We start from the raw sequence: 54823 nt of genomic DNA, 5'->3' as shown, positions 1-54823 counted from the left end.
TCATAAAAGAATACATTCTACTTTAAATTATGATACTCCTATGCTATACTTTAAGAAATTAAGGAATACTTAAATGCAATATGTATGGAACCCGTGCAGAAAAAGAACAACATTAAAATTGACAAACTTAAAAATTTTTAGTATAATCTAGCATTAATAAAGAAAAATAAAATTACGGATATCCACTAATGAAAAAAATAACACTTTTTTTAATATTAAGTTTAATAATTATATCATGCAAAAATGACGGCGGATCTATATACGCTATGGAAAAAAGATATAAAAATTTCTTAAATATACTTCCAACTGATATAAGGAGCGATTATACTTTAGAATCTGATAAATACGGTAATATATATAAAGAATGGATTAATGAGTTTAATACATGGACTGAAAATACATTAAATACAGAAGTTCAAAGAGAAAAAGAAATATCATCAAGAATAACCCCAGACAAGATAGAATACGCACTTGAAACTTTAACAAGCAAAGACTATGAGCGAAATTTGCCTGTAGAGCTTATGTCTAAAGTAAAGTCACATACAGATGAATTATCATTAAAAATAGAAGCATTAGAAAAAGATGAGGCTTTCTCTAATGCTATGATAAAACTAAAAAAAGATGAAGCTGTGGAAAACTTTACTACAAAAGATACTATATTTTACTATGTTTGGAACTATTTAATAACTATAGACAGACCAAGACGTTTTCAGTGATATTGACTTCATCTGCAAAGTATTACTTTATTTTTGTTTATTAAAATTTAGAATATATAGCTAAACAAATATAGTTTGTAAAAATTAATTTTTTAAATTTAAAACATTGCTGGGCTTCGCACCACTAGTTCTTTTGTGACGCCTGTCCGCCTCGCTCTGCGTGCCGACGAAGTCCGCCTGTGGTGTTGGCGGAATTTTTTTTGTGAGGAAAAAAAATTGATAATTCTGTATAATGTACATCAATTGACAAAATAAAATTCTTGCAGTATATATAAAATTAGTTTTGAAACAAGTCTATTAAAATGTACTTAAATTTTTATAATAACTTGTATTTACAAAATTAAATTATTTACAAGGTATTCTGTATTTTTAGTCGGAGGTGTATTACCTGTTATAATTTCACCTATATCCCCTAGCCTAACTTCCTGCCATTCTTTTTGATTCTTTCCCATTATTTAAAACCTCTAATTACATTATGAAAAATCAAAAATATTTAAAAATTGCCCAAAAAGCTGCTGCCTATTCTAACCATATTTGAACCATGCTTTATTGCCAGTTCATAGTCAGATGACATACCCATTGAAAGAATTGATAAAGGATTATTATATTTTTTATTTATTTCCTTGTATATTATGTTAAGCTGCTCGAATTCTTCTTCTATAACATTAGTATCTTCTGTGTCTTTCCCTATAGCCATTAATCCTTTTACTGATACATTAGGCATTTTTATAATATTCTCATATACTCCTATATAGTCATCTCTAGTAAATCCGCCCTTCTGACCTTCATCGCTTATATTAAACTGAAGCAGTATATTTTGTATCTTATTATTTTTTAATGCCTCTTTATTTATACATTCGGCTATCTCTATAGAATCTACACTCTGTATCAAGTCCGCGTATTTTACTATGTATTTTACTTTATTGCTTTGTATGCGTCCTATAAAGTGCCATTTTACATTGTCTCTTATTTTACCTATCTCCCCTACCCTATCTCTCAAACTCTGTGCCTTACTCTCTCCCAATGGCAAGTCTATGTTTAATGATAAAAACTCTTTTATTGTTTCAATAGAAGAATATTTACTTACCGCTACCAAACTTACATCATAATTTATATTATACTTCTCTTTTACTCTGTTAATATTATCTTCTATCAAATTATATCTTTTTAAAATTTCATCTCTGTTCATAATAAAACGCCTGCAAATAAATACATTATTTTATTATAAATCTTTTTATTTTTTTTTCAATAAACTACAATTTTATAAAAACACTATATAACAATACATATATTAACAATAAATAAAATAGTAAAGCAAAATAATAAAAATACGATTTATAGTATATTGATATTTTATTGATTTCATGTTAAGTTAACATAATACATTTTAATCAATTTAATTTTTGAAATTATGGAGAAAAAATAAATGAGAGTTCAAGACAGAAGAAACAGAGAGATGAATTTAAACAGTATACTTATGACTTCTCAAGATGCTTCAATGGCTTCATCTATGAAAGCAGCTGTATCATCATCTCCATTTGCTGCAATGCTTGAAGAAGAAAAAGAAATAAAAAGATACTCTTATGAATTAGACGAATTAAAAAGACAAATATACGATGCTGGAAACCTATTAGAAAAAAGTGCCAATATTAAAGATTTTCAAAAATTCAGAGACTTAATAAGATCATTAACCGATAAATTAGTAAAAGATGCCTACAGGATAAGAATAGTATCATCATATATGAGAAGAGGACGTGAATATCAGGTTGTTTCAAAAATCAATGAAGAACTTGATTCATTATATAAATTAATTATGACAGAGCAGAAAAACCATATAGCCATAGCAAATAAGGTAATGCGTCTTAAGGGATTAGTATTAGATTTAATGTCATGAGCAATATACTAGCATTCGATACAGTATCTACTAGCTTTTCTATAGCTATTCAAAAAAAAGATAATTCTATAATAGAATACAATAAAGAAAATGTAAAAAATCATAATGAAGAGCTGCTCCCAGTACTTCACAATTTTTTAACTAATAACGGCCTAACATTGGATAATATATCATATATAGCATTAGGCATAGGTCCTGGTTCATTTACGGCATTAAGAATAGCATTTGCTACAATAAAAACTATATGCTATGCAAAAAATATTCCTATAGTCGGAATTTCGAGCCTAGATACTCTGTATGAAAACATAAAAGAATATAACGGTATAAAAGCTGCTATGATAGATGCCAGAAAAGGAAGCGTCTATGCCAATATATACAATGATAACGAAAAAATAACAGAGAATGCCGACCTCACCTATCAGCAATTTTTGGATATAATTAATTCTATTAACACCTCAAATAAAAATATTACTTTATGCGGAGATGGATTTTCAAAAAATTCTGACTTTTTCATAGAAAACTTAAAAAATTATAATATAAACAAATTAGACAATTCATACAATATCATAAAAGCGTTAAACACTATCAAATTATCAGCAAATAAAAAATTTGACGATGTATTTTCTCTTATGCCCCTATATGTAAGAAAAAGTGAAGCCGAATACAAAAAAATGTAATTTTTTTAAAAAATAAATACAATTTTCACGATAATTTATATACTATGTAAAAAATATATCTTGACTTCATTAAAAATATTGTTATTATATATAGGAATGTTAATATTTATTTTTTAACATAATCGAAAAATCGTTGGAGTTTGAAAGTGAGAAAATTGCAATCCTTGAAGGTAAAAATACCTTTTTTCGTAATGCTGCTTGTTACTGTAATGACAATCATATTAGTTACTCTTCTTATTAGAATAGGTTCACAAGGTATTAGAAGTTCTGCTATATTTGGTTTTGAATCTACTACTAAAGTGTATGCGAGAATGATAAATGTATGGTTAGAACAGTCAATATATACATCTGAAGCTATAAGCAGAGGATATCCTCAATTAGTAACATTTCTTCAAGATAGAACGCCAGAAAACAGAGCTGCTCTCGAAACAAGTCTTAAAAATGTTGTAGAAAATAACAATAATATACAAGGTATTGTGGTATTAGATTCTACTGGAAATGTTGTATCTGATAGTTTGGACGGCAAGATTGTTAACTCTCCAAATACTAGAAATTTTGGCGGAACAGAATTATGGCAGAAAGTTATGTCCGGTCAGTCTAGTGTACTTCCTACAGTAGATCCTTCACCTGCTGATAATAACAAATATGTAGTAAAAATTTTCTCCCCTATAAAAAACTCGGCTGGAACTATAGTTGGTGCTATATCAACAATGATAGATTGGTTAGGATTTATAGATAAAGAATTGAATCTTGTAAAATTCGGAAATACTGGACACCCATTTATTGTAGACCCAGACAGATGGGTTATAGCTGACCCTGTTCCTTCTCATGTTAGAAGTGAAGTTTTAAGAAATGCCGATTATATACAATATGCAGTTGCAAATGAATCAGGATATTATGAGTTTAAATCTCCTTTTAATGGCAAAGACTCTATAGCTACTTTTTATAAAGAGCCGATATCAGGATGGTCTGTTGTTATGAGTATAGAATCTGATGAATTATTCTCACATGTAAATGCTATGAAAAGATATGCTATTATTGGTACAATAGCAATACTTATTATAGCTTCTATAGTTATAGTATTCTATATAAGCAAAATAACTACTATATTACATCTTCTTGCTGTAGATTTAACTAGTCTTTCAAAAGGTGATCTTAGCTGGTCTACTCCTCCGGGATTTGCAAAGAGAAAAGATGAGTTTGGAGAAATTGCTGTTGCTTTAATCAATATATTAGATCAATTAAATGAAAAAGTAAGAATAGTATATGACAGTGCCTATACCGTAAAAGCATCTGCTAATGAGGTGGCACAAGGTAATATAGATTTATCAAATAGAACTGAAAATCAGGCTTCAGGACTTGAAGAAACTGCTTCTTCTATGGAAGAGATCGCTTCTACAATAAAATCTTCTGCTGAACATACTTTAGAAGGTAATAACATGATGATTAATTCTAAAAAGGCTATTGAAGAAGCTGGAAGAATTATTGAAGAAAGTACTCAGAATATTGAAGCTGTATATGAATCTAGTTCAAAAATAAGTGCTATTACAAAAATAATTGAAGATATAGCATTCCAAACTAACATACTTGCTCTTAATGCTGCTGTTGAGGCTGCACGTGCTGGAGAACAAGGAAGAGGTTTTGCTGTTGTTGCTTCTGAAGTTAGAAACTTAGCTCAAACTACACAAACTTCTGTTAAAGATATTACTGCTTTGGTTGCTGATTCTGAAGAAAAAATTGCTGCTGCTACTGAAACTGCAAGAGAATCAAAAGAAATATTCCAAAACTTAAGAGCTCAAATAGAAGAAACTGCTAAAATTATGCAGGATTTAAGTTCTACAGCTATGGAACAGCAGGCTGGTGTTGATCAGGTTAATATAGCTATTACTCAAATGGATATGACTACTCAGCAAAATGCTGCTTTAGTAGAAGAATCTACAGCAGCTTCTGAGGCTTTATTCTCACAAGCAGAAGAATTGGTAACTGCTATGGAATTCTTTAAATTAAGAGGAAGTAATGTTAAAAAGAACATCACAAAAGTAGAAAGAAAAAAATCTTCTCCTACAACTGATTCTAAAGCTGTTCAGGAAAATAAACCTGCTGCTCCTAAATCAAGTTCTGCTCCTAAATCTTCAAGCCCCTCTGAAAAAACAGAATTAAAAAGACCAGAATTGAAAAGCCCTATTAAAAAACATCATGAAGAAACTATGCCTAAGGTTTCTTCAAAAACTGTAAAAGATAATGAGTTTGGAAATACATTTGATACTTCTAAAGATACTTCAGATGGTTTTGAATCATTTTAATATTTAATGAAATTAAAAGCGAAAGATTTTTTAATCTTTCGCTTTTTTATTTTTTTAATATAGACTTAATTTTTGAAATCATTTTTAATACAATAACTTTAATATTATTATCAGCTTTATCAAAATCTTTTACTGCATTTTTATAGTCTGACAATTTATATTTAGCAAATCCTCTATAAAAATAAACTTTATTTGATACATTATCGCAATCTATGTATTTATCATAATATTCTATTGCTTCTTCATACAATTTTAATTTTAGCTTAACATAAGCTAGTCGGAAGTAAACATTAAAATTTTTTGGTTCCAACTCTATAACTTTATAAAAATCATTTATAGCCTCTTCATATAATTTCAAATTAACTTTGGATATCCCTCTATTATAATATGCTTTTGAATAATTTTTATCTAATTCTAATGCTTTGTCAAAATATTCTAAAGCCTCTTTATATTTTCCTAAATCCTGTTTTACTATACCTATGTTATTATATGTATAAGAAGAATTACTATCCAATTCTAAAGCCTTATTAAAATATTCTATAGACTCATCATATTTTTTTAGATTATATTTAGAAAGACCTATATTGTAGTAAGCCTTTGAATAATTTTTATCTAATTCCAATACCTTATTAAAATCTTTTATTGCCTCTTCATAAAGACCTAAATCATTCTTTACCAAACCTATATTATTATATGTATGCACATTAGGTGATATTTCTATAGCCTTTATATAATTTCTTACAGCCTCCTCATAATTACCCAAATTATGATTAGCAAGCCCTATGTTATTATAAACCTGAATACAATTATTATCCAATTCCAGAGCCTTATTGTAATACTTAATAGCCTCTTTATAATTACCTAAATTATGATTAACCAATCCTATATTATTATAAGCATGAACATAGTTTGGGTCTATACTTATAACCTTTTTAAAATCTTTAATAGCTTCTTCATACATTCCCAAACTGCTTTTTGAAAGTCCCCTATTATTATAAAGCTCTACAATATCTCCATAATAAAAAATTAGTTTATCAAAATATTCTATAGAATTTTTATAATCACCGCAATTAAAAGCGTCATTCGCCAATTGTAATAAATCATCAAGATTACTCATAACAAATAGCTCCTAAATAAAATCATTCAAGTCTTATAAAAATTATTTACTCAATATTAATAATAATTTTACCATATACAGCAAAAAATTTTACATATATAAAAAATTGTATAGTAATTTGTAATTTTTGCAACAGTATTACTGTAAATAATATTGTAAAAAACTATTTCTATGATGATTTATACTTTAATATACTTATACAATATATATAAGTATATTAAAAATAATTTTAGATTAATAATAACAATAAAGAATATATAAATCTAAATTATTATTGAACTATTTTAATCTAATATATTCTACAATATCAACATTTATATCATTATAAACAAAATTTTTTAATTTATTTGAATTAAATAAACTTTTATCTATTTCTGGAAAAAATCTATCGCAGTTATAATCTTTATCTATATGAGTAAGATAAATCCTATCAGCATAATCTAATGCCTTTTTATATATGGACTCCCCTCCTATAATAAATATTTGATTATATTTTTCTAGTAATAATTTAGATAAAGCATTTTCAAATGAAGTATCATAAAAAAGATTATCATATTTAACTTCATTATCAATATTAGAAGATATAACAATATTTTTTCTTTTAGGAAGTGGTTTACCTCCTAAAGATTCAAAGGTTACACGTCCCATAACAACAGGATATCCTGTAGTAGTACTTCTAAAAAACTGCATATCTTCTTTTATGTGTCCCCAAGGCATAATACCATTCAAACCTATACCATTTTTTAAGTCAACTGCCGCAATTAATGAAACTATCATTTATTATCCTTTTAAAAAATTGGAAAAATATTCATCTATTTCTTTTCTCATATCAAGACCTACTTCTTCAAAACATAATAAAATATCATCATAAACATTCTCACCACCTATAAAATTCCAAAGTTCTTCTGCTACTTTTAATTCTTTATCCAAATCAAGCATGCCGGCTATAGTCCATCTTTCATAAGGTTTAGGTGCATAAGGATTGTAAGGTATAGCATAATTGAATGAACGTTCTTTTTATCATTAGAATATAAAGTTACTGCTGCCCATTCTAATAAAGTCCTTTTAAAATTTTGAAATTCGCCTTTATTAGGTTTTGCTGTTTTTAAATCTATTAAATATATATTATTATTATAATCTTCAATATAAATATCTACCTTTGTTGGTTTTATTTTTTTAGCTTCACCTGCTTTGCACGCTTTTTTTATTAATTTAATTTCATTATCTTTATTTGGTTTTTTATTAGCAGATCTAAGGTCATCCATTATATTTTGTATAACTATTTGTGATTCTGATGTAATTATATCATTAGGTTTAACTTGCCTATCAATAACTTTAAATCTATCTTTACCTAATTCAATAGCTAGTGGTTCAAATATTGCAGTACCAAAATTAGTATTTAAAGAATGTATAAAGGAAAATAAAGCCATTCTATCTTTTCCAAGTAAACGAGTGTGAAATGGCATTGATGTTGTTTCTGGTTTGTAATCTTTAAATTTATTTCTTAAAGTTATGTATAATTTATCTTTTACAGCATCTTTTTGTTTATTATTTAATGGCATAAAAAACTCCTATAACTCTTTTAAGTGAAATATTATTTCAGAATATGCTGATTTATCTTTTTCTACCCTATTTAATACAGGTCTTTTAAAAGTATTAACTATTTTCATGTTTGATTTATAAGCTATATCAGGATACAAGTTATATTTATCATTAGCAACAATAAAAACATTATAATCATCTATCATATATTTTTTAGCATTTAATAAAACTCTGGATATATCTTCAGTATATTCTTTTTTAGCATTTAAACTTGTACCTTTAGATAATGATCCTATTTCAAAATTATCATTTCTATTAAAAGAAAATAAATCATAGGCATAAGCATGCTGCTCATGATAATCTATAAGTCCTATATAAGGCGGACTTGTAAATATACCATTTATTCTTTTATTTTTTAAAATATCATAAAAAACATTATCATATATTTTTATCTCATTAAAAATATCTATATTCCTAGAATCACCTGTTATACATAATTGATAAGTATTAGTTCTTAATGAATTAAATTCATATAAACGCTTTATCGTATCAATAGAATATTTTTTCCACCATTTAATAATAGAAAATAATGGTTTACATATTTTATAATGCTTACGGCAATAATATGTATATGTTATAGGTTTTAATAAAGTACCCAAATCAGAGTGAGTTGTTGCTCTACAAGAACGCATTGTCCTACTTAAAATTATCTGTAAAATACTTTTTATTTTTACATCATTTATACTATTTATTAAATTATTAATATAATTTAATTCATTAACTATACTTGGAATAAACCACTTACATATGAATGAATTATTATTATCATTATATAGTTTTATATTATATTTTTTTATTAAATCATTATAAATAATTAAAAATTCTTCTTCTTTTTCTTTTCCGTATATCTTAGAATCTATTTTTTTATCTCTAACTTTTTTTTTATAATCTAATATATTAAAATTAATTTCATTAAATTCCATCAATTTATTATTAAGTTCATCTTCAAATTCCAAACTTGGTTTTATATAGCATTCCAATTTATCTGTTAAAATATTAACAATATTTTCAAGACTTATTAAATCAATTTCTCTTATTTTACAATTTGAAATCATAGAATTAAACTCAGATATATCCACCCCTATGGCATTAATACCTAATTCATTAGCTTGAACAAGAGTCGTACCACTTCCACAAAATGGGTCAAATATTATGTCATTTTCTTTAAAATATATATCTCTTTTAAATTCATCTGTATGACTATCTATAAAATATTCAACAAGCTGAGGTATAAATTTTCCTTTGTATGGGTGAATCCGATGAACATGTTTTGTGGTATCAGCTTCTTTTAAATTATCAAAAGAGAGTTTCCAGTTTAAATCATTTCCGAGTTTATTTTTCCAATTGATTTCTATTTTATTTTTATCGTAATATTTTTTCAAATCTGATTTAGAAACATAAGCCACACCATTATTTATAACTTTATCTATCAAAGCATATTGAACTAAGTAACTAATATTAGATATAGTTACTGCTTTGTTAGTATATTCTGAAGCCCAAATAGCTGCAGCATTTAAAGTTATTAAGTCCGACTTATTCATTATTTATACCCCCGATAAAATTATACTGCTACCTCCGCTTTTATAGTAGGATAATATTTATATCCTTCTAGTCTAAAATCTTCATAAATATGACTGAATATATTAGGACGGTTTTCTATAAATAATTCTGTAGTGTTCTCATAAGGCTCTCTTGAAAGCTGAAGTTTTACCTGTTCTATATGATTATTATAAATATGTGCATCACCAAAAGTCATGATAAGTTCTGAAGCATAAAGTCCGCTATGCATAGCTAAAAGCCTTGTAAGTATAGCATATGAACTTATATTAAAAGGAACACCCAAAAATAAATCAGCAGAACGCTGATATAAATGTGCTATGATACCTCCTTTGTTATTAACCGAAAACTGACACATCATATGACAAGGCGGAAGATGCATTTTATCAATCTCTCCAACATTCCAAGCATTTAAAATATTTCTTCTGCTTGTAGGATTATTTCTTAATGTATTTACTATATTTGATATCTGATCTATTTTATTTCCTTCTTTAGTCTCCCAAGCTCTCCACTGTTTGCCGTATACAGGTCCAAGTTCTCCCATATCATCAGCCCATTCGTCCCATATATGTACATTGTTTTCAAGTAAAAATTTTATATTAGTAGAACCTTGTAAAAACCATAATAATTCTATAATAACACCTTTCATAAATACTCTTTTTGTAGTTATAATAGGTATTTTATTTCCTTCAAATTTAAATCTTAATTGAGGTCCGAATATTCTTCTTGTACCAACACCTGTTCTGTCTAAGGTCTCCTCGCCTTCTTCTAATACTTTTTTTAATAATTCTAAATAGTTTTTCATACAAAATCCTAATTTATAAGTTCTGATTGATTATATTTAATAATAATAGAGAGTAATTATACATGTTTAATAGATTTAATCAATATATACAAAATAACATGTTATTATTAAGCAAGAGGAATTATATGTTTAATATAAGACCTCCTGATTAATTATACAAATTAAATTTATTTTGATTTAGAAGATATTATCCTTATTATTTCAAGTGTTGTTTCCAAACTTTTATGAAATGAAGATATAGGTAAAAACTCATATATAGAATGGAAATTATGAGCTCCTGTAAAATAATTAGGCGTTAAAAGCCCCTTAACAGATAATGCAGAACCGTCTGTACCGCCACGCATTGATATAGTCTTAGGTTCTATATTAAGATTTTTCATAGCCTCATAAATAACATCTATAGGAAATCTATCGTCTTTAATAGAATCAGAAATATTAGCGTAAACATCTTCTATAGTTAATGATATTTTTGCTCTAGGTTCTAATTTTTGATATTTTTCAACTGCTTCTTTTATTTTATTTTTTTTCTGTTCATAAAGTTCTTTACTATGGTCTCTTATATTAAGTTTTAATGATGCATTTCTTTGATTTCCGCTTATTCCCTGAACCCAAATATAACCTTCTTTTTTATCAGTACATTCAGGAGTAGATTTTCTGTCAAACTCATTAGCTATATCTATGGCTATAAGTATAGGATTCACCAAAACACCTTTAGCACTCATAGGGTGAGCAGTTACTCCTTCTATATCTATAGAAGCACTTCCAGCATTGAATGTTTCATATACAACCTCCCCTATCTCACAGGAATCTATAGTATATGCAAAATCAGGCTTAAATACATTCAAATCCAATGCCTTAGAACCAATTAATCCTATCTCTTCATCTGGTACAAAAGCTATATATATGTCGCCATGATCGGAATTATTGTCTTTTATATATTTTAATGCTGACATAACCGTAGCTATTGCTGCCTTATTATCAGCACCTAATACACTAGTACCATCTGAAAATATAATATCATCATTAATATATTTTTTTATTTCTGGGTGCTCTGAAACCCTAAACATTATATTTTTTTCTTTATTAAGGCATAAATCATCACCTTTAAATTTTAATATCTGAGGGTGAACATCTCCTGTAAGTCCAACATCCACAGTATCAAGATGAGCAACAAAACCTATAGAATGTATATTATCTTTATTTTTTGGAAGTAAAGCTGTAACTATGGCATTATCATTTACAACTACATCTTTTAACCCCAAAGCCTTCAAATCCTCTGCTAATACTTTAGCAAGTTCCATCTGACCTTCTGAACTTGGAATTGTATTTGCTCCTGCTGCACTTTGACTTGGTATTGAAGCATATTTAAAAAAGCTATCTATTTGAAATTTTTTAATATCATTATTTAACATATTTATTTTACCTCTTATTTATAAATTTATAATTTTAAATATTTTAATTAACTGGCGGATACACATAACCGCTGTTAAAGCCTATAGGTATATTTAATGCCCAGAATATATAAAGCATTATCATAAGCACAACAAGCAACCCTATACTAAATGGAAGCATCATAGAAGATAATGTTCCTACACCTGTTTTTTTACAATATTTCTGACAATAAGATATTATCAAAGGATAAAATGCAAACATAGGAGTAACAACATTTATAGCTGAATCACTAACCCTAAATGCTGCCTGAGTAAGTTCTGGAGATATACCTACAGCCATAAGCATCGGTACAAATATAGGTGCTAATATAGCCCATTTTGATGAAGCTGAAGTTATTAACAAATTCAATATAGCTGTAAGTAAAGTTATACCTGCTATAGTTATCTGAGAAGCCATATTTAATGATTTTAAAAACTCCGCACCTGCTATAGCTATTAATGTACCAACATTAGAGTTACCGAAAACATATAAGAATTGAGCACAGAAAAAAGAAAAAGTTAAAAATGAAGCTAGATTCTTAACACTTCCAGCCATAGCCATACTAAAATCTTTTGTTGTTTTAAATTTACTAGTAAGTTTGCCGTATATATATCCTGGTATAACCAAAAATAAGAAAAGTATAGGTACTATAGCCTGCATAACTGGAGCATCTGGAGTTGTTAAATTACCATTTGGAGATCTTAGTAAAGACGTCTTTGGTACAAGCAGAGCTATCAAAAGTACAAACATCAATATCAAAACTGCAAATGCTATTTTAAAAGCCCTGTTTTCCTCTTTTGTTATTGAAGAAATGCTAGTGTCTTCAGGTTTAACACCTTCATCAATAGGCATAGTTTTCCACAAAAAAGGTTCTACTATTTTATCCGTAATAAACCAGCATACCAAAATAACGGCAAATGTAGATGATACGCTTAAAAAATAATTGCATAAAACATTAACAGTATAGGTAGGATCTATAAGTCTTGCAGCACCTTGTGTAAAACCCTGCATTATAGGGTCTATTGTAGAAGGTGTATAACTTGCAGAAAAACCACCTGCAAGTCCAGCAAATGAAGCTGCAATTCCTGCCAAAGGGTGTCTTCCCACAGCAAAAAACATTATAGAAGCTATGGGCATTAATATAACATAAGAAGAATCTGAAGTTATATGGCTTACTACAGATATAAATATTATCGCTGGTGCTATTGCTTTTTTTGGTATTATTGCTAATAATTTAATAAGTATCATTCTAATAAACCCGCTTCCTTCAGCAACTCCTATACCAAGTGTAGCAACAACAGTAATCCCTAAAGGAGGAAAACTTACAAAATTAGCTGTCATCTTAGTTATAAATTTAGTAAGCTCTGAGGGGGCAAGCATATTTATAATCTTTATTTGCTCACCTGTTGTAGGGTGAAAATAATTAAAAGTAAAATGAGATAATATCCATGATACTATAAGCATTATAAAAAATGCTATTAAAAATAAAATAGTTATGTCTGGAAGTTTATTTCCTACCGCCTCAATAATATTCAAAAAACTTTCAAACTTATTAGATTTTTTTACTGCCTTCCCATCACTTTGCATAAAAAACTCCTATTAAAAAATATTTCTGTTATGCTTTAGAAAAATAATTTTACAATATATATTTTAATGATTTCTTAATACTAATTAATATAAAAAAACAATAAAAAAATAATTGCCCATATATATAAAAAATAGCTTTAGAATAAAAAAATTATAAATAAAAAATAATTTCTAAAAAATAAACAGACTTAAATATTATACAATAAAAATTATATTCATCAATACTTTTTATAGAAATTTAAATTGATAACTACAATTTAATGAACAGACGGATACACATAACCGCTATCAAATCCTATAGGTATATTTAAAGCCCAAAATGCATAAAGCATTACTATTAATGCAATAAGAAGCCCTATTGAATATGGTATCATCATAGAAGACAATGTTCCAACTCCTGTTTTCTTACAATATTTCTGACAATAAGAAATTATTAAAGGGTAAAATGAAAACATAGGAGTAACTATATTTATAGCAGAATCACTAACTCAATATGAAGCCTGAATAAGTTCTGGAGATATACCTACCGCCATAAGCATTGGAACAAGTACTGGTGCTAATATAGCCCATTTTGATGATGCAGAGCTTATTAATATATTTAAAACACCAGTTAGAAAAATAACGCCTGCTATAGTTATTTGCGGAGGCATATTTAAAGATTTTAAAAATTCAGCTCCAGATATAGCTATTAAAGTTCCTACATTTGAAGTTCCAAACATATATAAAAACTGAGCACAAAAAAATGAAAAAGTTAAAAATGAAGACAGATTCTTTACACTATCAGCCATAGCAGAACTAAAATCTCTTGAGGTTTTAAATTTATTAGATAATTTACCATATACAAAACCAGGTATTACTAAAAATAAAAAGATAATAGGTACTATTGCCTGCATAACTGGAGCATCTGGAGTTGTTAATTGTCCGTCAGGCGATCTTAGTAAAGAATTTTTTAGTATGAGCAAAATAACTAAAAGTATCAACATAGATATTAATACTGTAAATGCAGCAATAAAGGCTTTATTTTCTTCTTTTGTTATAGAAGAAATGCTAGTGTCTTCAGGCTTAACCCCTTCATCAATAGGCATTGTTTTCCACAAAAAAGGCTCTACTATTTTATAAGTAATAAACCAGCATACTAAAACAACAGCAAAAGTTGATGAAAAACTAAAAAAATAATTACATAAAACATTAACATTATAAGTAGGATCCATAAGTCTGGCAGCATTTTGGGTAAAACCCTGCATTATAGGATCTATTATAGAAGGAGTATAACTAGCCGAATGTCCGCCTGCAAGTCCTGCAAATGAAGCTGCAATTCCTGCTAAAGGATGTTTTCCAAAAGCAAAAAACATTGCGGCCGCTACAGGCATTAATATAACATAAGCAGAATCCGAACTTATATGACTTAATATAGATATAACCATAACAGCAGGTGTTACGGCCTTTCTAGGTATTATACTGGATAATTTAATAATAACCATTCTAATAAATCCGATGCCGTTAGCAACACCTATAGCCAAAGTACCTACAAGAGTAATACTCAAAGGGGGGAAAGTAATAAAATTAGTTGTCATTTTAGTTATAAACTTTGTTAATTCTACCGCAGAAAGCATATTAATAATAACTATTCTCTCTCCTGTTGTAGGGTGAAAATAATTAAAAGTAAAATGAGATAATATCCAAGAAATAAAAATCATTATAAAAAAAGCTATTAAAAATAATATAGTTATATCTGGAAGTTTATTGCCAAATACTTCAACAGCATTTAAAAAACGCTCAAATTTATTGGTTTTATTCATTACTTTAGTATTTCCTAACATATAATCCTCATAACTATTATATGATAACCAATATAAACCATGAAAAATAAAATATAATTTTTTATTTTATAATTTTTATTACGATATTATAAAATATATTATAAAAACAAAAGGTATAACAACATGTATAAACTTCATATTCTTATATTATTTATGCTTTCAATATTCTTATTGTCATGCCATAAAAAAGAAATCATAAGCACAGAAAAAGAAACTGTAGATTATAGATTTATCGGTACTTGGGAGTTTATTAATGGAAACAATAAAGAAAAATATACTTTCTTTGATAATAATAAAATAGTTTACAGTAATGATGATAAAAATGCTCCAAACAATAATAAAGTTTATACATATGAATGGAAAAAAGAAGGAAATAACTATTATTATAGATTATGGGATAATAAATTAGATAATTGGTCAGATTTTCCCATAAAATATATTAATACAAATATAATAAAAATATACTCAGACTTCTTTAAAAAATCATATATTTAACATATAATTATAATATAAACACTATTAACGGAATTATTGAAAAGTGGACTTATTAGTTATCATATTTTTTATAATCATTATAATAATATTTATTTTAATGTTTGGGATATTATTTTTTGTTTCAGGTATAAGTAAGGTTGTAGATTTAATCTCTATGATTATATTTAGAAACCATGAAGACTGTCCGTTTTGTCATTGTAAAAATTCTATGAGAATAATAAAAACTTCAAGCGGATACAAAAAAGTATGCAGTAAATGCAAATATTCAATAGAAGTAAAAGATGATAAAAACGATAAGAAGAAAAAAGACGAATAAAAAATTGCGAGGGGAGGGAATCGAACCCTCATGCCTAGGGCGCTAGATCCTAAGTCTAGTGCGTCTGCCAGTTCCGCCACCCTCGCTTAATTTTTATTAATATATTATACATTATATATTTTTTTTTGCAAGAAGGTTTGTATGGCTAAAATTCAAAAAATTAACAAATTTTTAAATAAAGTGAAAAAATTCCTAATTGAAGACGTATATTTCATGGATCAAAACACATTTAACCCCATACAAAAATTCTTAGTAAATACATATAGAGTAATTACATTCGCCATTACAGATTTTTTTAAAGATGACTGCACTATAAGAGCAGCAGCTCTAACATATTTGGTAACATTATCATTTATACCAGCTTTGATAGTAGGATTATTTATATTAAGAATTTTTAATATATATCAGAACATATTTCTTGTTATATTTGACTGGATGGAAAAAAATGCACCTTTTTATGAACCAATGGTAAGGCAAATATTAAATATAGCAGATAATACCAATTTGGCAAGTTTTGGTATTATTGGTATTATATCAACTATAGTCAGTACCGCTTTAATACTTCATAGTATACAATCATCTTTAGTAAAAATATGGCGTGTAAAAATAACAACTTCTATACCAAGAGTTGTAGCCAATTACATAGCTTTGCTTTTCTTAATTCCTATATTAATTGGGGTATCATTTACTTTAATCACTTATACATCTATAAATTTACATAATCTTCCAGCATTAATAAAAATACTCTTATCTTGGGTTACACCTATAATATTAACTTCTATATTGGTATTATTTTCTTATGTATTAGTTCCGCAAACGAAAGTAAATTGGTCTAATGCTACTATATCTTCTATATTAGTATCTGTAGCTATAATAACACTTTTCAGCGTTTATTTTAAACTTAATATAAATGTCAAAAACTATAAGCAAATATTTGACAGCGACAGATATAAAATAGAATACCTTGTAAAAGAGATTAATACAGGATCTGCAGAAAATACTATAAATAATCAAAACGATAATTATTATAATGATACATTAAATGAAAATATAATAACTAATGAAGCTTATGAAACCAATGAAAACATACTTCAGAAAAATCAAGAGATTGATGTTGAAAATATAACAAGTATAAAATTAGAAAGAATAAGCTATGTTATTATGGAGAATGTTGGAAACGGAATAAGCGGAGTAACATATGAAAAAAAACCTATAGAAACAAATATGCTTGATTTTAAAAATTTTTCACCAAATGTAGGAGAACAGCTTGTAAAATATAATTTCAAAATAGATGATGTAGTTACTATAAGCAGTGAAAATAATATGCTCACTAGTATAACTCCAGCTGAATTATCATCAGCAAGCTCTTTTGCTCAAATACCTGTACTATTATTATTATTGTATATAGTTTGGATTATTATATTATTCGGTGCTGAGCTCACCTACTCTATACAATATTTCAGATCTTACGGAATTGATAAAAGTAATATAAAATTATCATTTGCAGAAAAAGAAGCTATAGCATTAGAATTTATGTATATAGTAACTTACAGATTTCTAAATAAGAAAAAAGCAATAACTATGTATGAGCTTGCAAAAGAATTAAGAACAGCACCAAATACAATAACAGAAATATCCAATGCTTTAGAAAAGTCCATGTTTGTGATAAAAATAGTTAATGGTTCAAATATTTCATACACTTTAGGGTGTCAGCCTGAATCAATTACAATAGGAGATATTTTATACTCTTTAAGAATGGATGGAGGATTTAGAAGTAAAAATACAAACTCTAATGACAAATATAAAAGCATGATATATCAAAATAAAGCTATATCAATTAAAGATTATAATACAAATCTACTTCATTTAGCTTATTATAAAAATAAAAAATAAAGCACATATATAGATGTTGATATTCTACATATGTGCTGTTAATCATAGATCTAAAAATATATTATTTAATTTTGGCTATAAATATATCATCTATTTTTTCAACTTTTTCTATAGCTTCAATTATAGAGTTTATGCTGACATCTTTAAGTACATACATAAAATATCCGTTCCTTTCAACACTTTTTTCAATATTAATATCATAAAAAGCTTCATTAAAGGCAAGTAAATCATTATTATTTGATTTAAATCTCACATAAAAAGTTTCATTTTTATCTTTAAAATCTTTTACTTTAATATTTTTATTCTCATTAACAAAACCAAGTATAGGTACTCTAAGCTCATCAGTAATAAGACTGTTTCTAGCCAAAGTAACAGCATCTGAAACTATAGCACTGCTTGTAGGTCTTCCGCCAGCCCCTGAACCATAAAATACTGTGTCACCAGAACGATCTCCTACAACTGTTATAGCATTAAAAGCATAATCTACCTTTGAAAGCATATTGCTATCATTAAGTAATGTAGGTATTACATATATATATGCATTATCATTGTTATCTAAAGCTGCCTCTGCTATCAATTTAATAGTAAGACCTAATTCAGATGCAAATACTATATCGTCTAATATGATATTTCTTATTCCTCTAATAAATATCTTATCAAAACTTATAACATTACAAAAAGCAATAGAAGAAAGTATACAAAGTTTATGAGCAGTATCTATTCCGTCAATATCAAATGTAGGGTCAGCTTCAGCATATCCTTTTTCCTGAGCATCTTTAAGTACAGCATTAAAATCTAAATTATTTTTAGTCATATTTGTTAATATATAATTGCAAGTACCGTTTAATATTCCATAAACACCCTCCATTCTGTCTGAAACCAAACTTTCTTTCATAGCCTTTATTATAGGTATAGCACCTGCAACAGATGCCTCAAATGCTATATCTGTTTTTCTGTCTTTTATAAGCTCTCCAAAACAGTTGGCAAGTAATGCCTTATTTGCAGTAACAACAGGCTTTTTTATTTTCATTAGTAATTCTTTAGCAGTATCCATACCGCCTAAAACTTCTATTACTATATCAATATCATCATCATTCAATATATCATTCAAATCTTTAGTTTTTATTTCTACCTTGTCTAAAAATTTATCATCTTGTACTTTATCAATATTTCTGCTAAAAATGGTTTTTACGGTTAATTTTATTCCAGTTCTGTTTTCCATTATAGAATTATTCTCAATAATAGTTTTTACTGTATCCTTACCTACATGTCCGTAACCTGCTACTGCAACTTTAAATTCTTTTTTCTTTTCCATTTTTAACTCCTTAAAATTTGATTAAATATAAATTTGTTTTAATAAAATTAACCTTAATTATTACAAAAGTTAGTAATATTATATTTTTATGATTTCTAAAAATGATATTACTGTATTAAGTTATATTATAACATTTATCGAATAATTTTACAAGGATATTTATGATTTTTTCAAACTTAATATTAATAATTAAACATAAAGTTAAATAAACAAAACATATGTTAGATTATTATAAAAATATATTAGTATATATTTATAATTGAATTATAGATATTGATTTCGTTATTAATTTATGTTATAATATATCCAGTTTAATTAATTATATGGAGGTAAATTATGCCACGTGTTATAAATAACGATTGTGTAGCTTGCGGTTCTTGTAAACCAGAATGTGCATTTGATGCTATTAGCGAAGGAGATATCTACGTGATTGACCCAGACAAATGTACTGACTGTGCTGCTTGCGAGGCTGTTTGCCCAAGCAATGCTATTCATCAAGCTTAATAGCTGTAATGGCATAGTGTGGGGCAGGTTTCTTTTAATATAGATCCTGCCCTATTTTTATATTACAGACTTTAAGGAATAATATTGATAAAAAATACTCAGGCATTTATATTATCATATAATCAGTATAAAACTTCATCTATAATAGCTTCTTTTTTAACTAATAACTCAGTCATTCAGGCTATATGCTATAAAGCTAAAAAATCTTCTAAAGCATTCGGTTCTGATTTGGAAAGTATTTCGAAATTAGATATAAACATATACGAAAAAAAACAGCCTCAATTATCTATATTAAAAGAATCGAGCATTATCAAAAATTATTCATCATTAGAAAAATCAATATATTCATCACTTCTAGTATTTTATATTAGGGAAGTACTGTTCTACTGTGCAAAAGATTTTGATGAAAGATATTTTATTTTAATGGAAAAATCCTTGAATGCGTTAGAAGAATTAGAAGAACTTGAAAGTTTAAAAAACAATGACAGCAATGATAAAATAAAAAAAATGTATATCAATATTTTAATGAGAGCATTTGAGATGAAAACTCTCCATATAGCAGGAATATCTCCGCATTTGGATAGATGTATATTATGTGAAAATAATAATGCATCATTTTATTCTATAATAGAGGGAGGACTTATATGCTCAAAATGCAGAACAATTATAAAAGATGCTTTTGAAATAACAGAAGATGATAAAAATTTTATGAGAATTATAAAATACACATCATTAATAGATATAGTAAATAATAAAGATATAATTAACTTATATAATAATTCAACAGGTAATGTAAAAGATATAATGAACAAATCATTATTTAATCACATAAACATAAATATAAAAAGCAAAAAAGTATTAGAAGAAATTTTATTTACTTAATATATCAAATATTTCTTTAGCATTATTTGCTATATAAACAGCATTTTTAAACTCATCATCATTTCCAAAACCATAACGTACAGCAATAGAATCAATACCAATATTTTTAGCAGCATCTATATCGTCTATTCTATCACCTATCATAACAGTTTTGTCTTTTTCAAAATTTTCTTTTTCTAAAGCATCTTTCAATACATCTAATTTATTTTTTATTTTTCCGCCTAAAATGGGAGCATAAAATCCTGTAAAAAATTTTTCCATTCCAAAATGCTCTATTATTCTTAAAGCTGATTCTTTAGGTTTGGCAGTTGCTAAAAATACTTTATAATTATTTTCTGAAAGTTTTTTTATCAAATCATATATGCCGTCATAAAGAGAACAATTAAAAAGCCCGTTATTTCCATTATAATCTTCTCTGTAAAACTTTATAAACTCAAGGGATAATTTTTCATCATCATAACAATATTTTCTAAAACTTGCATCTAAAGGAGGACCTATAAATTTTCTTAATGTTTCATTACTTGGAATATCTATATTTAAATTATATATTTCATTAATCTTTTTTATACCATATAAAACTGCATTTGTTATACCTAAAGCAGAATCAGTAATTGTTCCGTCAAGATCAAATAATATATTATAATATTTACTCATTTTTTATTATCCGAACATCAACAACTATTTAGAAATAAAAATATAACCAGAAGCAGGAATTATCTCAAAGTCTTCTTTAGTTTTTTCTTTAATAGCTTTAAATAGCAAATTAAGTCCCAAACTATCGCTAGACATATGACCAGCACAAATAACATTTATATAATGTTTTTTGCATTCATCTAAAAGTTTATCAGATATATTCATAACTATGATAGTAGAAATTCCTGCCTTAGAAAGAGCATCAATCATAGCAGAATCAAATGAAGCTCCTCCAGTCATATCAACAATAATTCTCCCTACTTTAGATTTATTAGAGCCGTTAAATATTTTAGGAGGATTATAACGCTTAGCTGATATTTTATATTCATCTATTGTGTATAAAATATCAATTATATCTGATAGTGTATTAGGCTTTTCTAATTTCATCTTTTCAGTTAAAAAACTTTCTACAAAATTATCAGCCACAGTATGCATGCACATATAATTAAGTTTAAGAAGTTTAGCAGTTTCGACATCTCTATAATGATTAGCTCCGTATACAGAACGGCTTACCTCATTAAGTCTTTTATTAGTTAAAGCCTCAGATACATTTATAGGAACATTATGCAAAGCATTTTTTTCGGACTGCATTTCTATGACATCATAAAAATTAACAAAACCATAACCATTAGGGTGATGAGTTATAACTAAATCTATATTTTCATTTTTTTCATTAAGTCTGTCAGCAAGTAAAAGTTCTGAAGTCTGCATGTCTATACCGCAGAAAATTTTTTTTATATCTTTATCATCTGCAATATTAAGAACTCTTGTATCGGAGTAAGGATTAAATATTGTGTCTTTATCAAAATATTCTTTTTTATTTTCATCTAAACTATCATAAATCTTTTTTGTGTTTTCAAGCTCTTTTTCTACAATCTCCCTGCCTCTAGGGTCAGAATCAATACCGCATTCAATAGCCGCTCTATATAATTCATTTATTTTTAAAGACATATATTTTTTAACCTCTTATTCAATTATTCATCATCTTCACTTTTTTTATTCTCATTTTTAGGCTCACCTCTGTATTTTTCCGTCTGTATCATTCCTCCTTCTTCAAAGAAAGTGATAGCCTTATAGCTTTGTCTTATTGTAAACTCAGCACTTCCTATAATTAATTTAACTCCCGGAAGCATCTCTTTACCAGCACTAACTGTAGATTCTACTTTTTCTACTTCTATATCCTGAGTTAATGCTTCTCTTTCCAAAACTACCTCTTCTCTTCTGCTGTTTGACTGTGCCAACTGATCCTTATAACTCTGAAGCTGATCTTTTTTCTCATCATCAAGTTTTTTAAGTTTAGCAGCTTGTTCAAGAGATTTAATATTTCTTTCTGTTTCTTCTATAGAGCTGTCTAATTCTTCTTTTTCTTTATCCAAGTCATCAATAGCACGCCTTTTAGCAGGAGATATACCAGTTTCTATCAATGTTACAGCACCAGCCTGAGAACCTAAAACTTTACCATTAACTTCTGTTAAAGCTCTTAATCTTCCTCCGCTTGCAGAAGCCCTCTTACCTATAAGTATAATTCTATTATCAGCATCAATATTTGAATTAAGTATTGCTTCAGTGACAACAACATTATTTCCAGCCTGAACATTAGAGAACTGTATAAACTTAGCAATAACATCACCGCCTGCTTTTACATAGCTGTTTTCATTACCTTGAATACCGAGTTTAACCATAATATCACCCTTAGCCTCAAGATCGCATTTTCCAACAGTTCCATGTACATCAATATTGCCTTCTGCTTTTATAGAATAATTATCACTTACGCTTCCCTTAACAACAACACTTCCAATAAAATTGATATTTCCTGTTTCAGGACCTACATCTCCAGAAACCTCAAATATAGGCTCAACATTAAGTGATTTTCCTCTAAGTACTACCTGTCCGTTTATAGAAGCTACTATATACTCTCCGTCATCAGACATCTCAACATTATCACCCAATATTTCCTTAATATCAATATCTTTTCCGCTCTTAGTTTCTATTTTTACTCCAAGTACAGTTCTTCCTACTTCGCCATCAGTTGCAGGTATTTTTCTAGCCAATTTTTGTCCCTGCTCAACATTTTCTACTATACTTAAATCCTTATAGTCAATACTTTGATCTTCACCTATATATTTAGGTATAACTTTTTTATTAACATTAACCAAATATTCAATTTTAGCATTCTGACCATTTACTGGAGCACGTCCTTCAGCTGCAAGTATAGGAATATTAAATGTACCTTCTTCTAAGCACTTAACAACATTCTCTTCCTGAAATCCGAAAGTAATACCGCTGTTTTCCATTATTTCCTTTACGTCCTGCAAATCCATTTCTCTTCCGCCCTTATTAGGTTTTGTTACAGTAACATAAGCACGCATTTTATCATCACTAATACTATAACTAATCTTAGCATTATTTCCAGATCTTCCTACGTCCCATTCAGCAACTTTAGCATATTGTCCCGTCTGCTCATGAAGCATTTTTTTAGCTAAATGAGAATCATATTCTTTTATTCCAGCATCTATTAACTTACCTTCCAAAGCCGTCATATCTTCAATTCTTTTTCCGTCGGCAACTGGAGGATTAACTTTTAAAAATACTCCGTCTCTTTTTACTCTTACAATTATTTCAGTATCTTTATTAAATACAACTTTTTCTTGATTATAATCATTTACATTTCCAACAGTATAATCAGCCCCAGCAGCATGACCTATATTAGATTTGTCATAAGTAATATGAGTATATCTTACCAAAAACGGTTTAGCCCCTATATTAAAAAAACCTTTGCTTCCCTCTTCCAAAACTTTATAACTTAATTCATAAATTGGGCATTGAAATATAGCAGCAGCCTCCTGCATACCGCGTTCCAAAGATGCTACAGATAATTCAACAGAACGCGTATTTTTATTATTATAAACTTCTTTATAAAAATCACTTTGCAATATTTTTCTTTTTAACTCATTCATAAAAATCACCTATTTTATAATAATTGTTTTTTTATTTCTGAAAGACTATATCTTAATTGCTGTATTGCCTTTGTATGCAACTGAGATATTCTGCTCTCTGATACCTCTAATACTTTTCCAATCTCTTTTAAGGTAAGATCATCATAATAATATAATATAAGCACCTGCTTTTCTTTTTCTGGAAGTTTTTTCAAAGCAGCTACTATTTTATTTTTTACATCTTCTCTTTCTGCCAAATATTCAGGATTAGTTTTATCATTAGATTTTAATGTATCTATTACAGATATTTCATCAGAATCATCACCCACATACCAAACATCACTAAGTGAAGTAGGAGAAGCCTCTATATATCTTTTCATAGTTTCATTATATTTGCTTATAGGTATTCCAAGCATATCAGCTATTTCCTGAGGCTTTATATTTCTGCTTAATCTAGCCTCTAATATTTCTCTAGCCTTTTCTATTTCTTTAACATCTTTACGTATAGACCTTGGAAGATAATCCAGCTTTCTAAGTTCATCATATATAGCTCCCCTAATTCTAGTAACAGCATATGTTTTGAACTTAATATCTCTATTAGGGTTGTATTTATCAATAGCATCCATAAGTCCGAAAGATCCGAAACCTACCAAATCCTGAAATTCGATATGTTTATGAGAACCCATATTAACAGATATTTTGCTTGCAACATACTTTACCAATGGAGAATATTTAATAATTAAAGCTTCTCTTATATAAGGTGACTGAGTATTTTTAAACTCCTGCCAATATTCCTGCTCATTATCATTAGTAATATTTGGTATTTTACCTTTTTCTTTTTTGTTCATCTTCATAATCTTCACTCTAGTTATTAATTTTTGCTATATAATTTTTATAAATAATTTCTTATTTACCATTATCTATTTTATCTTTGTATAATTATTATAACAGCCTTATTAATTTTTCAGGGCAGTTTTTTCAAATCAGATACTATTTTATTTTTTGCATATTCTCTATTGCTAAAATATTTCTGATTAGTTTTAGGTTTTAATGTATCTATTACTGATATCTCATCATAATCATCATCTACATACCAAATACCGCTTATAGATGCTGACGGATAATACATTTCTCCAAGTCCATCATATATAGCTCTGCTAATTTTATCAAGAACATATGTTTGAAAATTAATATCTATGTTAGGGTCATATTTATTAATAGCATCAATAAGTCCGAAAGATCCGAAACCTACCAAATCCTGAAATTCAATATTTTCATGAGAATCCATATTAACATATATTCTGTCTGCAGCATATTTTAATAATGGAAAATATTTATTAATTAAAACTTCTCTTATATAAGGCGACTGAGTATTATAAAACTCAAGCCAATATTTCTTTTCATTTTCATTGGTAATATTTGGTATTTTATCTTTGTCTCTCATAATATTCACCCTAAATATTAAATTTTTAATATGTTTTACTTATCATCTTTTTCATCTTTAGCTATCATTGTTCTAACAGCTTTAGCCACTTTTTCTGGATCTTCTCTAACCTCTCTTTCCATCTCTTCACTTGTAACCTTCTTATCAGGGAACATACTGCTGCTGCTTGAAGTATAGCTTGCGGTACTTTGAGCGGTATTGGGCTTACTGAATACTATATCACCAATATCATCTCCTGAACTTTTATAATTAGGCTTAGTATTTTTATCAATATTTAAAGGTTTTGGTGCTGATGAATCTAAGCTTAAATCTGGAGTAAAAGGAGTATTATTAGTATCAGAAGAAGAAGCATTGTTACTACTACTATTATCATCTATGGCATTATAGTCTATATCCATATTAGAATTAGTATCTGCTTCGTCTATTACATCTCCTAAATATTTTTTCAATATTGTACCAAGTAAAAACAATATAACAATTGTTATAATAGCTGAAAAAATTGCTTTTAATAAAGAAATATCAATTCTATTTTTATAGGAAACTGATAATATAAGCGTTATAACAAAAGAAAGTCCAGCTACAATTGCAGCCAATTTTCCAAAATTAGATGAAAAATATTGTTTTACTTTTTCAACTATATTATTCATAAATTACCTCTAATAAGTATTAATTCAATAATAATTTTTATTTTTTGCTTACAAAAGATAAAAGAGATTCCATAAATCCTCCAAGACCTTTTGCTTCTCTGTCATCATCATATTCCATATCAACTATTTTTTTAGCAATATTATATATAGACATAGAAGCATGACATTTATTATCATATTGATAAAAAGGCAGCTGCTGAGAAACTGCATAAGGAATAGTTTTATCTTCTAAAATATGACCCAAGTATTTCACATCCATATCCAAATATTTTTTACTTGTCATAATAATTTTATCTCCCACTTCTTTGCCTTCAGAAGCCTTTGTAACTCTATTTACCAATATCTTTATATCAGCATTAGCATTTTCTGGAGCTATAGATTTTATCACACCATAAGCATCAAGTATAGCAGTAAGTTCCGGAGTTGTAACAACAATACTTTCATCTGATGATAATAGAAAATATAAAACTGTATCAGATATTCCAGCTCCAGTATCCACTATAATAATATCAGCATCATTTAATGAATCCATACTATTAACCAATTTAGTTAAAGCTCTTCCCGAAAGATTTGCAAGAGAAGAGAATCCTGAAGCACCAGCAATATATCTTATACCATAATCAGTTTCAAGTACAACCTCATGAAGCTTTTTTACACCCTTAATAACATGGTAAAGATTATATTCTGGTATATTTCCAAGTATTACATTAACATTACCAAGTCCAAGATCAGCGTCTATTAAAAGTACATTCTGACCCAATTCCTGCAATGCTATGGATAGGTTAATAGCTATATTAGTTTTGCCAACACCGCCTTTACCGCTGGCTATACTTATTATACGCTGCGGACGTTTATCTTTTACGCCCATCATCTTTCTTAATTCATCTGCTTGATCTTTCATAATATATACTTAATTTCCTGTTTTTTATAATTATCTTTATTTTGAAGAACCAAATAATCCTTCCATTATTTTATATCCATATTTCTTAGCTGTAGATATATCTTTAGGTACACCCTGACCATGTGTTATGTAGGTAATAGGTAATTTCTTTCTTGTAATAGCACAAATTGAAGAAGCCAAATAATCAGTTTCATCAACTTTTGTAAGTATTACTCCTTTATAATTAGTAGGCTTAAAACCATTAAGTATTTTTACAGCATCTTTATATTTAGCAGTAGCACTCATAACAAGCTGAATATCCATATCAAATCTTCCAACTGTAGTAAAATATTTTGACATGGCAACTATTTCTTCAGCACTTTTTGGAGAACGTCCCATAGTATCAATAAATAAAAGCGAAGAATTATCCATCTTTCTAATTTCAGCCCTTAAAGCCTCTGGGGTACTTGCACTAGTAAATGGAACTTTCATGATACTTGCATATCTTTGAAGCTGGTCAACCGCTGCTATTCTGTAATTATCTATTGTAACAAAAGAAACTTTTTTTCCAGACTTCATATGCTGAGCTGCTATTTTAGGTATGGTTGTTGTTTTTCCAACTCCTGTAGGTCCTACAAATACTATAATTTTCTTTTTAGCCCCTACATCTATACCATTAGCTAGTATTAATTTATCAGAGAAATATTTTTCAACCTCTTCTCTAATTACATCTTTAGACTGAAAAAATCTTGCATTGCTTGAAGTTAATAAATATTCTCTTAAATCTAAAAGCACCTCTTCTGGAAACTCTCTGTCTCTTAAATAATTGAAACTCTCTTCCATTCCGTCAGCAGGATTATTTTCATAACTTTCATCATTATTATAATCATCTGAAGCTTCATCTGTATCTTCAAAGTAATCTCTCACATTAGTTTTCTTTTCTCTAGGTTCTCTAGTGAGATTATTTTCTTCTCTGTATTCTTTTATCTCTTCTATAGCATTATTAATCTCTTCATCTTCAGTATCAGTAAATGTATTTCTATTATTAGCAGAATTACTATTATTTTGAGAATTATATTTATTTTTATTAATATTTGGTAAACTTCCTTCCAAATATTCTTTTACCATATCTCTTATCTGTTCTTGAACTAATTTTTTTACATTCTCATCTATAGCATTGGCAGCATTAGCAGAATTATTATTCTGACTATTTGAATTATTAATATGATTAGGTATAACATTACTATTAAAGTTATTCATATTGCTGTTCATACCATTCATAAAACTATTATTAGCAAAATTACTATAATTATTTATTGGAGAAAAACTATTATTAGCAGTATTATAGTCAGAAAGCATTGAACCTTTTACATTAGTAAATGCAGAAGATGAAAAATTAGAATAAGGAGAATTATTAAAATTAGGCAATGGAGTAAAATTATCCGTATTATTATTATTATTTATCTCTCTAGCGGATATATTTTCCTTTTTTTCTTCAATAGAATATGAATGATTATTGCTTTCTAAAGTTTCATTAACAAGTTCTTCATTGATATTTCTGATACTCTCTCTGCTGTCATCATCAAAATTATCAGAATGAGCAGATTGCGAAGAAGAAGTCATACTGCTGCTTGCAGATGAAGAATTATTCACCCTATTAGCATTTCTTTCTCTTGAAGCCTCTTTTAAAGCCTTAGTTACAGCAACTATTCTATCAGCCATCTCACTTGCATCAATAGTTTCAGTTGTATGCTTTTTCATCTCTATTCTGTCGCTTAAAAGTTTGGTTCTATGCATATCATCATCTTCTGTGCTGCTGTCATAAGAATTTTTTTCTTCTGAATTATTTTTTCTATCATATATAGAGTTATTAAGCATTATTCTAAGTTCATGCTCTGTTTTCATTCCAAGACCTAAAAAACCGCCTACCTTAACATCTTTGCTTGTCAATATAACAAAATTTCCGCCATATTCTACTCTCGCTTTGGCAAAGGCGTCAGTTTTATCCTTCCCTCTTATAGTACGTATGTCTACCATATTCTAACTCCTCTAATCATCTTAAAAACTCCTCGATTATAAATATTTATATCTTAATAATTTATCTTAATTTTTTATTAATATTGTTCTAATATGCCAATAGAAACTTCAAACTCTTTTTTAATCATACCAAATATGTTTTTTCTTTTACTTTCTCTTACACTGATAATAAAGTAGCTTTCGCCGTATTTATCTCTGGCTTGTTTTTCAATTTCCTCTCTGTTTTTACCAAAAATTTTTATAGTTTTCATTGTTTAACTCCAAATAATTATATTTATATCTTAAAAAATACTCTTTTGCAGAGCTTTGTATTTTACTATTTTATACTAGCAACTCCCTGTACATTATATCCCTGTGCTATTTCGGTAGTTGCTATAACCTTATACTTACCAACATTTTTAGCTATAAATTGATATAAAGGTCTTCTTATGATAGGAGAAGTTAAAAATACTATATCATCAACTCCAGAATCACTAACAAGTTTAACAGCATCTTTTATATTTTTAATCAAGTTCTGCATACTCTCAAAACTCATAGCTATCATTTGAGAGCCTTGTAAATTTCCAGTATTTGCAAGGTTTTGAGCTATATTATTTTGCAGCTGCTGACTTAAAGTAATAACTCTTATATTTCTGTCTTGGTCTGCAACCATCTGCGATATTTGAGATGCAAGTCTGCTTCTTACAAGTTCAGTAGCCTGTTCGCTTCCCATAATAGATATAGCATCAGCAACACCCTCTAATATAGCAACACTGTTTCTGATAGGCACTTCCTCTTGAAGAAGATTCTGCAATACTTTTTGTATATAACCAAGAGGACTTTCATTATGAGGCTTAGCAGCAAGCACTTCGGATACAAGAGCTTTATGATCATCTTTAATAAGATCGAGCATATTCTGTACCTCTTCACGTCCGATAAGAAGATTAGCATTTCTTTTAATAGTTTCGCTGAAGTGAGTAGCAATAACTGATGTAGGCTGAAACAACATAAAGCCTTTTTTCTCAGCCATATCTTTTTCATCAACTTTAATCCAATAAGCTGGAAGCCCAAATGCAGGCTCTCTTACTTTCTCACAATCTGGCGAAGGTCCGTCTGGAGAATTAGCATTCAAAGCTAAAAGCATATTAGGACGTACAAATCCCTTAGCCATCTCTGTACCATTAATGCTTACAGTATATTCATCTGGCTCTATTACACTGTTATCCACAATACGTACTGGAGGAACAACCAATCCCACTTCCAAAGCAAGCTCTCTACGTATCTGACTTATTCTGTTAATTAAATCTCCGCCTTCAGACTCTAATGCCAAAGGTATAAGCGAAGCCCCGACAGATAATTCTATTTTCTCGACCTTTAAGAAAGGAGTAACATCTAAAGGACCTTGATGTACCTGCTCTCCAGCATCTGCTTTTGTACCGTCTTCATTAAGTCCAAGTTCCTGCTGTTCTTTTTTCAAAGCATAACCTGCTAAAAATAATGCTAATGCTATAACAAATAAAGCTATTTTTGGAAAACCTGGTAAAAGCATTAAAAAGAAAGCAAAACCTGCACCTATAAATAAGTTTTTAGGTTTAGCAAAAATCTGCACAGCAATCTGAGTTGACAAATTATCTTCGCTGCTGCTTCTAGTTACCAATAAACCAGTAGCAAAACTCATAAAGAAAGAAGGTATCTGACTTACCAAACCATCACCTACTGTAAAGCGTGTATAAGCATTAACGGCCTGAGCAAAAGGCTCTCCTCTCATAGTCATTCCTATAATGAGTCCTCCTACTATATTTATAACTGTGATTATGATACCTGCTATAACGTCTCCTTGTACAAACTTTGAAGCACCGTCCATAGTACCGTAAAAATCACTTTCTCCTCTGATCTTTCTTCTTTTTTCTTCTGCCTCTTTATCAGTAATAGCACCTGCCTGAAGTTCGCTTTCAACAGCCATCATTTTTGAAGGCATACTGTCTAATGCAAATCTTGCCGCTACTTCTGATACCCTTGTAGCACCTTTAGTGATAACTATAAACTGTACTATAATAAGTATGATAAATATTACTACACCTACAACTATATTTCCGCCTACTACAAAGTCAGCAAATGCTGTAATAACTTTACCATTAAAATTAGCCCCCTCTGTAAGAATAGCTCTTGTAGTGGATACATTTAGAGCAAGTCTGAAAGCTGTCATAACAAGAAGTACAGAAGGAAATACGCTGAAATCATTAGCACTTTTTATACTAAGCACCATAAGTAATATTAATAATGATACTATAATATTCACTATAAGCAAAAAGTCCAATACTAAAGAAGGCAATGGTATAACGAGCATCATTATTACCATAACCGCACCTACAGCAAACATTATATCGCTGTGTCTGCTCATATTAGCAGGCAGTTTTATTGAATCTAATATTGATTTAGCACCATTCATTGTTGCCACTTTTTATTCCTCCTATATAGCCCTTGCCATTTTTTCATTACGTATTCTATATACTTCGCCAAGTATCCTTGAAACAACATGAAACAGTTTTTCTGGTATATACTGTCCTATTTCAACATTAAAATATAATTCACGGGCTAAAGGTTTATTCTCTATTATTTGTACATCATTTTCTTTAGCTATTTCTTTTATTCTTAAAGCTATATGATCTGCCCCCTTAGCTGTTACTACTGGAGCATAATCGCCATTTTCATATTTTAAAGCAACTGCAAAGTGAGTCGGATTTGTAATAACCACATCCGCCTCTGGAACAGCTTTAAGCATTGTTCTGCTTACAATCTTTCTAGCCATATCCTGCAATTGACTTTTTACCAAAGGATCTCCTTCCATCTCTTTGAACTCTTCTTTCATCTCATGCTTTGTCATTTTCAAGCTGTTAATATACTGCCTTCTTTGAAAGAAATAATCGAAAGCAGATACTATTATCATAAATACTATTACCTTAGCAAGCATCTCCAAAACTATAAAAAAGAAAAGATGCATAGCTTGAGGAAGTTCCATATTAGTCATATTAAATAATTCACTGCTTTTTCCATATATAGTAGTAAAAGTAATAAATGATATAACTACCATTTTAAATAGAATTTTTGCTAAGTTCATTAAGTTTTGTGAAGAAACAAATACTCTTTCTTTAAAGTTTGACCAAGTAGGAGCTATTCTTTTAAAATTAGGTTTTAATTTTTTAGTTGTAAATAGAAATTTAGTTTGTGCCAGATTAATACCCACACCTACAACTAATGCTGCTGCCAAAACTATACCTGCAGTTTTTGCTATTAATACTACTATCTCCAAAAACATATCAGGCAGAGATAACACATTCATAGCGGTGTCTGCTGTTGATATCTTATTTAATATTGTCATAAAAAATTTAGACACTGTATCAGTTAAGTATGTTGTAAGAAGTGCTATTACAGCTATTGTAACTGCTAAAACAAGAGTTTGATTTATTTCTACAGAGTTTACAACACGTCCCTCTTCTTCTCTTGCTTTTCTTTTCTTTCTCTCTGTAGGAAGCTCTGTTCTGCCTTCATCTTCAGGAGATGCAAATAATGTTAATACATAGCCTTTTTTAGTAATACGTAAATATTTTCTGTATAGCTTGGCTTTAAATATTATTAGTAGTTCAAGTACGGAAGATATTATATTTTTCATATAGTACCTCCCGATAAGAAAGTTATTATATTATTAACATCTGATATAGTATATTCCAATATTCTCATAAAGTTAGAAACAAGTACTGGTATTAGTATATAATAAGAAACAATACCTACACCTATCTGCATAGGAAAGCCCAACATCAAAATATTCATCTGCGGAGCTGCTTTTGCCAACAAACCCAAACTTAATGATAATAAAAATAAAGTAAGTATTATAGGCAAAGCAAGTGAAAGAGCTATAGAAAATAATGAACTCATATAATATATCATTCTATCTATAACACCATTAAATGATGAAGCAAATACTGCCTTTGATGCATCACTTAATACTGGCATAGCTTTAAAACTATAAAATAAAGTTCTAACCACCCAGCTTGGTCCGTCTATAGCTATAAATATTAATACCGCTATCAAAGACTGAAGCTGTCCTAATACAGGAACTGCAACCTGAGATATAGGGTCAACAGTTTCTGATATACCAAATCCCATTTGAATATCAAAGAAATTTGCCATAACCTGATAGGCAGTAAATATAATAGACATAAGAAATCCTATTAATATTCCAATAAGTGCTTCATTAACAAGTGTTAAAAAATATTCAACAAAGGTAGGAGCAGCCTGTACAGTAATATCAGCAACCAAAGGAAATATAGTAGCAGTAGCTATAAAAGCAAGTGCCATTTTTATACTATTAGGAATAACATTAGATGAAAATAAAGGAGCTACCATAAGTATAGCTATAAACCTTACCATGATGAGCAGGTAAATCTGGAAAAAATTAACAAAATTATCCATTCTTTATTCCTATTATCCCTAACCTATTAATTATAAATATTTATTATCTAGCTATACTAGGAAGTATGCTAAATAGTCTTACAGTAAAAGCACTTGTATAATTAAGCATCCAAGAAGCAAGCATGTATATTACAGCAAGCATTGCTATCATCTTTGGAACAAATGTTAAAGTTTGCTCCTGAATACTTGTAGTAGCCTGAAGTATAGAAATTATCAAACCTACTATTATTGATACACCCAAAACAGGAGCAGAAAGAAGCATAAAAACCCATAATGTTTCCTGCACCAAAACGATAATTGAAGTATCACTCATAAAAAATTCCTTAAAATAAATTAACTATATAAAAACCAAATACTTTTTTATTATTATTGGAAACTTTGAACTATTTGAAGTATTAATAGTTTCCAGCCATCAACTGCAACAAACAAAATTATCTTTAATGGCAAAGATATCATAATAGGCGGAAGCATTATCATACCCATAGCCATAAGTATAGAAGCAACAACCAAGTCTATAACAATAAACGGTATAAATAAATATATTCCCATTTTGAATGCTATAGTAAGTTCATTTATTATAAATGCAGGCACTACTACTATAGTGGGTATTCTATTTAAATCATCTACAGTTTGAATATCTCTAAGCCTTATATTAGTATCACTTATACTCAAGAATAAATCCAAACTTTTCATGCCATTTTCACCTCTTAAAGAGTTAAACATAAACATTCTTATAGGCTGTATACCTCTGCTGTATAATTCATTGACACCTATAGATCCGTTCAAATACGGCTGCAGTGCCTCATTATTTACCTGAGTTAATGTGGGCATCATTATAAAAAATGTAAGGAATAGTGAAAGCCCCATTATCAATGCTCTTGGAGGGGTTTCCTGTAATGACAATGCCCTTTGTACGAAACTTAATACTATTGAAACTCTTATGAAACTCGTTGTCATTATTATAATAGACGGAGACAAAGACAATATTGTTAAAAGAAATAATATTTGAAGACCTAAACTTACCTGCTGCGGAGTCTGTGCCTGAGTCACATTAAGTCCTATTGTAGGTATTGGTATTTGAGTATTATCTTGAGCGTAAGCTACTATCGGCATAAGTAAACATAATACCAAAAATACCATAATAAACTTTCGCATTTGAGAACTCCAACTTTATAAATTTTTTTTCCTAATATTTTTTCTTCTAAAAACGATAATCTTTACAACTTGAATAAAGTTAACATATTATTCTAAAATAGTCAAGTATTATGTTAACTAATTTACAATCAACTCAATAAAAATTAAATCTCATACTAAAAGCAAATAACATTTACAGTACCAATACACTATATATAAAATTTATTTATAGTGTTATTTTAAACAAAAAGCCCCATAATATAACAATTATAATAAATGCCGTTTATACAAAAAAAGCTTTTTATTTCTCCTTCTATCTCAAAACCTAACTTTTTATACAATTTTAATGCTCTTTCATTATCAGTTCTTACAGTTAATTCTATTTTTTCTATAGAATTAAGCCTGCAGTAATCAACAGCATGATTTATAAGTTCACAAGCTATGCCCCTTGACCAATAATCCTTTAATACAGTTATACCAAGCTCCGTTCTATGCCTTATTCTAACCTTATTAATGCCTTTCAAATTACATATTCCTGCAATTTTACCGCTAATTTCATATAAAAACATCTTTTCTAATGTCAAATGCCGTATGCTTTGAAGAAATTCCTCCTCTCTTTTTACATCTAACTGCCTTTCTTGAGAACCAGAAATTAAAAAATCTGTTTCATCAGAGACTTTTTTTATATATTCTATAATATCCTGAGCATCTTCTATATGTGCTTCGCGTATATTATTCATAATATATTACCTGCAATTATTATCGGATTTTATTATGTAAACTGTAATATGATAACTTATTTTTCTTTTTTTGCAATTATTTTAATAGTTTTTTATTTTTTTTATTATACATTTTACACTATAATTGTTATATTAGTTATATGAAGAATAATTATTAAAGGATAAAATATTTATATATGATTAAAAGACTTACATATATTCTTATCTTTTTGGCATATTCTCTTGCCTTATTTTCTGAAACAGACTTTAAAATTGATGATACTATAATTACTAAAATATTAAACGGAAAGGTTTATACATTAGATAATTTAGCAAAAAACAGTATTACAATAATTTTTGATGATAACAAAATAAGCGGTAAATCAACTATTAATACATACAGTGCTTCATACCATATAAAAGGAGATAATATAGAAATTAATGATATATCTGCATCAAAAATGAAAGGTCCTCAAAATTTGATGAAAGAAGAGGAAGAGTATTTACAATTGCTCTCAGAGGCTTACACTTTAGAAATAAAAGGCAATTTTTTAAAAATAAAAACTAAAGATGATAAAGAATTAATATTTAAAGAGGTAGTAGAATTATCATCAAATTATCTTAAAGGAAAAGAGTTTATATTAAAAAACGCCTTTGATGAATTAAATATTACTATTGGTTTTACTAAAAATTATATCTATGGTTATAATAATAGAGATAAATATTTCTCTGCCTATACTATTAATGATGATAAAATTTTAATAAAAGATATAAAAACAGAGAGTACTGAAGAAACAGCTAATGATAAATATATAAATTTGTTAGGAAGTATATCTAAAATATCATTAGAAGGAGACGAGCTTATATTAACAACTAAAGATAAAGAAAAGTTAATATACAAGATGAAGTCTTAATTTTTTATAAACAAAGCAATTATTCATTATTATCAGACTCCTAACACTATTATTGATGGGCTTATGGTTTTCCTTAATCATAAGCCCATTACTATTTTTACTTAAATCACTTAAATATACTTAAAAAATAATAATTAAAAACTTATAATATATTTGTTTTAATTTAATCAACTAAATATATTTTACTGTTTCTTTTTATTAATGTTATATATAGTATAGCTACAAACGTCATTTGTTGCGCTCTTAAGATATATATACAAACCCATTACTTTTTCACTCTATGAATTCTATTTTCATAGAGTGTTTTTTTATATATCTCATTTCTATAATAGAAAAAATATGTTGATTAAATGAATAATTATTTGTATAATAAGAATATAAAATATATGCTAGGATAAGTAAATTGAAATTTTTAAAGAAAATATGGGATAATTACAATAAAATAAATATAGAACAATTTAAAAAATTTTATATTGTGTTCATGTCGGTTATATTTTTAGCAGTTACTATAGTACTTTCTATTTTAGCAGCTGATATAGTTATGCAGCCTGATGTTCAGGCAGTAGAATTATATAAACCAACAATACCTACAAAAATTTATGATATAAAAGGTGAAGTAATATCAGAGTTTTTCACAGAGCAAAGAGCATTAGTTGAATATAAAGACTTACCTCCAGAACTAATAGAAGCCATTATATCTATGGAAGATAATAACTTTATGAAACATTTTGGTATAGATATTTTCGGTATATTCAGAGGTACTATAGGTAATATACTTACTGGAAAAAGAGCCAGAGGAGCAAGTACATTAACTCAGCAGGTAGCAAGAAACATAGTATTAAAATCAAGCGAAAGAACTATAATGAGAAAGTTAAAAGAAATTTGGGTAACTTTCCAGATAGAAAAAAGACTTACAAAAGAAGAAATAGTTACATTATATTTCAATCAAATATATTTCGGACACTCTGTTTACGGTGTTCAGGCAGCAAGCAGATTCTATTTTAATAAAGATGTTCAAAATTTAGATTTGGCAGAATGTGCAATGCTTGCAACACTTCCTCCAGCACCAAATGCCTACTCCCCTATTAATAATCCTAATATATCAATAGCAAGGCATAAAGTTGTATTAAACAGAATGGCTGATTTAAAGTTTATAACAAGAGAAGAAGCAGAAGAAGCCCATAAAGAGTTTTGGGAAACATATACTGGTAAAATAGGAAGAAGAGGTTCTACTGCCTACAGTGCATCTATAGACAGAGCACCATATGTTACAGAGTATGTAAGAAGACAATTAGTTGACAGATACGGTGAAAAAGCATTAAAAGAAGACGGACTTAAAATATACACTACTATAGATATAGAAAAACAAGAAGAAGCTCAAAGATTATTAACTGAAGCACTTACAGAATATAACAATAAATACGAAGGCGGATCTATGGATATTATCAAAATATACGATAGAGAAACCATAGACAGAGTAAAAATGCTTTCTATATTATTTAATCTTCCAGAAAACAGTGCTTATAATAAATTTAATATAGCTGTAAGAGATACTTTAAATAAATATACTACCTTACCATTAGCATTATTATCTGATATATTCGGTATGGAAGAAGTTAATGATATAACTATGGAAGTTATGAAAGCTGATGAAGCAGAACTCTCAAGACAAATTGAAGGAGCATTAGTAGCAATAGACCCTAGAAACGGATATATAGTTTCAATGGTTGGAGGTTCAGGATTTACTGCAAGAAATCAGTTTAACCGTGCTACTCAAGCCAGAAGACAGGCTGGAAGTGCATTCAAACCTTTTGTATATGCTGCATCAATGGATATTAGTAATTACAGCCCTTCTACTATAGTTAGCGATGCTCCTATAGGTTTTGTTCCTGAAGAAGGAGAAGACGGTGAAGTTTGGATACCTAAAAACTACTCTGGAAACTTCAAAGGAGATGTTAGTTTAAGATATGCATTAGCAGCTTCATTAAATATTGCTACTGTTAATGTACTTAACTATGTAGGTATTACTAATGCTATTAACTATGTAGAGCCTATATTTAAAGCTGAACATAATTCTGATAAATCTAAAAGAATGTTTAATCCAGATTTAACTTTAGGACTTGGTACAGGGCTTTTCACACCTTTAGAACTTACAACAGGTTTTGCTGAGTTTGCAAATGAAGGTAAAGAAGTTAATCCTATACTTATAAGATATGTTACAGACAGATACGGCATTGTTATAGATAATTTTGAAGAAGAGCTTAAAAAAGAAGTAACATTAAGAGGAGGACCTAAACAGGTTATAAGCAAAGAGGCTGCATATTTAATAAGCGATATATTAATGGGTGTATTAAGAGGAGGTACAGCTACAAGTGCAATGTATGAAGCTGGATTTACTAGAAGAGGTGCTGGTAAAACAGGTACTTCTAATGACTGGAAAGATGCTTGGTTTGTAGGATATACTCCGGAACTTGCTACTGGAATATGGATTGGTTTTGATTCATTTAAATACTCTTTAGGAAATAATCAGGTTGGCGGAAGAGTGGCTGCTCCTATATGGGGTAAGTATATGGTGACTGCTTTAAAAGAAGTTAAGCCTACTTGGTATGACAGACCTGATGATATTGTAAGTGTGCGGGTATGTGCTATTAGCGGTAAATTACCTGGTCCTTCATGCTATTCATTTCAGACTGATTTATTTATTACTAATAAAATACCAACTGAAACCTGCAATGTATGTTCGCATTATTTGGAAGATTCTAATGAGCTTGACAGTATAATTGATTCCTTCCTTAACTATTGATATTATTAAGAATATATAAACGGATAAAAATATGGTTGATATAAACTCTGATATATTAAGATACAAAAATATATTAGCTGTACCATCTATACATTCTAGGGTATATTTTTCTATGGCAGTGAGAGAGGCTTTTGATAAGTTTAAGCCCGATATTATAGCCATAGAACACCCTGCAAATTTTGCTGATTCCTTACGTGAGGCTGTAAGCAGACTTCCGTATATTAGCTTAATAATAAGAGAAATTGAAAATGAGGCCGTTTATATACCTATAGATCCATGTGATTCCATAATAGAAGCAGTACGTCTTGCCATTGATGAAGAGATCCCTTTTTTTCCCATAGATAAAGATATTACTTCTATAAATACTAATTCGCATTATCTTATGCCTGATGACTATGTTATGAAAAATATAGGACTTGACAGATTCTACAGCGAAGTTAAATCAAAATATATATTTCATAAAGATGATACCGATGAAGAGAGAGAAATATATATGGCTAAAAATATACATGAACTCTCTAAAAAATATGATAAAATACTTCTTGTTATAGGAATGTCTCATTGGGAGAGTATAGTTTCAATATTAAAAAAGCTTGATAAATTAGACAGTAGAGAGAAAGAAGAAATAATAAATAAAAAATTTCATGAAGACGATGAAGAATACGAATACTCTGAGCCTAAAATATATAATGTACATAAAGAATCTTTAAATAAAATGCTTGGAGAGTTTCCGTTTACAACTTATATGTATGAATTATACAGAAACGGGGAATTGGAAAACTTTGATAAAATCAATATAATAGAAACAATATTTAAAGAGGCAAAATTAAGATACAAACTTCCTATATCATTATTGCAGCAAAAAAACATGATGAAATATTTAAGAAATCTATGCCTCTTGGATAACTACATCATACCAGACTATATAGATATGCTGACAGCAGCAAAATGCATGATAAATAATGACTATGCATTAGAAGTTATGGAAGGAATGGAATATTATCCGCATTATACAGAAGAAGATGAAAACTACCCTACCATAAAATTAAATAGAGACCCAAGTACTAATGGTATGGAAGGAATGCTTAAAGATAAAAAAATCAAGCTTCATAAATATGATAATGTATGGAAAACATCTTTTAAAAAAGTTCATGTAACAACACGTCCTAGCGAAAAATATGAAGGCGAATGGGAGGATGTTTGGAATAAAAGAACTAATTTACTTTCGCATGTGCCTGAAGACATACTTATGGAAAAGCATATGAATATATTAAGAGAAAAAATAAGAAATATGCTCACAGAAGATAAAGCTAAAATAGAACCTTTTACTGTAAGCATTAAAGATGGTATTGATATGCGTGAAACTATAAGAAACTACTATAAAAATGAGATATATGTTAAAGAGATTCCAAAGATGAAAGGCAATATCGGACATATGGTAGTAATTTTTGATGATGAGCATGATGAGGATTATGATTGGAATATAGTTTGGTACAGCGAAGCACATGATGACAGCGACTTGATATTATACTCAACAGAACCCGGAAATACTCTTGTAGGACCTGGAATATCAAAATGCTACTTCGGTGGATATGCTTCTTTAATGCCTCCGCAGGCTCCTCATGATGTATGGAGAATGTACTACAGCCTTAAAAAAGAAAATATTGTAAGAAACTATGCCGACCTTTTACTTTATACTGCTATAATATATTCTGTTGACAAATATTTAGGATATGTTGCTCCTAATCCGCCGTCTGATATATTAAAAGAGTTTGCCAAAAAAAATTCTGTTGAAATAGTATATGTACCTCTTGCTACATTTTCAAGCGAGACATTAAGAAAATTAAGACATTTTCATGTACTTGGAAACAAAAGACTTAGAAAAATTGCTGATAATTATATAATTTAATTAATTTTTATAGAAAATTTATTTTTTATATATTCTATATGTTCTAAAGAAGTATAATTCAAAAGCTCAAAAAATAATTTGCTTGGGAAACTTGAATACTTAACATATCTATGGAAAGAGCGAACTAATATATAATATTTTTCATCTAATAACTTTGAACGTCCTAATGCAAGCAAGAATACACCTGCATACTCACCTGTTAATTTTTCGCTGTAATCATATTCATCTTTAAAATCTTTCACTTTTATTAATGTTTCATCTAAATAATTAAATATTTCATTTTTATAACTTTCTATATTATAAACAATACAATCAGCTATTGAAGAAAGTAAAATAGTATTTGCTTCATTTAATATTTTTTTATCCAAGTCAGTATATATATTCAATGTATTTTTTATTATCTCTCTATTAACAATATTTTTTATAGGTGCGTATATTTCATATAATAATTTTAATGCATCTATATTGTTATTGATAATAGTATCAGTAATAGTTTTTTCATCTTTTTTAATCAATGCTTCTTCTATTATATGCCATAAAGGCTTTGAACTAATTATTTTACATAGTAATTTATTTTTTATATAATTATCATCTATAAGTCTTTTTACTGCTTCAATATTCAAAGGCATATTAATAGCCTCTAATTCATAACTTCCAAGCAGATTAGGAGCTTTATCAATTATTATTTTTAATACTCTTTTTTGTATATTTTTTAATTCTATATTTATTAATTCATTTCTTTTTTCTTTATAAGGAAAAACTCTCACTACAGCTTCTATTAATATATCATCATAACTTTTTTCATTACTAACACTACCAGCAATACATACATCATTTTTTGTTTTAATGCCTTCAGTATTTAATAATGTTTCAATATCGCTGGAATAAAGCCATGCATGTTTTGCTGTATTAGAAAAATTATCGTCCCATACCCAATCAACACCTGCACAATTATTTTCAGCTATATATAAAAGCAAATCTGAAATATCTTTATTAAATACTCCAGTATAAGCTAAACAAATTGCAGCAGATCCTCTAACTAAAAGAGATTCACTCGTTTTCATAATATTATAAACTTCTTCAATATGATTATGAACTTCTAATTTTTTATAGCTGTTATCTGTCATATTAATATTGGGATATTCTTTATAATAATTTTTATTAGAAATTTTATAATTATATTGTGCTGCTGTAAAACCTTGTACTAATAAAGTAGAAGCCTGACGAATATAAGCATTAGTTTTATTTCCATTTTCTATTTTCAAACATTCTTCATACGAAACATTCAAAACTTTAGGCAAAGACTTTGATATAAAACATAATAGACGCATAGCCTCTAATGAATTACTTTTATTATAATAATCAATTATATCATATTTATATTTTTTAACAGTACTGTAATATTTTGTCTTATAAAAAAACGGTGTATTAATAAAATGATTTTCTCCTAATGCTATTCTCGATAGAAATATACATGCCAATTCTGAAGCATTATTATTAAACTTAAGTAAATCAGCCAAATAAGGAACTGCCATTTTTGAAGATTTATAAACACTTCCCTGATGAGTAGTTGCAGAGTAAAGACCATAAACACCAAAGTTAACATCATTATCATCATCGCTTGTAAGAGCCTCTATGTAATAAGGAGTTAAATCTGCTTTACCATAAGCATCATAAACATTTCCCCATTTTTCATCATAAAGCCCATTAGGAACATATCTGTTTTTTCCTGTCAATGGAGGACGTTCTGTTTTATCCAATTGAAATTCAGAATTATTATCATCTTCTACATAATAATTATCCCATTTTGGATATGATTCTATATTCATAATAATTTATATTCCTTACAGAATTTTATTGCCGCTTCAAATCCTTCATTTGCCAATTCTGATATAAAATTATTAAACTCATTCAAATTATCTTCATCTTCTAAAGCTAACTCATAAGATTTCTTTATATCTTCAAATGCTTCATCATTTAATTTTTTAAAATCATTAATATTTTTTTCAGCAGCTTCAAGTTTAATCTCTGCTCTATTTAAATATAATAACCAATACTTACTGTCTAATTCAATAGCTTTATCACAATCTTTAATAGATTCTTCGTATTTATTTAACTTATATAAAATTAAAGCCCTGTTCCCATAACCCTCTATATAATATTCATCTATCTCTAATAATTGATTATAAATATTCAAAGCCTGCTCATAATTTTCATTAATATCGTAATATAATGCTTTATTAAAATATGCATTTATATTATTATTATCAAGTTCTATAGCTTTATCGTAATCTTTTATAATATCTTCTTCATCATAATTCAATTCAGCCTTTGCATTTCCTCTGTTATTATAAGCATTGCTGTACAGAGGATTTATTTCAATAGCTTTATCGTAATCATCTAATGCACTTTCAAAATCTTCTAAATTATCTTTTGCAAGTCCTCTATTATAATAGTAATGTGAATCCTCATTATTTAATTCTATTGCATAGGTAAAATCTTCAACAGCCTTTTCAAACTCTCCTAATGCAGAATAACATAAACCTCTATTATTATAAACATCATCAATACTATTATTAAGTTCTATACTTTTAGTGTAATCTTCAATGGCTTTATCATAATCACCCATATAGTATTCAGTTACACCTTTATTATAATATATATCTGCATTATTATTATCCAATTTTAAAGCGGTATTAAAATCATCTAATGCCTCTTTATATTTACCTAAATTGCTTTTGGCAAGTCCTCTGTAATTATAAACTTCTTTACTATCTCCATTATAAAATATTAGTTTATCACAATATTCTATAGCCTTTTCATAATCCCCATTACCAAATGCTTCATCTGCCAATTTTAATAAATCATCTGCCATAACTTATCCTTAATTTATACATACTAATATAATAAACAATCTCTTGCAGATTATATAAATATACTGAAAATTTTTAAGTTTGTCAAGATTACCTATTATTATACCAAATAAGTAACTTACTATACATCTAAAACATATTTTGTTGATTACTAATAATACATTATGTTACAAATAAATTATAATTACATTTATAAATAATTAAAATTTGACAAAATATAGTTGTTTAGGTATATAGTAAAGATTTTAAACTTGTCAACCGAAAGCCATACTTTTATATTTATTCTGTTAAAGAACATATTTTTAACAAACCTAAAAATTTTTAGATATTGTAATAATAAAAAAAATTGGGCATGCTATTTTTAATAGTATGCCCTTTATAAAAAACAGAAATATGATTATTGAAGATATCTTAATTAAAACTTCGGTCCGAATCTGTATCCTACCTGAACACCAACATCTAAGTTTCCAAATGTTTCATTTTTTACAACATCAGCACTAGCATATGTATCTGACCATGCGAATCCCCAGTCATAACCTATATATAGACCAACATTAATAGCCATATTATCTTTGAAAAATATAGAATAATCAAAAGTACCCCTTATATATGTTCTAGGCTTAACTTTATTATTAATATCTTCAGAAGCAGATGAAGTTTCATAATGTAATTTTGAACTTACATCAAATTTTACTCCAGTATTGATACCAATAGAAAATCCAGATATATTGAATTTAGGATAAAAACCTATATAAATATCATGAACAGTATTTTTATAATTTTCTGTATTATTATTTTTTGAATAATTAAAACCAGTAAAATCATACCCAATAGAACCAAGAAGACTTACTCCCATATTATCCATTATTTGAAACATATACCCTATATCAGCCTCTACTCCTATTTGAAAATTTCCTCCTAATTTAGGATTGCCTGCAACTGATACATTTTTATTAACTAAAGTAATACCAGCACCTATAGGAACATTAACTATCAATTCAAATCCGCCAATTTTAGCATAAGAGATTTGCTGAACTAATATCAATAAACTGCTTATTAGAACAATCTTTGATAATTTAACCATAATATAACTCCTAAAAAATTACTCAGTAATATTACTACTAAATGCGGTAATATTGCTGTAATAATTACTATAATAATTAAGATAATTACTCAATTCTCTCTCACATTTAAGAGCCACAAAATCAACTCTTCTATTTTGTGAAGTATTAGTAATATACTTAGGAATTATATCACTATAAGCAAAAATTTGAACTCTTTTATGAAAAAAACCTGAAGAAAGTATAACATCTCTTATAACACTAGCCCTCCTTTCTGATAACCTGTAATTGATATCTCCATTACCATGACCTATAATATCAGCATGACCTTCTACTATTAAAATACAGTTTCTATTATTACTCATAAAACTCATAACTTCATTCATAACATAATAATAATCATCTATATTATAAGGCTTTTCTTCTCCAAGCCTATAATATATTTCTTTATCTGTATCAAGTAAATATCCTCTTTCTGTTTTGATTAATGAAATATTAGTATTCACATTAAACTCATAATCACATGCATCTTTAACCTCATGAGGTCTATTCCAAGAGAAATATAATCTTCTTTCAGGTATAAAGCAGGCAGTAAAAATAAAAGGAATAATTATAATCAAAAACATTTTCATATATCTCATAAAATCGCCTTATTAAAACCTTATGTTTATAGGTATAAATGAAACAGCAAATTGTTTTGTAAATATTCCATATTCAATAGCCAATGACTGATAGAATATATCAAAGTGAAAGCCTACTCTCATATCATAAAGTTTATAAGATTGTTTATCGCTGGAATTAGGTATGTATAAATCATTTGCTGTTATCTCATGTCCTACTATATTGGCATAACTTCCAATACCGTTTACGCCTACTGTTGATTCCATACTTCCAAAAGTTATATCTGCCCCAACTGAAAAATATGCAGCTAAATATTGTATAACTGGAACTTTTTCTTTCATTTTAAATCCAAATACCAATTTAGGACTTAAAGCAAAAGTTTTCCATTTGCTTCTTAAAAAAGCATTTCCATTGAAAACTACCCCAGTTTCAGTACCGCCGTTAAATCCTAAATATAAAGGTACATATATATTTCTATTTCTCACATCCAAATTTAAATTACCAACATCATAATTAAAATCAAATCTTAAATCTCCAAAAAAATATTTAGTTCTAAATAAATAAGCCTTGAGTGAAGCTCCTATATTCCAACCCATAGATTCTATTTCAACATCATTAACAACAGCTCCGTAAATCTCTTTAAATCCCAAAGAAATACCTCCTCTAAGAGTTAAAGCCAAAGGTATAGGACCTAAATTTACCTGCAAATATGCATTGACATGAGGTATAGGCAATATATCCAATGCCTTTGATAAAGCCTCATAATCATTTTGAGTCCTTGTGGGATTTTTTATATAATCAATATGAAGCAGCGGAACATCACTGTATAAATTAATTCCAAAACTTCCTATAGGAGTATGCATAGGTATAAGAAGCCCTGTATTATTTCCAGAAGCAGCATTAAAAGCCGTTTTCTTTTTTAAAGCATTAAGTACAATAGCGGCAGTTCCTTGCTGCATATTGGCTACTTCCAAAAAACCTAGTGTGGTACCAACCAATAATATTACAGATTCATTGGTTGTAGTATCCAAAACTTTTTCTGGATTTTGTGCTATTGATATGAGTTCTCCAAATGTAAAAGACTTTATTCCGTCATCAAATAATTTATTCATTTGTTCGCTTGAGGTTAAAATATCTAATGTTTCTTTAGGAATATTATTATACATTCCAGTATACTCTATATATGCATTAATAAATGTATTATAATTAAGTCCAGGAAACTGAGAATACAAACTTATCCCTGATAAAATTATCATAAAAAATATAAAAACAATTTTTCTCATAAAAACATTCCCAAATTATAATTCAAAAGTATAATGAGTATAGGCCTTATCTGGAAGAAAATAATCATTGCCTTTATCTTTTATCATTTTAATAATATCAGACATTGTCTTATAATACAAGAAATAATAATCATATTTTTTATAATCTTCCATAGTTTTTGCCTTTATAAGCAGAGCATAATATTTCTCTGATAAGTTTAATGCTGCTTCATACTGAGTATTAAGCTGAAATTCCCTGTCATAATCGACCAAACGCACTATTTTATTATTAAATGTAAACAAATCTCCTCCTCCGCTTTCCCAGCCTATAAAAGTAGTAATATCATTATTAGGCACAATATTAACCCAATCTGATTCCTGTGCCTTATCTGGAGAAATATCAGATACCTGTAATTGATAACTTCCAGATTTTCTTATATGCTCTTCTGTAATAGTAAAATTAGTTTCAAATTTATCAACAGTCTCCATTATCTCTTTTATAGGAGGTATAGGATAAGTAAGATTTAAAGTTCTATAATATTTTCCGTTAAGTAAAGTATATGAAGGCTCTGAAGGTGTTGGAGGTGTTTGAGGCAGACTGCTCATAGCTATCATTTCATCACCTATATAATCAGCTGCATCATAATTTGCTGAAGAGGTTTCTTTTACCCAATTCTTACCATCTTCAGTAGACCATATACCATCAGATTTACCAAAATATTTAACTCCATATCCCCAATAAGGAGCATTATAATAGAACCAATTTGAAACTCCTCCTGTAACATAAAGTTTCTTTCCGTCTGTTTTTATATCATAACCGTCTCTGCTTCCAAATGGATTTTGATTTGTTGTCCAAGTTTTTAACTCTGAAGAAGAGTCATTCAAATCATTAACATAATAATACCCATCTGAAGTAGTAAATATTTTATCATTAGGATCTCTGTATCCTGTAGGGCTTAAATCATATACTGAATACCATCTATTAAACGCATACAATTTATCTTTAAAAAATACTATTTCTATCCTAGTGCAGCCTATTCTTCCCTGCCAGTTATTAGGGTTATTATAATTTGTTTCTGGAAGTTTATATATCTTATCAATATCCTTCGAATTCTTCCAATTAATAAGTGTATCAGAAGAAATACTATGTCTGTATGTTCTAACTTCATAATAATATTCTATATTATATAATGTATCTTTAAAATTACTCGGTTTTATTTCAAATGTAACATCTTTATAAGGAACTTCATATGATCTGTTAGTTAATTCTATATATACTCTATCCTTATCAATAATTAATTTAGAAGAATGAAGATTAGTCCAATATTGAACTTTGCTCAAATCTTCATTTGGTGATAAGCTATGTATTTTTATTATTGTATTTCCATCATCAGCTATTTTTAATACCGCCCCTTTTCCTGTTCTGTTTAATTGTTTTTTATCAGGATCATATTTATATTCATTAGCAGCTAAGACATACCATTCATTTTTATATCTAAATCTTTTTGTAAATCCGCCGAATACTGTGCCGTCTTGAACTATTTCTGGATTTATTTCTATCGGCTTTTCTTCTGTTTCTTCAGGAGGCAGAGGTAAAGGACTTGGATTAGGATAATCTGGTATATCCTCTTCTTTATCATTATCAGACGGAAATGCCGTAGGAGGAGGAATATGAACTGGACTTAATATATTTATCTTCTTACATGAAAATATAACAATCACAATTAATAAAATAAGAAAAAATAGTTTTTTCATAATAAAATTCCAAATTATATACTTTCTCTTATAAATACGTAAAAATAAAAAAACATTCGTAAAATATATTATTTTTTTTATTTATTTTATTGTAAAATTATTATAGATATATAATTTAGATTATTGATAAATCATTGTTAAGATACAAAATATTTATTAATCAATTTAAATTACTATTAACAATATTTATTATAACTTTAATTAATATAAAATATATATATTTCATATTAATTAGTCATTATTTTTTAATACAAATAAAATTATAATGACATAAATAAATTGAATAACATATCAATATTATTTAATTTATTATAATAATACATACTTTTAAAATATTATATTCATTAATTTAATGTATATAATAGCTGTATATAATAATATATTTGAAATTTAATATTTTGCTGCAAACCTATTATATTTTTTGTAAACATAATTTATGTAGTGTAAAAGTTTTTTAAACAAAATTTAAATATTTCTATTAGTAGTTAAAAATAAAAAAAAATGTGGACTTCTATTTACTTATTGTGATTTTTGTATATATTATATAGTATAAATATTAATTTAGGAGAAATGAATGGAAAAAAAATTTAAACTTGGATTAGTACCTAGACTAATCATCGGAATTCTGCTCGGTATATTCTTTGGACAGCAATTTATACCAGAAGTAATATCTAGATTAATCGTTACTCTTTCTGGAATTTTTAGTTCTTATTTAAGTTTCGTAATACCTTTGATGATTTTAGCTTATGTAACTATGGGTATAGCAGGTTTAAGAGAAGGTTCAGGTTTTTTATTGGCCGTAACATGTGCATTGGCTTATGCTTCAACTCTAATATCAGGTACGGCATCTTTTACAGTAGCTTATAATCTATTCCCTAGCTTTATGAATTCGGAAGATATTCAAAAAATAGCTGAAACTGCAGGAAAGTCTTTAGAGCCTTTTCTCTCTTTGAAATTTCCGCCTATACTTGATACTTTATCGGCAGTTTTATTTGCATTCATATTAGGACTAGGTATTTCTACTTTAAGAGCAAGTGAAAATAAAATGGGAGATTATTTGTATAACTCTTTCGGTGAACTATCTAATATAATAGACAGAACTTTAAGAATTTCAATAATACCATTCCTGCCTCTTTATATTTGCGGTACTTTTGTAAATATGACTAAAAGCGGACAAACATTTGTAATATTGGGAATATTGTGGAAAGTATTCTTAGTTGTAATATTAATGCATTTCATATATTTAGTTATAGTATTCTTTGTTGCAGGAGCTATAGGAAAGAAAAGTCCGATATTTCTTATCAAAAATCAAATACGCGGATATATCACCGCTTTAGGTACTCAGTCATCAGCTGCCACTATACCTGTAAACTTGCAGTGTGCCGAAAAAGACGGAATATCTGAACAAATAAGAAACTTCGTAGTACCTCTTTGTGCTAATATACACATGGCAGGCTCTATGATAACAATTACAGCATGTGCTACTGCTGTATGTTTAATGAATCAAATACCTATTTCTTATACTATAGTACTTCCTTTCATTCTTATACTTGGTATAGCTATGGTTGCCTCTCCAGGTGCTCCGGGCGGTTCCATAATGACAGCTTTGCCTTTCCTCTATATGGTAGGATTAGGTGCTCCAGACAGTCCTTTATGTGCTATAATGGTTGCTTTATACATTACTCAAGACTCATTTGGTACTGCATGTAATGTTTCCGGAGACAATGCTTTAGGTGTTATAGTAGATACTATATACAAGAAAAAAATTGTAAAATCTGCATAAAATTGACATATAATAAAATTGCCATATAATTAATAAAAAGCCGTCTATAAAATATTTTATAGGCGGTTTTATTTTTATATATACTGAAAATTTTTTATTTTATCAACTTATGCACATTATACAGAATTATCAACTTTTTTGACGCACAAAAAAGTTGATAAAAACGCAATTACTAGAACTTTATATTTTATATATACGTATTAAATATAGTGTATATCCATAAATTTAGGTTAAAAATGCAGTTCTTTTGGTTCTTTTATACCACGCCACAGGCGGAAAGGCGTCATAAAAGAACTAGGGTGCGGCACGACTGTGTGCTTCTCAGGGCTAGTCCCCGCAATTATAAATAAAAATAGTTTTGAAAAAAGTCTAATAAAAAAGCTGATAACCCAACATAATAAGTTATCAGCTTTTTATTCCAATACTAAAAATTAATTTAGTCAGTTCTATTATTTTTTATCCGACTTTCCAGTTATTAAAGGCATATAATCAAAGAATGAATATATAGTTATTATTGTTACAACTAATAAACTATAATATATTATTTCATTATACGGTAAAACTATAGAAGTGTGTTTCAATATCTTTATTAAGAATATTATAACAACAGCAGCAGCTCTTGAGGCAGTTTTTAATTTTCCGCTGAACTTGGCAGCAACAGCAAATCCTCTAAGACCTCCTAATATTCTTATAAACATAGAAAACATATCCCTATAAAGCGAAATTATATACATCCATATAGGCATAGAACCTTCATACAAAAATATAGTAAACATAGTTATATGAAATACAGTATCCGCAAAAGGATCTAATACCTTACCTAAATCACTAACCAAATTAAATTTTCTAGCCATAGCCCCGTCTAAAGCATCAGTTATCTCTAATACTATTAGAAATATTAATGCAAGTACAGCACTTATCATAGAATTATAAAAATATAAAAATATAACAAGCGGCGATAAAACTATTCTGCTAATACTTAGTAAATTAGGTATTTGCTTTTTCATAATTTGCTCCTATAATATAAAATTATTGCTGAATATTTTCATCTAATCTAATATTATCCTCTTCTGTCATATCTGTATCATTATTAGCCGCATTTTGTTCATCTTCTTCTGTTTTTATATAGTAACTTCTGTCACGCATAGCAGCAGCATATATAGAATAATCAACTTCATATATTATTCCGCTTTCTGGTTTTACATATACTCTGTTATCATTATTATCATATACTATTTCATAGCTTTTTTTAGTATTATCTTCCATATATATTGTAATAACGGCATCTGGAATTCTAAATAATCTCTCCAAATATTTTATCATATTATCATCATATACAAATCCTGATGCCTTAACTAAAGATAAAGTTTCAAAATCTCTATAAGCCTTATCTAAATTGATCTCCTCCTCTACTCCATCAACAATCCAATTAGTTCGGTTTTCTTTTCTTATAATATTAGTATAATCTCTTACATTGCTTTCTGTTCTAATTACTGAATCTATATATATAGGTCTGTCAAATATCTGCTTATCTCTTAGCATATCAATAGTTTTCTTTAATGCCTCTATATATATTAACTCAACACTAAAATATTCATCATTATATTTTACATAATATCTTTCTTCATCTGGAGTTTTATTTCCAACAAATATCTTATACTCTTTATTTCCTTCCCAAACTGTAAACTCATTGCTTGGATTTTCAAGTCCGAATGATTCAAGCTCGCTAAGATTAGTAATAGTCATGTCAATATTAAGTGTATTAAAGTTTTTAACATTGGCAAAAGCCTCTAACTGATCTATTTTATAATTATTAGAAGGCGAAATTATTTTCCAAGTTTCATCTATTTTTTCTACTATAATCGGTTCTTCTGCATATTTTAATTCATATTTTGTAACATTTGTTTCATTAAGTTCAAAAAGCTGAGTTCTAGGCTTATTGGCTTCAATTTGTATACGTTTTTGTTTTGTAGTAATAAAAGCTATAACACTTATTACTGCAAGTACAACAAGTAAAACTATAATTTTAGTAATATTCTTTTTCATTTATATAATCCCTATTTTAATTTAATTTCTAATATCGTAAATTATTTCCTATTTTCCAGCATAATATTTGATAAATACAAAAATATTACTGTAACAGACAAGAAATAAACAATATCTCTCAAATCTAATACACCTCTTGCAATATTAGCAAAATGGTAATCTCCGCTTATAACTTCTATAATATTAACAGATGACGGAAAAAGCAAGGTTAAATATCTTAAAAACATGTTTAATGATATCATAATAGCAAGTCCTACTATCAAAGCTACTATTTGATTTTTTGTAGTTGATGAGGCAAATATACCAATAGCACATAATGCCATAATAAGAAAAACACTTCCAATATACCCAGCTATTACAGGTCCCATATCAAGCCTTCCTAAAAACATCAATGTAATAGGATATAATATAGTAGGAATTAATGCAAAAAGCATAAATATAACAGCTGATAAAAATTTACCTATTATAATTTCTAAAGGAGAAACTGACTGCGTGCTTATAAGTTCATAAGAACCGCTTGAAAACTCGCTTGATAACAACCCCATTGTTATAGGCGGTATTATTAAAGATAGTATTAAAGGCAGAATGCTGAAAAAATCCTGCATATCATTCTGCTGAAGTATAAAAAATCTTGAGAAAAAATATACCCCGCTTACTATCAAAAATATTGCTGAAAATATATATGCTATAGGCGAAAAGAAAATATGTCTTAATTCTTTTTTTAGTATAACAATAGATTTATTTATAATATGATTTATTTTATTTACTGAAAAAACATTCTCCACTTATTTATCTCCTTTTGTAAGTGTATGGAACACCTCTTCTAAATTTTCTCTCTCTTTTATCATTTCATATATTACCCAATCTGTACTTTTGATAAATGCATAAATTTTTTCTCTAGGCTCTTCATCATTGGAATATACTATTATATCTTTCAAGTTATCATTATTTTCTATTTTCACATCATAAACATTTTCTATTTTTTTAAGTTTTTCTATTATTTTATTATTATCATCGCTAGTTTTAATAGATAATTTTATTCTTGAAGATATTTTATTTTCTTTGTTATTATTTAAAGTTAAATGTTTAGGGTCAGCATCTGCAATAACATTACCCTGATTAATAATAATAGCCCTAGAACAAGTAGCTTCAACTTCGCTTAATATATGAGTTGATATAAGTACAGTTTTTTCTCTGCCAAGTTCTTTTATAAGCTCTCTGATTTCTACTATCTGATTTGGGTCAAGTCCGTTTGTAGGTTCATCTAATATAAGTATTTTAGGGTCATGAATTATAGCACCTGCAATACCAACTCTCTGCTTATAACCTTTTGAAAGCTCTCCTATTGATTTTGATATAACATCTTTCAAACTGCATGCTTCTACAACATATTTAAGTCTTTCATTTAATCTGCTTCTTTCAAGTTCTTGTATCTCAGCCATATAAACTAGATAATCAAACACACTCATATCATCATAAAGCGGTGCTGATTCTGGTAAATATCCTATAATTTTTTTTACTTCCATCTCATTATCTAATATGCTTTTTCCGTCAATAACAGCATTTCCGCTTGTAGGAGAAAGATAACAGGTAAGTATTCTCAAAGTAGTAGACTTTCCAGCACCATTAGGACCTAATATTCCTACTATTTCACCTGCATTTATTTCAAAACTCACGCCTTTTAAAGCATGAAAATCACCATAGTATTTACTTAAATTTTCTACTGATATCATTTTATTCCTTTTATCTGCTAAATAAATATTAAATAAAATAATTTTATTTATGAATTAAAAAAACATTATAATATATATAAAGTAAAAAAACAATAATGCATTTTAACTAACTTTGTTTAAGAGCCATAGATATTGCACAGTTTTAGTTTAAAAAAAGGAGGTATTCCTTATAATTTAAATTATCACAACAAACAAAAAGGAATACCTATG

General features: G+C 28.2%; 47 protein-coding genes, 1 tRNA gene and 2 pseudogenes. 13 read left to right on the top strand and 37 right to left on the bottom strand.

Translation table 11 applies throughout. The annotated features are described in order from the left end of the window. The first annotated feature begins 188 nt into the window (after positions 1 to 188). Positions 189 to 716 (top strand): hypothetical protein, encoded by a 528-nt coding sequence (locus Q1X91_RS03535; RefSeq protein ID WP_300753463.1) that lies wholly within the window; start codon positions 189 to 191, stop codon positions 714 to 716. Between the two features lie 332 nt (positions 717 to 1048). Here the strand turns inward: Q1X91_RS03535 and Q1X91_RS03530 are convergent, their stop codons facing one another. Both Q1X91_RS03530 and Q1X91_RS03525 read right to left on the bottom strand, forming a co-directional pair. Next, positions 1049 to 1168 carry a restriction endonuclease subunit S gene (locus Q1X91_RS03530; RefSeq protein ID WP_300753461.1) on the bottom strand — a complete coding sequence of 40 codons (120 nt, stop codon included), beginning with the start codon at positions 1166 to 1168 and terminating at the stop codon, positions 1049 to 1051. Between the two features lie 41 nt (positions 1169 to 1209). Then, entirely contained in the window at positions 1210 to 1905 is a 696-nt protein-coding gene (locus Q1X91_RS03525) for a YggS family pyridoxal phosphate-dependent enzyme (RefSeq protein WP_300753459.1), read from the bottom strand. A gap of 237 nt (positions 1906 to 2142) precedes the next feature. Here Q1X91_RS03525 and Q1X91_RS03520 point away from each other — a divergent pair, with 237 nt between their 5' ends. From Q1X91_RS03520 to Q1X91_RS03510, 3 genes are all read left to right on the top strand, one after another. Further along, positions 2143 to 2610: a YaaR family protein gene (locus tag Q1X91_RS03520; protein ID WP_300753457.1), complete on the top strand. Its 468-nt coding sequence runs from the start codon at positions 2143 to 2145 to the stop codon at positions 2608 to 2610. Further along, positions 2607 to 3287, top strand: coding sequence for a tRNA (adenosine(37)-N6)-threonylcarbamoyltransferase complex dimerization subunit type 1 TsaB (gene tsaB / locus Q1X91_RS03515; protein WP_300753455.1), 681 nt, complete (start codon positions 2607 to 2609; stop codon positions 3285 to 3287). Before Q1X91_RS03520 ends, tsaB begins: the two co-directional genes overlap by 4 nt. 146 nt (positions 3288 to 3433) lie before the next feature. Beyond that, entirely contained in the window at positions 3434 to 5590 is a 2157-nt protein-coding gene (locus Q1X91_RS03510; protein WP_300753454.1) for a methyl-accepting chemotaxis protein, read from the top strand. 46 nt (positions 5591 to 5636) lie between these two features. On the opposite strand, the gene Q1X91_RS03505 is transcribed toward Q1X91_RS03510, so the two are convergent. The 8 genes and pseudogenes from Q1X91_RS03505 to Q1X91_RS03470 form a co-directional block, all read right to left on the bottom strand. Next, entirely contained in the window at positions 5637 to 6707 is a 1071-nt protein-coding gene (locus tag Q1X91_RS03505) for a tetratricopeptide repeat protein (protein WP_300753452.1), read from the bottom strand. Positions 6708 to 6986: 279 nt separating this feature from the next. After that, positions 6987 to 7484, bottom strand: a complete 498-nt coding sequence (locus Q1X91_RS03500; protein ID WP_300753451.1) for a dihydrofolate reductase — start codon at positions 7482 to 7484, stop codon at positions 6987 to 6989. A 3-nt stretch (positions 7485 to 7487) separates the two neighbouring features. Continuing rightward, positions 7488 to 8269 (bottom strand): annotated as a pseudogene (locus Q1X91_RS03495) (TdeIII family type II restriction endonuclease). 9 nt (positions 8270 to 8278) lie between these two features. Beyond that, positions 8279 to 9850, bottom strand: coding sequence for a DNA methyltransferase (locus Q1X91_RS03490; protein ID WP_300753449.1), 1572 nt, complete (start codon positions 9848 to 9850; stop codon positions 8279 to 8281). A gap of 20 nt (positions 9851 to 9870) precedes the next feature. After that, positions 9871 to 10671, bottom strand: coding sequence for a thymidylate synthase (locus Q1X91_RS03485; RefSeq protein WP_300753447.1), 801 nt, complete (start codon positions 10669 to 10671; stop codon positions 9871 to 9873). A 167-nt stretch (positions 10672 to 10838) separates the two neighbouring features. Next, positions 10839 to 12083, bottom strand: a complete 1245-nt coding sequence (gene pepT, locus Q1X91_RS03480) for a peptidase T (RefSeq protein ID WP_300753445.1) — start codon at positions 12081 to 12083, stop codon at positions 10839 to 10841. Between the two features lie 43 nt (positions 12084 to 12126). Then, positions 12127 to 13689, bottom strand: a complete 1563-nt coding sequence (locus Q1X91_RS03475; RefSeq protein ID WP_300753444.1) for an AbgT family transporter — start codon at positions 13687 to 13689, stop codon at positions 12127 to 12129. Between the two features lie 257 nt (positions 13690 to 13946). Further along, a pseudogene (locus Q1X91_RS03470) lies at positions 13947 to 15509 on the bottom strand (AbgT family transporter). Between the two features lie 123 nt (positions 15510 to 15632). Here Q1X91_RS03470 and Q1X91_RS03465 point away from each other — a divergent pair. Continuing rightward, a complete protein-coding gene (locus Q1X91_RS03465) occupies positions 15633 to 16004 on the top strand; it encodes a hypothetical protein (RefSeq protein WP_300753442.1) in 372 nt (123 codons plus the stop codon). Between the two features lie 43 nt (positions 16005 to 16047). Next, entirely contained in the window at positions 16048 to 16320 is a 273-nt protein-coding gene (locus tag Q1X91_RS03460; protein WP_300753441.1) for a hypothetical protein, read from the top strand. 5 nt (positions 16321 to 16325) lie between these two features. Here the strand turns inward: Q1X91_RS03460 and Q1X91_RS03455 are convergent. Continuing rightward, positions 16326 to 16406, bottom strand: a tRNA-Leu gene (locus Q1X91_RS03455). Between the two features lie 55 nt (positions 16407 to 16461). Here Q1X91_RS03455 and Q1X91_RS03450 point away from each other — a divergent pair. Beyond that, on the top strand, positions 16462 to 18213 hold the full coding sequence (locus tag Q1X91_RS03450; RefSeq protein WP_300753440.1) for a YhjD/YihY/BrkB family envelope integrity protein: 1752 nt from the start codon (positions 16462 to 16464) through the stop codon (positions 18211 to 18213). A 61-nt stretch (positions 18214 to 18274) separates the two neighbouring features. Here Q1X91_RS03450 and Q1X91_RS03445 read toward each other — a convergent pair whose 3' ends face one another. Continuing rightward, positions 18275 to 19528 carry a homoserine dehydrogenase gene (locus Q1X91_RS03445; protein WP_300753437.1) on the bottom strand — a complete coding sequence of 418 codons (1254 nt, stop codon included), beginning with the start codon at positions 19526 to 19528 and terminating at the stop codon, positions 18275 to 18277. Positions 19529 to 19864: 336 nt separating this feature from the next. Here Q1X91_RS03445 and Q1X91_RS03440 point away from each other — a divergent pair, with 336 nt between their 5' ends. Together Q1X91_RS03440 and Q1X91_RS03435 are read left to right on the top strand one after the other, a co-directional pair. Continuing rightward, positions 19865 to 20032: a 4Fe-4S binding protein gene (locus tag Q1X91_RS03440; protein WP_300753435.1), complete on the top strand. Its 168-nt coding sequence runs from the start codon at positions 19865 to 19867 to the stop codon at positions 20030 to 20032. A gap of 84 nt (positions 20033 to 20116) precedes the next feature. After that, the gene (locus Q1X91_RS03435) at positions 20117 to 20914 is read left to right on the top strand and encodes a DNA repair protein RecO C-terminal domain-containing protein (protein WP_300753433.1); all 798 of its coding nucleotides are present in this window, start codon (positions 20117 to 20119) and stop codon (positions 20912 to 20914) included. On the opposite strand, the gene Q1X91_RS03430 is transcribed toward Q1X91_RS03435, so the two are convergent. The 15 genes from Q1X91_RS03430 to Q1X91_RS03360 all read right to left on the bottom strand — a co-directional run bounded on the left by Q1X91_RS03430 (position 20903) and on the right by Q1X91_RS03360 (position 35874). After that, positions 20903 to 21568 carry an HAD-IA family hydrolase gene (locus tag Q1X91_RS03430; RefSeq protein WP_300753431.1) on the bottom strand — a complete coding sequence of 222 codons (666 nt, stop codon included), beginning with the start codon at positions 21566 to 21568 and terminating at the stop codon, positions 20903 to 20905. The genes Q1X91_RS03435 and Q1X91_RS03430 overlap by 12 nt on opposite strands. Before the next feature lie 24 nt (positions 21569 to 21592). Further along, the gene (locus tag Q1X91_RS03425; protein ID WP_300753429.1) at positions 21593 to 22558 is read right to left on the bottom strand and encodes a hypothetical protein; all 966 of its coding nucleotides are present in this window, start codon (positions 22556 to 22558) and stop codon (positions 21593 to 21595) included. 23 nt (positions 22559 to 22581) lie between these two features. Further along, positions 22582 to 24564, bottom strand: a complete 1983-nt coding sequence (locus tag Q1X91_RS03420; protein ID WP_300753427.1) for a FapA family protein — start codon at positions 24562 to 24564, stop codon at positions 22582 to 22584. 14 nt (positions 24565 to 24578) lie between these two features. Then, positions 24579 to 25397, bottom strand: a complete 819-nt coding sequence (gene whiG / locus Q1X91_RS03415) for an RNA polymerase sigma factor WhiG (protein WP_013112715.1) — start codon at positions 25395 to 25397, stop codon at positions 24579 to 24581. 110 nt (positions 25398 to 25507) lie between these two features. Next, the gene (locus tag Q1X91_RS03410; protein WP_300753423.1) at positions 25508 to 25987 is read right to left on the bottom strand and encodes a sigma factor; all 480 of its coding nucleotides are present in this window, start codon (positions 25985 to 25987) and stop codon (positions 25508 to 25510) included. A gap of 35 nt (positions 25988 to 26022) precedes the next feature. After that, positions 26023 to 26634 carry a hypothetical protein gene (locus tag Q1X91_RS03405; RefSeq protein WP_300753421.1) on the bottom strand — a complete coding sequence of 204 codons (612 nt, stop codon included), beginning with the start codon at positions 26632 to 26634 and terminating at the stop codon, positions 26023 to 26025. A 37-nt stretch (positions 26635 to 26671) separates the two neighbouring features. Continuing rightward, entirely contained in the window at positions 26672 to 27535 is an 864-nt protein-coding gene (locus Q1X91_RS03400) for a MinD/ParA family protein (protein ID WP_020006039.1), read from the bottom strand. 36 nt (positions 27536 to 27571) lie between these two features. Then, complete coding sequence (locus Q1X91_RS03395) at positions 27572 to 29551, bottom strand: flagellar biosynthesis regulator FlhF (RefSeq protein WP_300753417.1); 1980 nt, start codon at positions 29549 to 29551, stop codon at positions 27572 to 27574. Positions 29552 to 29628: 77 nt separating this feature from the next. Next, positions 29629 to 29802 carry a hypothetical protein gene (locus tag Q1X91_RS03390; protein WP_008725115.1) on the bottom strand — a complete coding sequence of 58 codons (174 nt, stop codon included), beginning with the start codon at positions 29800 to 29802 and terminating at the stop codon, positions 29629 to 29631. Between the two features lie 65 nt (positions 29803 to 29867). Next, positions 29868 to 31979, bottom strand: coding sequence for a flagellar biosynthesis protein FlhA (locus Q1X91_RS03385; RefSeq protein WP_300753465.1), 2112 nt, complete (start codon positions 31977 to 31979; stop codon positions 29868 to 29870). Positions 31980 to 32000: 21 nt separating this feature from the next. Next, the gene (gene flhB, locus Q1X91_RS03380; protein WP_300753415.1) at positions 32001 to 33200 is read right to left on the bottom strand and encodes a flagellar biosynthesis protein FlhB; all 1200 of its coding nucleotides are present in this window, start codon (positions 33198 to 33200) and stop codon (positions 32001 to 32003) included. Then, positions 33197 to 34000, bottom strand: coding sequence for a flagellar biosynthetic protein FliR (gene fliR, locus Q1X91_RS03375; RefSeq protein ID WP_300753413.1), 804 nt, complete (start codon positions 33998 to 34000; stop codon positions 33197 to 33199). The genes flhB and fliR overlap by 4 nt, the downstream gene beginning before the upstream one ends. Before the next feature lie 43 nt (positions 34001 to 34043). Next, complete coding sequence (gene fliQ, locus Q1X91_RS03370; RefSeq protein WP_012669897.1) at positions 34044 to 34313, bottom strand: flagellar biosynthesis protein FliQ; 270 nt, start codon at positions 34311 to 34313, stop codon at positions 34044 to 34046. Positions 34314 to 34366: 53 nt separating this feature from the next. Next, positions 34367 to 35155 (bottom strand): flagellar type III secretion system pore protein FliP, encoded by a 789-nt coding sequence (fliP, locus tag Q1X91_RS03365; RefSeq protein ID WP_300753412.1) that lies wholly within the window; start codon positions 35153 to 35155, stop codon positions 34367 to 34369. Between the two features lie 218 nt (positions 35156 to 35373). Further along, positions 35374 to 35874 carry a GNAT family protein gene (locus Q1X91_RS03360; RefSeq protein WP_300753410.1) on the bottom strand — a complete coding sequence of 167 codons (501 nt, stop codon included), beginning with the start codon at positions 35872 to 35874 and terminating at the stop codon, positions 35374 to 35376. Between the two features lie 176 nt (positions 35875 to 36050). Between Q1X91_RS03360 and Q1X91_RS03355 the strand changes: the two genes are divergently transcribed. From Q1X91_RS03355 to Q1X91_RS03345, 3 genes are all read left to right on the top strand, one after another. Continuing rightward, the gene (locus tag Q1X91_RS03355) at positions 36051 to 36767 is read left to right on the top strand and encodes an META domain-containing protein (RefSeq protein ID WP_300753409.1); all 717 of its coding nucleotides are present in this window, start codon (positions 36051 to 36053) and stop codon (positions 36765 to 36767) included. 481 nt (positions 36768 to 37248) lie between these two features. After that, a complete protein-coding gene (locus Q1X91_RS03350) occupies positions 37249 to 39570 on the top strand; it encodes a PBP1A family penicillin-binding protein (RefSeq protein ID WP_366945488.1) in 2322 nt (773 codons plus the stop codon). Between the two features lie 31 nt (positions 39571 to 39601). Further along, entirely contained in the window at positions 39602 to 41479 is a 1878-nt protein-coding gene (locus Q1X91_RS03345; RefSeq protein WP_300753406.1) for a conjugal transfer protein TraB, read from the top strand. Here Q1X91_RS03345 and Q1X91_RS03340 read toward each other — a convergent pair. The 6 genes from Q1X91_RS03340 to Q1X91_RS03315 form a co-directional block, all read right to left on the bottom strand. Next, the gene (locus tag Q1X91_RS03340) at positions 41476 to 43308 is read right to left on the bottom strand and encodes a hypothetical protein (protein WP_300753404.1); all 1833 of its coding nucleotides are present in this window, start codon (positions 43306 to 43308) and stop codon (positions 41476 to 41478) included. The two genes, Q1X91_RS03345 and Q1X91_RS03340, sit on opposite strands and share 4 nt — an antisense overlap. After that, positions 43305 to 44354, bottom strand: coding sequence for a tetratricopeptide repeat protein (locus tag Q1X91_RS03335; protein ID WP_300753402.1), 1050 nt, complete (start codon positions 44352 to 44354; stop codon positions 43305 to 43307). Before Q1X91_RS03335 ends, Q1X91_RS03340 begins: the two co-directional genes overlap by 4 nt. Before the next feature lie 413 nt (positions 44355 to 44767). Beyond that, positions 44768 to 45436, bottom strand: coding sequence for a hypothetical protein (locus tag Q1X91_RS03330; protein WP_300753400.1), 669 nt, complete (start codon positions 45434 to 45436; stop codon positions 44768 to 44770). Between the two features lie 18 nt (positions 45437 to 45454). Beyond that, positions 45455 to 46054 carry an OmpA family protein gene (locus Q1X91_RS03325; RefSeq protein WP_300753398.1) on the bottom strand — a complete coding sequence of 200 codons (600 nt, stop codon included), beginning with the start codon at positions 46052 to 46054 and terminating at the stop codon, positions 45455 to 45457. Between the two features lie 12 nt (positions 46055 to 46066). Next, on the bottom strand, positions 46067 to 47317 hold the full coding sequence (locus tag Q1X91_RS03320; RefSeq protein ID WP_300753396.1) for a hypothetical protein: 1251 nt from the start codon (positions 47315 to 47317) through the stop codon (positions 46067 to 46069). Positions 47318 to 47332: 15 nt separating this feature from the next. Further along, a complete protein-coding gene (locus tag Q1X91_RS03315; protein WP_300753394.1) occupies positions 47333 to 49051 on the bottom strand; it encodes a hypothetical protein in 1719 nt (572 codons plus the stop codon). A 574-nt stretch (positions 49052 to 49625) separates the two neighbouring features. Here Q1X91_RS03315 and Q1X91_RS03310 point away from each other — a divergent pair. Then, positions 49626 to 50834 carry a dicarboxylate/amino acid:cation symporter gene (locus Q1X91_RS03310; protein ID WP_300753393.1) on the top strand — a complete coding sequence of 403 codons (1209 nt, stop codon included), beginning with the start codon at positions 49626 to 49628 and terminating at the stop codon, positions 50832 to 50834. Between the two features lie 449 nt (positions 50835 to 51283). Here Q1X91_RS03310 and pgsA read toward each other — a convergent pair whose 3' ends face one another. From pgsA to Q1X91_RS03290, 4 genes are read right to left on the bottom strand one after another with little or no spacing between them, the layout of a single operon-like run. Beyond that, positions 51284 to 51841 carry a CDP-diacylglycerol--glycerol-3-phosphate 3-phosphatidyltransferase gene (gene pgsA, locus Q1X91_RS03305; protein ID WP_300753391.1) on the bottom strand — a complete coding sequence of 186 codons (558 nt, stop codon included), beginning with the start codon at positions 51839 to 51841 and terminating at the stop codon, positions 51284 to 51286. Between the two features lie 22 nt (positions 51842 to 51863). After that, on the bottom strand, positions 51864 to 52880 hold the full coding sequence (locus tag Q1X91_RS03300; RefSeq protein WP_300753389.1) for a DUF4340 domain-containing protein: 1017 nt from the start codon (positions 52878 to 52880) through the stop codon (positions 51864 to 51866). Positions 52881 to 52921: 41 nt separating this feature from the next. Continuing rightward, the gene (locus tag Q1X91_RS03295) at positions 52922 to 53665 is read right to left on the bottom strand and encodes an ABC transporter (RefSeq protein WP_300753387.1); all 744 of its coding nucleotides are present in this window, start codon (positions 53663 to 53665) and stop codon (positions 52922 to 52924) included. Further along, complete coding sequence (locus Q1X91_RS03290) at positions 53666 to 54613, bottom strand: ATP-binding cassette domain-containing protein (RefSeq protein WP_300753386.1); 948 nt, start codon at positions 54611 to 54613, stop codon at positions 53666 to 53668. Positions 54614 to 54823 lie beyond the last annotated feature (210 nt).

Source organism: uncultured Brachyspira sp., assembly GCF_949287625.1.
Classification (GTDB): Bacteria; Spirochaetota; Brachyspiria; order Brachyspirales; family Brachyspiraceae; genus Brachyspira.
The sequence above is the reverse complement of the archived record's forward strand: the minus strand, read 5'-3'. Positions and strand labels throughout refer to the sequence as shown.

What these genes read in the sequence shown, in the direction of transcription:
- Q1X91_RS03535 (WP_300753463.1), top strand. Translation starts at nt 189, where the DNA reads ATGAAAAAAATAACACTTTTTTTAATATTAAGTTTAATAATTATATCA.
- Q1X91_RS03530 (WP_300753461.1), bottom strand. Translation starts at nt 1,168, where the DNA reads ATGGGAAAGAATCAAAAAGAATGGCAGGAAGTTAGGCTAGGGGATATA.
- Q1X91_RS03525 (WP_300753459.1), bottom strand. Translation starts at nt 1,905, where the DNA reads ATGAACAGAGATGAAATTTTAAAAAGATATAATTTGATAGAAGATAAT.
- Q1X91_RS03520 (WP_300753457.1), top strand. Translation starts at nt 2,143, where the DNA reads ATGAGAGTTCAAGACAGAAGAAACAGAGAGATGAATTTAAACAGTATA.
- tsaB (WP_300753455.1), top strand. Translation starts at nt 2,607, where the DNA reads ATGAGCAATATACTAGCATTCGATACAGTATCTACTAGCTTTTCTATA.
- Q1X91_RS03505 (WP_300753452.1), bottom strand. Translation starts at nt 6,707, where the DNA reads ATGAGTAATCTTGATGATTTATTACAATTGGCGAATGACGCTTTTAAT.
- Q1X91_RS03500 (WP_300753451.1), bottom strand. Translation starts at nt 7,484, where the DNA reads ATGATAGTTTCATTAATTGCGGCAGTTGACTTAAAAAATGGTATAGGT.
- Q1X91_RS03490 (WP_300753449.1), bottom strand. Translation starts at nt 9,850, where the DNA reads ATGAATAAGTCGGACTTAATAACTTTAAATGCTGCAGCTATTTGGGCT.
- Q1X91_RS03485 (WP_300753447.1), bottom strand. Translation starts at nt 10,671, where the DNA reads ATGAAAAACTATTTAGAATTATTAAAAAAAGTATTAGAAGAAGGCGAG.
- pepT (WP_300753445.1), bottom strand. Translation starts at nt 12,083, where the DNA reads ATGTTAAATAATGATATTAAAAAATTTCAAATAGATAGCTTTTTTAAA.
- Q1X91_RS03475 (WP_300753444.1), bottom strand. Translation starts at nt 13,689, where the DNA reads ATGCAAAGTGATGGGAAGGCAGTAAAAAAATCTAATAAGTTTGAAAGT.
- Q1X91_RS03465 (WP_300753442.1), top strand. Translation starts at nt 15,633, where the DNA reads ATGTATAAACTTCATATTCTTATATTATTTATGCTTTCAATATTCTTA.
- Q1X91_RS03450 (WP_300753440.1), top strand. Translation starts at nt 16,462, where the DNA reads ATGGCTAAAATTCAAAAAATTAACAAATTTTTAAATAAAGTGAAAAAA.
- Q1X91_RS03445 (WP_300753437.1), bottom strand. Translation starts at nt 19,528, where the DNA reads ATGGAAAAGAAAAAAGAATTTAAAGTTGCAGTAGCAGGTTACGGACAT.
- Q1X91_RS03440 (WP_300753435.1), top strand. Translation starts at nt 19,865, where the DNA reads ATGCCACGTGTTATAAATAACGATTGTGTAGCTTGCGGTTCTTGTAAA.
- Q1X91_RS03430 (WP_300753431.1), bottom strand. Translation starts at nt 21,568, where the DNA reads ATGAGTAAATATTATAATATATTATTTGATCTTGACGGAACAATTACT.
- Q1X91_RS03425 (WP_300753429.1), bottom strand. Translation starts at nt 22,558, where the DNA reads ATGTCTTTAAAAATAAATGAATTATATAGAGCGGCTATTGAATGCGGT.
- Q1X91_RS03420 (WP_300753427.1), bottom strand. Translation starts at nt 24,564, where the DNA reads ATGAATGAGTTAAAAAGAAAAATATTGCAAAGTGATTTTTATAAAGAA.
- whiG (WP_013112715.1), bottom strand. Translation starts at nt 25,397, where the DNA reads ATGAAGATGAACAAAAAAGAAAAAGGTAAAATACCAAATATTACTAAT.
- Q1X91_RS03410 (WP_300753423.1), bottom strand. Translation starts at nt 25,987, where the DNA reads ATGAGAGACAAAGATAAAATACCAAATATTACCAATGAAAATGAAAAG.
- Q1X91_RS03405 (WP_300753421.1), bottom strand. Translation starts at nt 26,634, where the DNA reads ATGAATAATATAGTTGAAAAAGTAAAACAATATTTTTCATCTAATTTT.
- Q1X91_RS03400 (WP_020006039.1), bottom strand. Translation starts at nt 27,535, where the DNA reads ATGAAAGATCAAGCAGATGAATTAAGAAAGATGATGGGCGTAAAAGAT.
- Q1X91_RS03395 (WP_300753417.1), bottom strand. Translation starts at nt 29,551, where the DNA reads ATGGTAGACATACGTACTATAAGAGGGAAGGATAAAACTGACGCCTTT.
- Q1X91_RS03390 (WP_008725115.1), bottom strand. Translation starts at nt 29,802, where the DNA reads ATGAAAACTATAAAAATTTTTGGTAAAAACAGAGAGGAAATTGAAAAA.
- Q1X91_RS03385 (WP_300753465.1), bottom strand. Translation starts at nt 31,979, where the DNA reads ATGAATGGTGCTAAATCAATATTAGATTCAATAAAACTGCCTGCTAAT.
- flhB (WP_300753415.1), bottom strand. Translation starts at nt 33,200, where the DNA reads ATGAAAAATATAATATCTTCCGTACTTGAACTACTAATAATATTTAAA.
- fliR (WP_300753413.1), bottom strand. Translation starts at nt 34,000, where the DNA reads ATGGATAATTTTGTTAATTTTTTCCAGATTTACCTGCTCATCATGGTA.
- fliQ (WP_012669897.1), bottom strand. Translation starts at nt 34,313, where the DNA reads ATGAGTGATACTTCAATTATCGTTTTGGTGCAGGAAACATTATGGGTT.
- fliP (WP_300753412.1), bottom strand. Translation starts at nt 35,155, where the DNA reads ATGCGAAAGTTTATTATGGTATTTTTGGTATTATGTTTACTTATGCCG.
- Q1X91_RS03360 (WP_300753410.1), bottom strand. Translation starts at nt 35,874, where the DNA reads ATGAATAATATACGCGAAGCACATATAGAAGATGCTCAGGATATTATA.
- Q1X91_RS03355 (WP_300753409.1), top strand. Translation starts at nt 36,051, where the DNA reads ATGATTAAAAGACTTACATATATTCTTATCTTTTTGGCATATTCTCTT.
- Q1X91_RS03350 (WP_366945488.1), top strand. Translation starts at nt 37,249, where the DNA reads ATGTCGGTTATATTTTTAGCAGTTACTATAGTACTTTCTATTTTAGCA.
- Q1X91_RS03345 (WP_300753406.1), top strand. Translation starts at nt 39,602, where the DNA reads ATGGTTGATATAAACTCTGATATATTAAGATACAAAAATATATTAGCT.
- Q1X91_RS03340 (WP_300753404.1), bottom strand. Translation starts at nt 43,308, where the DNA reads ATGAATATAGAATCATATCCAAAATGGGATAATTATTATGTAGAAGAT.
- Q1X91_RS03335 (WP_300753402.1), bottom strand. Translation starts at nt 44,354, where the DNA reads ATGGCAGATGATTTATTAAAATTGGCAGATGAAGCATTTGGTAATGGG.
- Q1X91_RS03330 (WP_300753400.1), bottom strand. Translation starts at nt 45,436, where the DNA reads ATGGTTAAATTATCAAAGATTGTTCTAATAAGCAGTTTATTGATATTA.
- Q1X91_RS03325 (WP_300753398.1), bottom strand. Translation starts at nt 46,054, where the DNA reads ATGAGATATATGAAAATGTTTTTGATTATAATTATTCCTTTTATTTTT.
- Q1X91_RS03320 (WP_300753396.1), bottom strand. Translation starts at nt 47,317, where the DNA reads ATGAGAAAAATTGTTTTTATATTTTTTATGATAATTTTATCAGGGATA.
- Q1X91_RS03315 (WP_300753394.1), bottom strand. Translation starts at nt 49,051, where the DNA reads ATGAAAAAACTATTTTTTCTTATTTTATTAATTGTGATTGTTATATTT.
- Q1X91_RS03310 (WP_300753393.1), top strand. Translation starts at nt 49,626, where the DNA reads ATGGAAAAAAAATTTAAACTTGGATTAGTACCTAGACTAATCATCGGA.
- pgsA (WP_300753391.1), bottom strand. Translation starts at nt 51,841, where the DNA reads ATGAAAAAGCAAATACCTAATTTACTAAGTATTAGCAGAATAGTTTTA.
- Q1X91_RS03300 (WP_300753389.1), bottom strand. Translation starts at nt 52,880, where the DNA reads ATGAAAAAGAATATTACTAAAATTATAGTTTTACTTGTTGTACTTGCA.
- Q1X91_RS03290 (WP_300753386.1), bottom strand. Translation starts at nt 54,613, where the DNA reads ATGATATCAGTAGAAAATTTAAGTAAATACTATGGTGATTTTCATGCT.